Raw genomic sequence first — 55606 nt, forward strand, 5'->3', positions numbered from 1 at the left:
CCGTGACCTGGCTGGGGGGGGGGGTGGCCCCGCGGGGTTGGGTTGGCCGGGCGGGGCCCCCCCCCCCCCCCCCCCGCACGGGCCGCCGGCTCAGTCCGAGACCCGGACCGCACGTGCGGGGCGGATGGCGGCGGCCCGGCGGGCCGGGCCCACGGTGGCCAGGAGCGAGGCGGCGAACGTGGCCGCGGCCAAGCCGATGATGCTGGTCCACTCGACGGGGAAGCCGCCTTCGAGGCCCTCGAAGGCGGCACTGTTGCGGTACATGAGCCAGGTCGTCAGTACGCCGAGCAGGGATCCGAGCACGATTCCCTCCGAGGCGACGAAGGCGCTCTCCCCGAGGAAGGACCGGCGGACCGTCCGTGCCCGGAAGCCGAGGGCCCGCAGGATGCCGATGGTGCGTCGGCGTTCGCGTACGGCCCGCACCATCACGACGCCGAGACCGGTGATGCCCACCCCGAGGCCCAGGGCGAGGAAGCCCTGCATGAGCCGGAAGAAGGCGGTGCTGGAGTCGAACTGGTGCCGGATCTCGGAGGCGATCGGGGTGGCCACCAGACTCGACGAAAGCTGCTCGCCCTGCAGCCGGGTCGCCAGGGTGTCGGGGGAGACGCCCGGTGCCGTGCGGACGAGGGCGGAGGCGTTCTGGGCCTGGCCGCCGAAGAGCAGGCGCATGCCCTGCTCGCCCATGACCACGGGGTACGTGGTGGAGGTGGCGCCGGTGCCGGGGTAGAAGACCATGCCGTTGTCCAGCACGCCGGCGATGACCTTCTGCTCGCTGCGGCCCGTCCGCGGGTCGGTGACGGTCAGGGTGTCGCCCGGGTCGTAGTAGTCGCCGGCCGGGCCGCCGGTGCTGCCGAAGAAGCCGTCCAGGACGACGTAGCGGGGGTCGTCGGCCAGGGCGCGCCACACCGCCGGGTCGTCCGCGAGTCCGGGCAGCCGCTCGCGGAACGTGATGCCGGTGATCGCGTCGTCCGGCACTCCCACGGCCGCGATGTCCAGGGGTTGCGTGCCGCGGCCTCCGGGGTCGGTGGCCCGGCCGGTGGCGTTGAGCAGCGGTGTGACGGCGGAGATCCCGGCAGCCGAAGGCCCGCCCCGCAGCTCCGCCACCAGCCGGTCGCCGGCGACCTGGGGGTTGTAGTCGAGCCGCAGGGAGTAGCCGGCGGTGGCGTCGGCGACGACTCCGTCGACGCCGGCGCGCAGGATGCCGGAGATCTCCGTCAGGAGGACGAGGACGAACACGATCAGCGTGTACATCACGAGCGTGGCGCCCGTCCGGAACCGCTTCGCCAGCGGGTAGGCCACCGCGAGCCGGGTCGCGAGTCCCGCCTCCGAAGGACGCTCCAGGAGCCGCCGTACGGGGCGCAGCAGCGTCTTCTGGTTGTTGCTGACGAGCACCACGGCGGAGAACGCGGCCAGAGCCCCCTGGATGACGTACACGGACATCGAGGGCGTGTCGAAGATCCCGGGACGGACGACCGGCGCGAGCAGGGTCCAGGCGAGCACGGCGCCCGCGACCAGCGTGGTGGCCGCCTGCCGCGGCATCACGCGGAACAGGGCGGGGGAGGCGAAGGCAAGAGCGAGGGCCGGCATGAGGTACGTGGCGTCGGGCTGGCTGCCGGCCACCGCGGGGACGGCGGCGAGCGCGAACAGGGCCGACAGGACGCCGCACACGACGAGCAGTCCGCGGCGCGGCCGGCGTCCGGGCGCCGACGGCAGATCCCGGATGGCCGCGATGATGTTGAACCTGCTGATGCGCACACTGGTGGCGAGGATCGCGGCGAACGCGATGAGCAGGCCCATGGCCACGCCGTTCAGGATGCTGGTGGGGGTGACGGCGAAGGCGATCCGGATGCTGCTGCCGCCGACCGACCAGCCGCGGAAGATCTCCGCGGCGACGACGGCGACGCCCCAGCCGACGGCGACCCCGATGGCCACGCCCGGCAGGGCGGACAGCACCGCGTACGCCGCCCCTTTGAGGGTGAAGGACCCGACCAGGCGCGAGCGCTTCATGCCGATCGCCCGCACCATCCCCATCTGCGTCTTCCGCTCCTCGCCCAGCATGACGAAGATGTTCACCAGCAGCAGGGCGCCCGCGATGATGCTGAAGCTGCCGATCATCAGGAACAGCGCACCGAGCGAGTCCCCGGCCTGCTCGGCGTCCCGCAGCACGGTGTGCTTGGGCGTCTCGACCGCCGCCCGGCCGGAGAGCGGGCCCAGGGCCTCGCGGATGTCCGCGGTCACCTTCCCGGTCAGGGCGTCGCCGCCCTCCACACCCCCGCGGTTCGACACGAAGGTCACCGCGCGCGGCTCCGCCCCGGCGGCACGTGCCGCGACGTCCAGGGTTCCCGGCGCCAGGAACGCGTCACGGTTGGACCTGCCTCCCAGACCCACACCGGCCAGGCCCTCCTCGGGCACCACGCGCTCCACGCGGTACGTGTGCGGTGCTCCGAACAGGTAGAGGGTGATCGGGTCCCCGGCTCCCACGCTCAGCGACTGCGCCAGCGGCGCGTTGACCACGACCTGGCCGGGCTTCGGGTCCGGCCCGGAGAGCCCGGAGTCCCCGCCCGCCGCACCGAAGCGCGAGGCCTCGTCGAAGTCCATCTGCCAGGCCAGGACGCGTGGTTCGGCGACCGTGCGGCCATCGGAGCGGCTCACGCCCGCCGCCTGGGTGGCCCGGGCGTTCAGCACGCCGTCGACGTCGGGGTCGCCGGCCAGGACGGCGAGCCGCTCGGCGACCGCGCGACCGGCCGGGCCGTCCGGCGCGACGACGCGCTCGTCCACCGGACCCAGGGTGCGGTACGCCTCCTGCCGCACCGAGAAGTCCAAGGTGTCACCGACCACCAGGGCCCCGATGATGATGGCCGTCCCGAGCACCGATCCGCCGATCACCAGCGCGGCCTCGGTCCGCCTCCGGGCGAGCTGCCGGAAGGCGAGGCGCCGTGAGACGGGTCGGCGGACCGCCACCACGGCGAGCGCCAGGAGGGCGAGCGCGAGGGCCACGAGAAGCGGAGCCAGGAGGTTCGGATACATGTCAGCCCCCGGAGAGCCCGGTGGCCGCGCCGGGGGCCGGGACGCGCTGCCGGAGGTCGTCGACCAGCCGTCCGTCGCGCATCCGGATCAGCCGGGGGACCCGGGCGCCGATGGCACCGTCGTGGGTGACCAGGACGATCGTCTGCCCCTCGTCCCGGTTGAGGTCGCACAGCAGGTCCATGACCTGATCGGCCATCGCGCTGTCGAGGTTCCCCGTCGGCTCGTCCGCCCACACGATCGCCGGCCTTCCGGCCAGCGCACGGGCGATGGTCACCCGCTGCTGCTCCCCGCCGGACAGCTCGCTCGGCCGGTGCTCGACCCGGTGGCCGAGGCCGACCCGGTCCAGCATGCCCAGCGCCCTGCGCCGCGCCTCGCGCGGCCGCACGCCCACCAGCAGCAGCGGCAGTTCGACGTTCTCCACCGCGGAGAACACCGGGATGAGGTTGAACGACTGGAAGACGAAGCCCATCGTGCGCGCACGGTGCTCCGTGCGCGCCGCGTCCGACATCGCGAAGAGGTCGTGGCCGTCGATCTCCACCCGCCCGCCGTCGATGTCGTCGAGGCCGGAGAGGCAGTTCAGCAGAGTGGTCTTCCCGGACCCGGACGGTCCCATGACTCCCACGAGCTCTCCACGGCGCACGACGAGATCCAGGCCGTCCAGGGCGGTGACCGCCACCGAGCCCGTCCGGTAGATCTTGCGGACTCCCGTGGCGACGAGGAGCGGCCGGTCGCTGTTCATACCTCCATGTGAATCCCGCGAAACGATGGCAGGCATCGGCCGTCCAGGCCCCGAACGGGGGACGAACGGCCCCATCCGGATCCGGACGGCGCTCACGCGTCGGAGCACGCGCGGCCGGCGCGGTGCCGCCGGTGGGTCCACTCGTCCCCACCCGTACCCGACAGGACCCCCGTGAGAGGCCGGTCGGCCCTGTGCGCCGCGGCCGGACCGGAGACACCGTGGGGGTATCCGGCCCGACCGGAAGCAGACACTCCTTACGTGCAGGTCCGGCCGCCGGGAGAGTGAGTGGCCATGATGTTCTGGTACGGCAACGGCATGAACGGATGGGGCTGGTTCGCGATGTCGGCGGGCATGGTCCTGTTCTGGGGCCTCCTCATCACCGCCGTCGTGTTGGTCTTCCGCGCACTGGACCGCGCCGCCGGGCCGCCGGCGCGCCGGGGGTCCGCGGTGCCCGAGCAGATCCTCGGCGAGCGGCTGGCCCGTGGCGAGATCGACGAGGCGGAGTACCGCAGGCTCCTGGGCACACTGCGGAGCGGGGAGCCGTAGGTTCCGACGACGTTCCCGGGACGGGGAAGGGCGCCGCAGGCCGCGGAGGCCTCGGGGCTGCCGGCCGCGCGCGGCTCGGTCCCGTGCCCACGCCGTCCGGAAAGCTTCCGCGCGCTGACCGCGACCGGCCGGAACCTCGTGCGACAGCAGGTGGAGCCCGCGGGTCCGGTCCGCGCGACGAACAGGGGGTGCGCGCCCATACTGGGGAGGACGGCGGCCGTCCAGGGGTGCGTACGGACGAGAATCGCGGTGGCGATGGAGCAGGTGCCCTTCGACGAAGTGACCACCAGCGCGGCCCGGGACGCGGGCGGGTGGCTGGGGGCCCTCCCGGTCGCCGTGGTGGCCACCGGCGCGGACGGGGCGATCGTCCGCTGGGACAACGCGGCCGAGGCCCTGCTCGGATACACCTCGCACGAGGTCCTCGGCCGGCACATCGCCGACCTGCTGCACCCGGGCGCGGACCGTGGTCTCGGCCGGTCGCTGTGGGAGGGCGCGGCCACCGGGCGCGGGGTGATGGGAACGGTGACGGCCTGGCACCGCGAGGGGCGACCGCTGGACCTGGAGATCTGGGCGTGCCCGGTGCCGGCCCGGCACCGGGGCGGGACGACGGTGCTGGTGTTCGCGGCGGAGGCGGAGGCCGCGCGACGGATCCGCGGCTCGTCGGCGGTGTGGGACGGACTGTTCTCCCGCTCGCCGGTCGGCATCGCGGTGCTGGACACCCAGCTGCGCTTCCTGCGCGTGAACCCGGCGCTGGAAGCGATGAACGGCCTTTCGCAGGCCGCCCACATCGGACGCCGCCTGGTCGAGATCCTGCCCGACGTCAACGCCGCGGACATGGAGCGCGCGATGCGCCGGGCCCTGGACGAGGGACGGCCCGTCCTGGACTCCCGCCGTACGGGCCGCACGCCGGCCGACCCGGACCACGACCACGTGTGGTCGGGGTCGTACGTCCGGCTGGAGGACTCCGACGGACGCCCGATCGGGCTGGCCGCCACCCTGATCGACATCACCGCCAAGGAGCGGGCGCAGCTCGAAGCCGAGGAGAGCCGGCGCCATCTCGCCCTGGTGAACGAGGCCACGCTGAAGATCGGCACCAGCCTGGACCTGGAACGCACCGCGCAGGAACTCGCCGACGTCGCCGTGCCGGACCTCGCGGACGCCGTCACCGTCGACGTCCTGGAGAGCCTGGCCGCCGACGGAGAACTCGGCGCGGGCCTGGTCGGCGGCGCCGTGCTGCGCCGGCTGGCCAAGGCCCCGCTGACGGGATCACCCGTCACGGCCGCCCTCGCCCCGCTGGGACGCACGCTCGAATTTCCCGCCAACGCGCCGTACACCCGGGCACTCGGCGAACGCCGCCCCTATGTCGTACCCGAATTCGACGCGCGGTCCATCGCGCCGGCGGCCGGACACTCCGCCAGGCCCGCGGAGCTGCTCGGGCTGGGCGTGCACTCGTTCATGATGGCCCCGCTGCTCGCCCGCGGCGTGGTCCTCGGCCTCGCCACGTTCTACCGGACCCGCTCCGTCGGCCCCTTCACCCAGGACGAGGTCGACCTCGCCCGCGAACTGGCGGCCCGCGCCGCCGTCTGCGTGGACAACGCGCGCCTGTACCGCCGTGAACACGACACGGCCGCCGTGCTGCAGCGCAGCATGCTGCCCCAGCACATCACCCCGCCGCCGGGGATCGAAGTCGCCCACCGCTACCTGCCCGCCAGCGACGTCAACGAGGTCGGCGGCGACTGGTACGACGTCATCGCACTGGAGGACGGCAGGGCCGTGCTCGTCATCGGCGACGTGATGGGGCACGGCACCGCCGCCGCCGCCGTGATGGGACGACTGTCCGCCAGCGTCAGGGCCCTCGCGCGCCTCGACCTCGCCGCCGAGGACATGCTGTACCAGCTGGAGGCCGCCCTGCGCGATCTCGCCGAGCCGATGATCGCGACCTTCCTGTGCGTGATGGTCGACCCGGCCACCGGCCGCTGCCGCATCACCCGCGCGGGCCACCCGCCCCCGGTGGCCGTCCTCCCCGACGGCACCGTGCGCCTGCTCGACGTACCGCCCGGACTGCCGCTGGGCGTGGGCGGCGAGGCCTTCACGACCACCGAGGTCATCCTGCCCCTCGGCAGCCTCCTCGTCCTGTACACCGACGGCCTCGTCGAGTCCCGGAACAGCGACATCGACGCCCGCCTCACCGAACTGACCGATCTGCTCGCCGAACCCGTCCCGTCCCTGCCCGCCCTGTGCGACCGCCTGCTCACCCACCTCGTGCCGGCGTCCGCGGACGACGACATCGCCCTCCTCGTCGCCCGCCTCGCCGCCGGGCCCGGAGCGGGACGGGACGGCCGACGGCCGTGAATGTGCGGAGGGCTCCGACCGGTGCTGCAATGGAAGCAGGACTGGCCCCGGTCACGTCCGCCGATACGCGGCGGGTACGGGGTCGGGCTCCGTCATGTCCTCCCAACGGTGTGGAGCGGTGATGAGCGACGAATTCCAGGACATGGGGCCGGTCGACTATCTGGTCATCGAGTTCCCGGGCAATCGAATGACGGGCAAGGGAATGTCCCTCCTCCTCGACCTGGTCGACCGGGGCATCGTCCGCATTCTCGACTTCACGTTCGTCCGGAAGGACACCGACGGCAGCGTCATCGCCGTCGAACTGCGTGATCTCGACGACGACGGCGAACTGGACCTGTCCGTGTTCGAGGGTTCCACGTCCGGACTCCTCGGCCAGGACGACCTCGACGAGGCGGGCGCGGCCCTCGAACCGGGCAATTCGGCCGGCATCCTGATCTACGAGAACCTCTGGGCCGCCCCCCTCGCGCGCGAACTGCGGCGCAGCGGTGCCCAGCTCGTGGCCGGCGGGCGCATCCCCGTGCAGGCGCTCCTCGCCTCGCTGGAGGCCGTGGACGCGGAGGGCGGCGCCGCCGCCTGACGTCCGGGGACGACCGCGGAAACCGATCCACTCGAAATCAACGGCCAAGGAGCAACGACATGCCAGGACTTCTTCGCGGTGTGGCGCGCACGGCAGTGGTGGCCGGGACGGCGACCGCCGTCTCCAACAGGGTCTCGCGCCGCCAGGCGGGCCGCTGGGCCCACCAGGAGGAACCGGCCCCGGCCCAGCAGTACGCCCCGCCTCCCGCCCAGGCGCCCGCGGCCGCCGCGCCGGCGCCCGACATGAGCAGCAAGATCGAGCAACTCAAGGAACTCGGACAGCTGAAGGACCAAGGCGTCCTGACCGAAGAGGAGTTCGCGGCGCAGAAGAGCAAGATCCTCAACTCCTGACCGGAGCCCTCGCGACGTCACTCGTGGGGTACGAGGGCGACCGGCGCACGGCTGTGGTGCAGCACCGCGTGGGCCACGCTCCCGATGTGCGCGCCCAGGGCCGACGGCCGGGTGTGCCGTCCGACCACCACGAGGGACGCGTCGCCGGAGGCCTCCACCAGCGCCTGGCCCGCCGAGCCGATCACCACGCGGTGGACGGCCGCCACCTCGGGGTACTTCGCCTGCCACGGCGCCAGCGAGTCGTCGAGCGAACGCTCGAGCTCGGGCACGACGGCGAGCCGGATGTCCGGCACCATCGCGGGTCCGAGGCCCGCGAAGGCGCCGAGCTGCAACGCGAACACGACGTGCACGCGCGCGTCGCGCCGAGCGGCCTCGTCGAAGGCGAACCCCAGGACCGTGTCGGCGGACCGCCGCACGTCGACACCCACCGTCACCGGTCCCCGCGGCGCGGTCGCACCGTGTGCCCGTACGAGCACGACGGGCCGGTCGACCGCGCCGGCCACCGTCAGACCGGTCGAACCGAGCAGATAGCCGGCCACGCTCCCGAGCGCCCGCGAGCCCAGCACCAGCAGCTCGCCCTCCTCGCCCGCGGCGACCAGGGCCGGGATGGGCCCGGAGTCCGCAAGCCGGGTGGTGACCGAGAGACCGGGGTAGCGTGCGCGGAGCTCCGCCGCCGTACGGACGAGCAGGTCCTCGGCCCACGACTCGTCGGGTTCCCGGGAGACGAACGGCAGCAGCAGTTCGGGCGAGGGCTCCTTCACGTGCACCAGGCGCACCCCCGTGCCGCGCAGCACGGCCTCGTCCGCCGCCCACTCGGCGGCGGCGCGCGCCTGCTCCGTACCGTCCACGCCGACCACGATTCCCTGCGTCATGATCCTCCACCTCCCGGTGAGCCGTCGTCGTTCTCGTAGGTGAGCCGGGTGCGGGAGACCGACACGACGCCGTCGACGGTCGCGCACATGCGCTCGACCGCGGGGATCATGCCCCGGTACGGCACGCTCCCGCCGAGCTCCACCCGGCCGTCCCGCACCTCGACCACCAGGCCGGCGGTGGCGGGACCGAGGGTGTCGGCGAGCACGTCCTCGGTGATCTCCCGACGGATGTCGTCGTCCGCACGGAGGAAGACGCCCAGCAGGTCCCGGCGACTGACGATGCCGACCAGCCGGTCCCCGTCGTCGACGACGACGAGGCGCTTCACGCCCTGCACCTCCATCAGACGCGCCGCCTCCACCGCGGTCCACTCAGGACGGGCGCACACCGGCGGCGCCGACATCAGCTCCTCGGCGCGCGTGCCCTCGGCCTTCGCCCGCTCCCACGCCCCGAGCCCCGGCACGGCCGGCATGTCCCCCGGGGCGGCGGCCCGGTCCGCGGTCTTCCGCAGCAGGTCACCCTCCGACACCACCCCGATCACCCGGTTCGCTCCGTCCACCACCGGCACCGCGGTGACCCGGTGCAGCGACAGGATCCGCACGATCTCCTTGAAGGGCGCGTCGCCGCGGACACTCACCACCTCACGGGTCATCAGCTCGCCGATCCTGCGATGACGCATCACTCGCTCCTTCCGCGCGCGGTCCTCGTCGACCGCGACCGGTCTCCGTCGCTCCCACCCTGATCCGCCGACCTTCCCGGACAGGAGTGCCGAACGGTCCCCTTCCGGGACCGGTGGCCCCTACGAGGCCGGCACGCCCGCCCGCGCGGTGCCGGGCAGGACACGATCGGGGCCGAACGGCCCATCCCCAACAGGGCCTCCTCGGTGCCAGCGTGGGAAGTGCCGCTCCCGTGGCATCGGCTCCCGGCGCCCGGGCGCGGTCCGGAGGAGGAACCATGGACAGCGAGATTCCCGTCCGGCCGGAGCTGGGCGACGTCGTCGTGGGAGTCGACGGGTCCCCTTCCGCGCACACGGCCGCGCTCTGGGCCGCCACCGAGGCGGACCGCCGGGGCCGCACCCTGCGCCTCGTGCACGCAGCCGACACCGACCGGCGCGCCTACTGGACCGACGCCGAGACCATGCAGGCGGTACGCGAGGCGGGCCGCGACCTGCTGACCGGCACGGCCGGGGCGGTTCACGAGCGGTGTCCCGACCTCCCCGTCACGAAGGAGCTCAGCCGCCGCGAGGCGGTCTCAGGCCTCAGGGAGGCCGCCGGCGAGCGCGGCACGATCGTGGTGGGCAGCCGAGGGCTCGGCGGCTTCTCCGCCCTCATGCTCGGCTCGGTGGGCCTCGGCGTCGCGGCCCGGGCCGAGGTGCCCGTGATCGTCGTGCGCGGGGGAGACGAGCGGCCCGAGACCGGCTCGGTGACCGCCGCCGTGCACGACGCCACGGACCTCGACTGGCTCCCGCTGGCCGCCGCCGAAGCCGACGCGCGCAAGGCGGCCCTGCGCATCGTGAGCGTGTGGAACGTCCTCACCCACGTCGGCAGTGTCGCCACCATGCTCGACGACCTCGACGGGATCGCCCGTCAGCGCGTCCACGAGGTGAAGACGGTCGCCGACCGGATGCGCGCGCTCCACCCCCAGCTGATCGTCGGACAGCACGTGGAGACGGGCACGAGCACCCCCGGCATCCTGATCGAGGCGAGCCGGCACACCGACCTGCTGGTCATGGGCAGGAACCGGCGGCGGCTCGGGGTGGGGCCCTCCCTGGGCCGCGTCGCGCACACCCTGATCCATCACGCCCACTGCCCGGTGGAGATCGTCCCCTCGGGCTTCGCGACGCGGGGCGAGGGGCCATGAGCGACATCCTGGTCGGCATCGACCCCCGCGAACTGTCCGTCCCCGCCCTCGTCTGGGCCGTCGACGAAGCCGTACGCAGAGGTGCCCGGCTGCGCCTGGTCGCCGCCGTTCCACCGGTCCACGACCGGCTCCCGTACGGCGCGGTCGCCCACCAGAGCTCCCTGCGCCTCCGAGCGGAGTCGGCGCTCGCCAACGCCGAGGACCTCGTACGGGAACTGCACGACGGGCTGTGGACCGCGACGGAGCTCGTCGACGGGGCCCCCGCCACCGTGCTGCGCGACAGGGCACGGGGCGCCGCACTCGCCGTGGTGGGCTCGCGACACCTCGGCAGGTTCGCCGAAGTCCTCGGCGAGAGCTCGGTGATCGTCCCGCTGGCGGCACGCGCCGACTGCCCGGTCGTCGTGGTCCGACAGCCCGAGCACACGACCGTCCACCCGCCGCTGATCGTCGTCGGCGTGGACGGCAGCAGGGACTGCAGGGCCGCCGTCGCCTTCGCCGCGGCCGAGGCGAGCCTGCGGGACGCGAGGCTCACGGCGGTCTGGGTCCGGCCCCGCCCCCTCCTGCCCCACGGCGACGAGACCGAGGACCCGGCCGACCACGAGCGACTGCTCGCCGAGTCGGTCGCCGGGTGCGCCGAACGCCACCCGGACGTCGACGCCGAACGGGTGGTGATGCGCGGGCACCCCGTCGAACAACTCACCCGGGCCTCCCTCGACGCCCTCGCGGTCGTCGTCGGACGCAGGGGCGGAGGCGGCCACTCCGGCATGCGGCTCGGCTCCACGGTGCACGGACTGCTGCACCGAGCCGCCTGCCCCGTGATCGCCGTACCCCTGTCCGGGACGGGAGAGACGCACACCACCCCTTCCGGGGCCGAACGGTCCCGGTCCCGCAAGGACCGACCGGCCCCGACGGCCTGACCCCCTCGGCACTGGGGGCGCCGACGCCCCAGGCGGCACGGTGGGAGTACGAGAACCCCCGGCCCGCCGCCCGGCCCCCGGAGAGGCGGGCACGACGGAGCGGATCCGCGTCGGCCACCGCCCCGGCCCGGGACGCGCACACGAGGAGCAGAACGATGACCGGAGACAAGGCGACACGGAGGCACAGCCTCTGGCCCGACTTCAACGACTGGTTCAACCGCGAGTTCCCGGGGCTGCCCGGATGGCGTCCCGGCACCGCCGCGCACTCCATCCCGGTGGAGGTGTCCAGCGGCGGCGGCACCTACGTGCTCCGTGCCGAACTGCCCGGGATGGACCCCGACGACGTCACCGTCACCATCGACGGCGACCTCGTCACCGTGAGCGCCGAGCACGGCGAGAGCGAGGAGGACAAGGAGCACTCGGAGTTCCGCTACGGCTCCTTCCGGCGGACCGTACGGCTCCCGATGCCCGTCCCCGCCGAAGACGTCGACGCGTCCTACGAGGACGGCGTCCTCACCGTCCGCGTCCCCATGCCCGAGGAGAGCGCCCGGACCCGGCGGAGCATCCCCGTCAGGCGAGCCGACGGCAGGGACGGAGCGCGGCCATGAACCCGAAACGCGTCCTGGTCGCCCACGGAGGCAAGCACGGCGCCACCGCCGGCATCGCCGACGAGATCGGCAGGACGCTCCGCGACGACGGCTTCGACGCCGTCGTCCTGCCCGCCGACACCGTCACCGACGTCAGCGACTACGACGGAGTCGTCCTCGGCGGCGCCCTCTACGCCGGGCGCTGGGACGGCAAGGCCCGCCGCTGCGCCCGCCGCAACGCCGACCAGCTCAGCCGGCGGCCGGTCTGGCTCTTCAGCAGCGGGCCCCTCGACAGCTCCGCCGAGCAGCACGACATCCCGCCCGTGCCCGGGGTCGCCCGCCGGATGAAGTCCCTCGGCGCACGCGAGCACGTCACCTTCGGCGGCGCCGTGACCGCCGAGACGTCCGGGCGCATCGCCCGCTCCATGGTCCGCCACGGCAAGGGCGGGGACTTCCGCGACCCCGCGCGCATCCGGGCGTGGGCACACCACATCGGAAACGAACTCGGCGCGCGCTGACCGGCGCCGCTCCGACCACCGGCCGACCGTCTCACCCGGGAGGTGCGGCATGAGCCACCAGGAGCAGTCGGGCCAGGGCCCCACCGCGTCCGGAAGCGCGCGGCCCGCGGGCCGCGCCGCTCTCACCCTCGTCCTGGCGATCGCCCTGATCTGCGGGGCCGTCGCCGCCGGGATGCTGTGGAACGCCGGAAACCGGGTCGAGCGTGCGCTCGCCGCCCACCGGCACCAGGTGCAGGCGACCACGACGGGACGAGCCGAGGAACCGCGAGCCGCCACCCGGCAAGCCGTCACGACGAGCTCCGTCGCCCCCGCGGTCTGGGAGTACCCCGACGACGTCCGCAGGTCGGGAACCGTCCCCGTGCCGCCCCGGACGCCGCAGGGCCGCACCGTCGCCCTCTGGGTGGACGACCGCGGCGCACCCACCCGCCCGCCGGGCGGCACCGCGAACCTCGCGCTGACGGCCCTCGCGGGCGGCACGGCCACGGCGGCCGCGGCCGGGGCGGCGGGCGCGGGCGTGCTCACCCTCGTACGACGACGCGCCGAGGGCCGCCGACTGGGCGCCTGGGAACGGGAATGGGAACGGGTGGAACCCGTCTGGTCCGGACGGCTCCGCAGGGGCAGCGGCCCCGGGACCGGCGAGGAATGACCGCACCTGAGCAACGACCGCACGCGAGGAACGACAGCGGCGTCAGCGGTGTCAGTGGACGCCGTCCGGCTCCTCCCCGCCCTGGTCGAGGCGGAACGGCGGGTAGGCGTCCGTCATGAGGCTCGCATAGGCGGCGACCCGCACGACCCAGCGGTTCAAGCCCACCACCAGCGCGAACAGGTCCCGCGGATACCGCTCGGTGAAGGTCACCGCGAAGCCCGCGATCACCGCGAGCAGGGCGATCAGCCCTCCTCCCCACCAGTTCGCCCGCGCGCCGCCGGTGAAGAACACGATGATCAGGTAGTGGGGGATGGCGAGCAGCCACCACTTCACCAGGACCAGCGAGCGTGAGAGCCGCTCCGGGTACGCGATGTCGAGTCGCGCCGGGTAGTCCGGTTCGGGCCCCAGGCTGAACGGCGGATAGCGGTCGGTGCCGAGAGCGCCGTACGCGTAGTACGACACGCGCCACGACCACCGCAGCACCCCCAGGTTGAAGTCGAACAGCCCACGCGGGTAGCGCTCGGTGAACAGGATGGCGAAGAACGCGATCACCGTGACGACGAAGAAGGCGATCCAGAGGAAGACCAGCACGATCCAGTGCGGGATGACCAGGATCCACTTGACCAGCCAGAGCCAGCGGGACAGTGGGGGGTCGAGACGTGCGGTCACCGCCACCGGCGGGTAAGGGGCGCGTTGCGTGTCCATGGTCGTCATTCCTCCCTGATCGTCACCAGTGCCGTCCTCGTCGTCCGTGTCCTCTGCCTCCCTCTCAGGATCGCCCGCCTCCGTGGCGCCGGGGAGGGCCGTCCGGTCCCACACGAGCGCGCCCGTGGTCGGCGGCGTAGGCCGCGAAGACGCGCTCGGGCGTTCCTCCGGTGCGCAGGAATCGCTCGTCGAGCACCGTGGCGAGGTCGTCGAGGGCGGTGCGCAGCACCGCCGCGGACAACCGGACGTCCGGGTGGCGCGCCGAGGCGGACCGGTTCGCCAGGTCGGTGGCGTACCCGAGCTGGCCGGGCAGGGACGTGTTCGCGTCCCCGTCGTAGAAGTAGTACGACTCGGCGTACTGGAGGAAGTCGACCGTGATCGTCGACAGGGCCGAAGCGAGTCCGTCCAGGAGCGCGGCACCGCCGCCGGAGTCGATCGCCCGCGCGGTGGCGGGGCCGCGCCGCACGTGCGAGAGCCGCAGGGCGAGGGCCCTGCGGCGGGCCAGCGCCGGATAGATGCCGAGGATCCAGGCGACGGTCGCCGACAGCAGGACGAAGCCCACCAGGGCCTCCACCGGTGCGAGGGCGCGCAGCCAGCCGGACGTCGGCGCGATGTCGCCCAGACCGAGGGTGGCGAGGGTGACCAGCGACAGGTAGAGGGCGTCGACGGGGCCCGCGTGCTCGGCGGGGTCGAGCCCCGGGGCGTACGAGAAGCCCTCCGGCATGTGCGGCCAGTAGACGAGGCCCCAGCCGACGGCCACCGTGAGCGCCCACACGGCGACGACCGTCACCATGCCCAGGGGACCCGCCAACCCCGCCGACCGCCACCGCGTGCCGCGCAGCGCCGAAAGACGCCACACCGCCCGCATCACCAGCCGGCTCAACCCGCCGTGTCGCGTGGGATGCCACAGCGTGTGGAAGACGTCCCTGAGGACGAACAGGACCAGCACGACGCCCGCGAAGGTGAAGAGCCACGCCATTCCGGCTCCCTTCCGCACAGGGCACGGGCCCTCCGCCGCCACCGGCCGAGGGCGGCCGATACGTCGCCCTCCGCCGGACCCCGGCGAGGGCGCCGCCGCGGCTCTCGTCCCGGTCGGCGGCCGTCACGTCGGACGTGCTTCGAGCATGCGCGCCCCGGCGGACCTTCGCACGGTGCCGGCGCGCCGCCGCTACCCGGCGGCGCCGGTGAGCCGGCACCGTACGTCCACCACGCCTTCCACGGCCTGCGCCAGGCGTGCCGCGAGCGGGATCAGCGAGCTGTCGCCGACTTCGCCGGTCAGCGTCACGACACCGGCCTCGACCCGGACGTCGACCTGGTGGCGGGAGAGCGGGAACAGGTGCTCCACGACCTCGCCCCGCACCTCCGCGGCGAGGTCGTCGTCCGGGCGGAGGAAGACCTTGAGCAGGTCGGAGCGGCTGACGATGCCCTGGACGATCCCGTCGGCGTCGACGACCGGCAGCCGCTTGACGCGACGGTCGGCCATGAGGCGGGCGGCCCGGGGCAGGGACGCGTCCGGTGCGATGGTGACGGCGGGCGAGGTCATCAGGTCCTGGGCCCGGCGGGAGCCGGCCTTGGCCGTGGCGTCGAGCCGTCGCAGCTGCTCGACCAGACCGAGGCGGTGGTCGTGGAACTCCTCCTTGGCGAGCAGGTCGGCCTCGGAGACCACGCCGACGACCCGGCCCTCGCCCTCCACGACCGGGACGGCGGTCACCTTCCACCGCTCCATGGCGGCGACGATCTCCTTGAACTCCGCGCCGCCCCGCACGGCGACGACCTTCCTGGTCATCACGTCGGCGACGGTGAACCGCTGCACGGTCATGACGCGTTCCTCCTCCCATGGGCGCGGCGGCCGGTCCCGAGCGGACCGCCGAGGGCGCGACCGGGGGCCCGCGGGCCCTTGGTCAGCGGACCAGGACGGCCTCACCGGAGCGGGGGACGACGGCCGTCCAGCCCAGTTCGCGGTCGATGCGGTCGCGCAGTGCCTCGGACGCGGCCGGTTCGCCGTGGACGAGGTACGTGGTGTGCGGGGGCGGTGCGCCGCGCAGCCAGTCGACGACCTGACCGGCGTCGGCGTGGGCCGAGAAGTGGGGCACGTCGGCGACCTCGGCCCGTACGGGCACGTACTCGCCGAACATCTTCAGGACGCGGGCGCCGTCCACCAGGTCCCTGGCCCGGGTGCCGGCGGCGGCGAAGCCGACCACGACGACGGCGTTGCGCGGGTCCGGCAGCAGCCGGTGCAGATGGTGCAGGACGCGGCCGCCGGTGGCCATGCCGGCCGAGGAGACGATGACGGCGGGGCCGCGGGTGCTGTTGATGTCGATGGACTCCTGGACCGTTCGGGCGGCGAGGAACGGCTCCGGGCTCAGGGCGGCCTCCCCCTGCGCGATGATCTCGGGCCGGAGCTCGGGGGAGCGTTCGCGTACCGCGTCGCGGTAGACGTCGAGGGCGGCCAGTGCCATCGGGCTGTCCACGTACACGGGCACCGAGCGGGGCAGCACGCCCGTCTCCCGCAGCCGGGTCAGCTCGTGCAGGACGACCTCGGTCCGGTCGATGGCGAAGGCGGGGACGACGACGGTCCCGCCCCGGGCGAGGGTCCGCGCGATCACGTCGGCGAACTCCGACCGCCCGGTCTCCTGGTCGTGGTGCCGATCGCCGTACGTCGACTCCACCAGCAGCACGTCCGCGCCGGAGAACGGCTCCGGCGGCAGCAGCAGCGGATGCCCGGACCGCCCGAGGTCCCCGGAGACGGCCAGCGTGTGCCCGTCCTCCAAGGTGAGGCGGGCCCACGCCGAACCGAGGATGTGCCCTCCGTGGTGGAGCGTGAGCCGCGTGCCGGCCATGATCTCCACGTCCTCGCCGACGGCGACGGGATCGAAGAACGCCAACGTCTTCTCGACGTCCGAGTCGTCGTAGAGCGGCTTCGCCGGGCGGTGCTTCGACCAGCCGTGCTCGTCGGCGTGCCGGGCCGCCTCCCTCTGCAGCCGGGCGCTGTCGCGCAGCACGATCCCGGCGAGCCGGGCCGTATGGGCACTGGTGAGGACCGGGCCCCGGAAGCCCTGCCGGACCAGCCGGGGCAGATAGCCGCAGTGGTCCAGGTGGGCGTGGGTGACGACCACGGCGTCGACGTCGCCGGCGTCCCGGGCGAACCGCTCCCGGTTGCGGCGCCGCAGGTTCGCGAAACCCTGGAAGAGACCGCAGTCGAGGAGGATCCGCGCATGGTCGCTCTCGACGAGGAACTTGCTTCCGGTGACCGTCCCCACTCCGCCCAGGAAGCTGAGCAGAGCCGGCCGCGAAGCGGCGGGCGCCGAGTTCGGGGCTGCCTCGGACATGGCCGACCCTCCTTCGGAGTGCGGTACGTACTCCACCGTCGCACCCGAGGAGGCCCGGCCGCAGGGGCCCGAGAGGCCCCTCCTGAGGGCCGATCGGCTCATGCGGCGGGCGGCCCCGCGCGGTGGGCTGGGATCGTGAGCGGCCACGCCCCCTCCACCTCCACTCGACCGCCGCGCGCCGTCGTCTTCGACACCGACGGCGTGCTGCTCGACTCCGCCCGGGTCCACGCGGCGGCGTGGAAGAGCGCCTTCGACGCCTTCCTGACCGCGCGGACGAGCGTCGGCGACGAGCAGGCGCCCTTCGACGCCGACGCCGAGTACCGCCACCTCGTCGACGGAAGGTCCCGGTTCGACGGGGCAGCGGCCTTCCTGGCCGCCCGCGGTCTCGCCCTTCCCGCGGGCACCCCCCGCGATCCACCGGGGGACGACACGGTCTGGGCCGTCGCCGCCCGCAAGGAACAGGTCTTCCGCACCCTGGTCGGCGCCCAGGGAGTGCCGGTCTTCGCGGACACCGGTCCCGCGCTCGACGCCCTCCACGCGGCCCGTGTGCCCTGCGCCGCCGTGTCGGCCTCCCGGCACGCCCGGGCGCTGCTCAGGGCCTCCGGACTCGCCGGGCTCCTCGCGGTGATCGTGGACGGACGGGACGCCGCACGGCTCGGCCTCGCCGGAAAGCCGGATCCCGCCCTCTTCCTGCGCGCGGCCGCCCTCCTCGGGAACGCTCCGGGCGACACCGCGGTGGTCGAGGACGCCCTCGCCGGCATCGACGCCGCGCGGCGCGGGGGATTCGCCCCCATCGTCGGTCTCGACCGCACCCCGGACCGGAGCATGACCGCACCGCTGCGTGACCGCGGAGCCGACCTCACGGTCACCGATCTGACGGCGTTGGTCCGCGGCGTGTGGGGCGAGTCCGTATGACGGACTCCCGGAAGGGGAGCGCGCGGGGTGAGTCCCGGTGACGGGCCCCTGGGACGGGAGTGTGCGGGGTGAGCCCGGGTGACGGACCCCTGGAGCGGGAGCGCGCGGGGTGAGTCCCTGTGACGGACCCCTGGAACTGGAGTTACGACCGCTACGAGCCGGACCGCGAACGGCTGGTCGAGGCGCTCTGCACGCTCGGCAACGGCCGCTTCGCCACCCGGGGTTCCAGCCCCGAGTGCTCCGCCGGCGCCGTCCACTACCCGGGCACCTACCTGGCCGGCTGCTACGACCGGCGCACCTCGCTCGTCGCCGGTGAACGCGTGGAGAACGAGGACCTCGTCAACCTGCCCGACTGGACGCCGCTGCGCTACCGGTGCCGCCCGGACGACGGGCCGCCCGGAGACTGGCTGACACCCGACGCGAAGGAGCTGCGTCACTGCGACGTCCGGCTCGATCTGCGCGGGGGAGTGCTGACCCGGCACCTGCTCTTCCGGGACGACCACGGCCGCGGACTGCGGGTGAGCCACCTGCGGATCGTGCACATGGGAGACGCCGGGCTCGCGGCCCAGTGCACGATGTTCCGCGCCTACGGCTGGAGCGGGGCCGTGGACGTGGAGTCCGTCCTCGACGGCGCGGTCGTGAACGCCGGGGTGGAGCGCTACCGGAACCTCGACGGACGGCACCTCACCGGCCACCGGACCGGGTTCGAGCGGGGCGGGGTCGCCTGGCTGACCTGCCGCACCGCCGACCCGGGCCTCGGGATCGCCCTCGCCGTCCGCACGGTCACGCTCCCCGCGAGCACCGCACGCGAGGTCGCGACGAGGACCGGCACCGTCCAGACGTTCCGCCTCCCGATCGGTCACCGCCGCACGGTGACCGTCGTGAAGACCCTCGCGCTGCGCGCCTCGACCGACCGGCCCGCCGGCGACCCCCGGGAGACGGCCTGCGGCGAGGCAGCCGGCGCCCCGCCCTTCCACCGGCTCCTCTCCACCCACAAGGAGGCCTGGCAGCGTCTCTGGGAGCAGGGAGAGCTGCTCGTCCCGGGCGAGGCGGGCCGCATCCTGCGCCTGCACCTCTTCCACCTGCTGCAGACGCTCTCGCCGCACACGGCGGAACTCGACGTGGGCGTCCCCGCCCGCGGTCTGCACGGCGAGGCGTACCGGGGCCACGTCTTCTGGGACGAGCTGTTCGTCCTGCCCTACCTGGACCTCCACTTCCCCGACGTGGCCCGATCCCTGCTCATGTACCGGTACCGCCGACTGCCGGCGGCACGCGAGGCGGCGCGGCGGAGCGGCGGCGTCGGGGCCATGTACCCGTGGCAGAGCGCGAGTTCGGGCCGCGAGGAGACGCAGGAACTGCACCTCAACCCGCGCTCCGGCCGCTGGCTGCCCGACCACTCGCGACTCCAGCGGCACGTGGGCTCGGCCGTCGCGTACAACGTGTGGCGGTACGCGCACGCCACCGGCGACCGCGGATTCCTGCACTCCGCGGGTGCGGAGACGCTCCTCGAGATCGCCAGGTACTGGGCCGGGGCCGCCTCCCTCGACCCGTCGTCGCAGCGCTACCGGATCCTCGGGGTCGTCGGCCCCGACGAGTACCACGACGCCTACCCCGACCGCACGACCCCGGGCATCGACGACAACGCCTACACCAACGCGACCGCCGCCTGGGTGCTCGCCCGGGGCCTCGACCTGCTGGACGAACTGCCCGCCGCCCGGCGGTCGGAGCTGCGGGAGCGGCTGTCGCTCGACGACGCGGAGCTCGACCGCTGGGAGGACGTGTCCCGCCGCGTGCACGTGCCGTTCCACCAGGGCGTGGTGAGCCAGTTCGAAGGCTACGGGGACCTCGCGGAGCTCGACTGGGAGGCCTACCGGGCCAGGTACGACGACATCCGCAGACTCGACCGGATCCTGGAGGCCGAGGGCGACACCGTCAACCGCTACCAGGCGTCGAAGCAGGCCGACACCCTCATGCTCGGCTACCTGTTCCGACCCGACGAGCTGCACGGGCTCTTCGCCCGGCTGGGCTACCGGCTCGACGACGAGGTGTGGCGCGCGACCGTCTCGTACTACCTGCGGCGCACCAGCCACGGTTCGACACTCAGCAGCCTCGTCCACGGCTGGGTACTCGCCCGGCAGCAGGGCGCCGACGCCTGGCGGTACTGCGAGGAGGCGCTCCTCGCCGACGTGGCCGACGTCCAGGGAGGCACGACCGGCGAGGGCATCCACCTCGGGGCGATGGCGGGCACGGTCGACCTCGTCGAGCGCGGCATCACCGGCCTCGAAGCGGGTCCCGAGGGGCTTCGGGTCGCTCCGGTGGCGCTCCGGGAGCTCCCGCGGTTCGCCTTCACCCTCTGCGCCGGCGGCCATCGGGGCGTCCACGTCCGCGTGCTCCCCGGGCGGTTGGCCGTACGGGTTCCGGCCTCGGCACAGGGCCCCCTCGCCGTGGTGCTCCCCGATGGGCGGCGGCTCGCCGTCACCCCGGGGGAGGTGCGCTGGTTCCGGCTCTGACCGCTGGTTCCGGCTGTGCCGGGGCCGTGCGGCCCGGCCGCGGCCGTTCGCGGGGCTCAGACGAAGGCGAGCACCTCGGACACGGGTCGCCGAGGGGTGGCCGTGCCGCGGGGCCCGTAGCCGAGGCGGAGCACCATGTGGACGTAGCCGGTGGTGGAGGCCGGATCCCGCGCGTCGGACCGGAGTTCGGGCCATTCGAGGGGCTGGGACATGAGAGAGGTGGACAGGCCGTCGAGCGTGGCGCGGAGCAGCACGCGCTGCAGGGCCTGACCGGCCTTCAACCACTCCCTCGGGGTGTCCTCGGTCGTGCCGAGCAGGACGATGCGGGGCCGCTTCTCGAAGCGGACCGAGGGGCGACCGGCCATCCGGCGGGGCGCGTCGAAGTCCCGCACCGGAGAGGTCACGTCGTACTGGCGCGGCCCGAGGGCGTACGGGGGGATGCCCTCGGTCGCCGCGCCGCCGTCGCTCTCGCCCGGGCGGATCCAGCCGGCGATCTCCGCACGGACCGATTCGTCCGCGGCCTCGAACAGCTCGGAGGCGTGGACGAGGCCCATGACGGTGTCGGTGTGCCAGGCTCCCGGCACCTCCAGCCGGCAGCCCTCCAGGAGCGCGGCGGCCCGGAGACCGTCCAGGACCTCGGAAGGGACCGGCTCCTCGGTGAACGGGAACCGGCTGGTGTGCCGCTCCCGCAGGGCCGGCCGGAGCGCGGCCAGCCCCTCGTCCGCGGCGGACTCCCGCACGCGGACGTCCGCGAAGTGCCAGGGGTCCCCGCGGGTGGGCAGCAGCGACGGCACGGCCTCCAGGCCGTGGTGGGCGGCGGCGACGCGCAGGCCGAACAGTGCGGCGCCACAACCGATGTGGAGGGCACGGTGGTCGGGGTCCTCACGCGGCATCTCGCGTGAGGGGTCCCCGTACAGCTCGATGACGTCGGTGCCCGTCCGGTGGACGAACCTCCACGGCTGTGCGTTGTGCATCGACGGCGCGGTGACGGCGTCCTCGACCAGCGAGGTGACGAGCGGCCGGGGCAGTTCGGTGGTGGACACGGTTCGTCCCGTCTGTGTGCGCGGATTCATTCGAAGACTCCGTGGGCGGTACGCGCCGTGGGCGCGAGCCGGGTGTCGTCCTCCGGGGCGGAGAGCCGGTCCACGACGGCGACGACGCCGTCCACCCGCTCGGCGAGGCCGACGAGCGTCCGGGCCTGGCTGCGCCTCCGCAGACGGCCTTCCAGAGTGACCACGCCGTCCAGGACGTGCACGTCCACCACGTCGCCGACCAGGCCCATGACGTCGGTGAGGACGTCCTCGCGAATGCGGCGCCGTATCTCCGCGTCCGGACGGAGGAACACACAGAGCAGATCGCGGCGGGTCACGATGCCCACCAGCCGTTCCTCCTCGTCGAGGACCGGAAGGCGCTCCACTCCGCGACGCACCATCAGACGGGCCGCGTCCGCCACCGACTGCTCGGCGTGCACCGTGATGGCCGGCGCGGTCATCAGCTCGCGCACGGTCCGCCGCCGATGGGCCAGAAGATCGCTCTCCGACACGACGCCGAGCACGCGGTCGTCCTCGTCCACGACGGGGACCCCGGTGATGTCGTGCTCGGCGAGCAGCTTCGCCACGTCCTTGAACGAGGCCGCGGGGGCGGCCGAGACCACTTGGCCGGTCATCAGTCCGCCGACCTTCAAGTGCTTCATCGCCGCGCCTCCTGTTCGAGCGTGCCGCCGCTCCGCCCCTCGTCACCACCGTCGCCGGTCCGCGGACGGCCTGCGAGGGCCGAACGGTCCCCCGCCGGGCCCGACCGGCCTCGGAGCAGCGCCCTCCGGGGCCGTGCGCCCGGGGCGGGACCTTCGGGCCCCGGGCTTGCCCCCAGTGGCCCTCCGGTCCGCGGGGCCCGGCTGCCAAGGTGGGACCAGTCCTCTCGGAACGGACGAGGAGGGACCATGCAAGCGTCCACGGGCCGTCCCGGCCCCGGCTGGGTCGTCGTCGGCGTGGACGGATCGCCGTCCGCGCGCTCGGCGGTCGTATGGGCGGCCCAGGAGGCCGCGCGGCGAGGCAGCGGCCTGGTCCTCGTCCACGCGACGGACACCGACGCGTATGCGAGGACCCCGTCCCTCCCCGGGGCGGACGCCGACCGGAGGCGCCGGGACGGCCGTCAGCTGCTCGACGAGACCGCGGCGGCCGTCGCGGCCCGCCGTCCCGGACTGACGCTCGTCACCGAGCTCGACGACGGCCCGCCGCCCGACGCGCTGCGGCGTGCCGCCGGCCTCGGCGGAACGATCGTCGTCGGTCACCGCGGGCTCGGCGGGTTCCCCTCCCTCCCCCTCGGCTCGGTCGGTCTCGAAGCCGCGGCGACGGCCACCACACCGGTGGTCGTGGTCCGCGGGGCCGCCGAGTCCGCCGTCTCCGGCTCCGTTCTCGCGGCCGTACGGGACGCCGACGACCTCGGCTGCGCCAGGGCGGCAGCGCGCGAGGCCGCGCTGCGCGAGGCCCACCTGCGACTGCTGCACATCTGGAGGGAGCCCCCGGGGGCCCGTACGGCGTCGCGGCGCGGCGCGGAGCGCGACGCCCGGGACCACGTGCTGCCGTTGTCCGAGGTCGCCGACCGCGTCCGGGAGGAGTTCCCCGAACTGACGGTGCACGCCGACGGCGAGAAGAGCCACAGCGTGCCCGGTGCGCTCGTCGACGCGTCGCACCACGCCGACCTCCTCGTCGTCGGCGGCCGGCGGTCCCCGGGGCGTCTCGGGTCCACCCTCGGGTGGACCACTCTGAGCCTGCTGCAATACGCCCACTGCGCCGTGGAGCTCATCCCTCGGCCCGGTCCCGGACACGGGAGTCCCTCATGACCGGCACCAACCGGCGGGGCGATGTCGTCGTCGGCGTCGACCCCGTCAGGAACTGGCACCTCGCCCTCGCCTGGGCAGCCGACGAGGCGCACCGGCGAGGCGTGGGCCTCCGGCTCGTCGTCGCCGTACCGCCGCCGCACGACGGACAGCACCCCGGACAGCACCCCGCCGCCGCCACCCGGCACGCGGCGCGGACGACAGCGGGCCGGGAAGCCCTGCACGCCGCGCTCGACTGGGCGCGGGCCCGCCGGCCGGGTGTCGCGGCCGCCTCGGCCCTCTTCGACGGTTCCCCCGTGGGAGTGCTGACCGACCAGTCGCGCGACGCGTCCATGGTCGTGCTCGGCTCCCGGCACCTGAGCCGCACCGAGGAGTTCCTGAGCTCCGGCTCCCTCGTGGTGCCCGTCACCGCCCGGGCGCAGTGCCCCGTCGTGGTCGTGGGGGACGCGGAGCACGTCACCCAGCAGCCGGCCTACCTCGTGGTCGGCGTCGACGGCAGCGACTCCTCCGGGGCCGCGCTGGAGCTGGCCTTCGAGGAGGCGGACCTCCGACGCTGCCAGCTGCGTGCCATCGCCGTCTGGCAGCCGCCCGCCTTCAGCCCGCACACGGGCGACACCCGGTTCCACGCCGAGCGGCGCCTGCTGTCGGAGACCACCGCCGGCTGGGCACAGCGGTACCCCGACGTCCGGCTCACCCACGAGGTGCTGATCGGCTCGCCCGTCGAGACGCTGGCGCACGCCGCCGAGCACGCCCTGGCCGTGGTCGTCGGCCGGCGGGGCCGCGGCGGATACACCGGGATGCGGGTCGGCTCCGTCGTCCACGGGCTGCTGCACCGAGCGCACTGCCCGGTGATCACCGTTCCCGACGTCTGAGCTCGCGATGACGGCGTCGGCGGCGGCCGGGGCGTCCTCGTCGGCGAGCGCCCGGCCCGGTGCCCGCGGCCGGGACCGCGTTCCGTCGGGCGCGTCCGGCAGGAACGGAACGGACATCCGGACTACCGTGAAGGAGGGCGCGACGGGTGCCGTTCGCGCCTCTGACGCGACCGGAGGTGTCGATGGGCCCGGAGGACGCCGAGTCCGCGGACGCGCGACTGCCACGGCTGAGACTGGACGAACTCCTCGACGAGCTGCAGGTGCGCATAGACGAGGTGCGGGGCACCAGGGACCGGCTCAACGGGCTGCTGGAAGCCGTCATGTCCGTCGGCCGGGAGCTCGACCTGTCGCAGGTGCTGCGCGGCATCGTGGAGGCCGCGGTGACCCTCGTCGACGCCGAGTACGGCGCCTTGGGCGTGATCGGTGACGACCGCAGGCTCTCCGAGTTCGTACCCGTCGGCATCGACGACGCCCTGCGCGGACGGATCGGCGCGCTGCCGTCCGGGCACGGCATCCTCGGCGAGCTGATCCGCAACCCGAAGCCGCTGCGCCTCTCCGAGCTCTCCGAGCACCCCGCCTCGTACGGCTTCCCGCCCCACCACCCGCCGATGCACACGTTCCTCGGTGTCCCGATCCGCGTACGCGACGAGGTGTTCGGCAATCTCTACCTCACCGAGAAGCGGGGCGGAGCCGACTTCGACTCCGAGGACGAGGCCGTGGTGACGACCCTGGCCGTCGCGGCCGGCATCGCCATCGAGAACGCCCGGCTCTACGAGGAGGGACGCCTGCGCGAGCGGTGGCTGGCCGCGAGTTCCGGCATCACCAGCGCCCTGCTGTCCGGAGCGGAGGAGACGGAGGTCCTCGGCGGGATGCTGGAGGAGGCCGTCGACATCGCCGCCGCCGACATCGGGGTCTTCTACCTGGTCGGACCGGGGGGAGAGCTCCGCGGATCGCTGGCCGCCGGCGAGGGGGCCGAAGCGCACCGGGGCGTCGTCCTGCCGAGCAGCGAGGGAACGCTCGCCGCCGCGGCCCTGACGTGCGACGGCCTGATCACCGTGACGGACGTCGAGAACGACCCCCGCGTCACCGTGCAGCCCGAACGCTGGAAGGGCTTCGGACCGGCGGTGGCCGTCACGGTCGGCACGAAGGAACGCCTGAGCGGGGTGCTCATCCTCGCCCGACGCCACGGGCGGTCGCCCTTCGAGGGCACCGAGATCATCGCCCTGCCCGGATTCGCCGGACAGGCGGCACTCGCCCTCGAACTGGCCGAGCGGCGCCGCGACGCCGAGCAGGTGAGCCTCCTGGAGGACCGCGACCGCATCGCCCGCGACCTGCACGACCTGGCCATCCAGCGCCTGTTCGCCACCGGCATGACCTTGCAGAGCGCCCGTCGGTTCGTCGAGCACCCGGAGGCGGCGGACCGGCTGACCCGGGCGATCGACGACCTGGACGCCACCATCAAGATCATCAGATCGACCATCTTCGCCCTCCGGGAGCACGAGACCCCCGGAACCGCCCCGAGGCTCAGGAGCCGCATCGTCAAAGCGGTGGACCAGGCCGCCGCGGTGCTCGGCTTCGCCCCCGCCCTGCGCATGGAGGGCCTCCTCGACACCGACGTGCCGGCCGAGGCCGCCGAGGAGGTCGTCGCGGTCATCGGCGAGGCACTCACCAACGTGGCCCGCCACGCGCAGGCCCGCCACACCGAGGTGGCCGTCGTCGTCGAGGACGGCATCCTGGCGGTGACCGTGAGCGACGACGGGGTCGGCGTCCCGCCGGGCGGCGCCCGCAGCGGACTGCGCAACCTCGCCGAACGGGCCGAGCGACTGGGCGGCGACCTGTCCGTCGGGGACCGACCGGACGCGGCCGGCGGGACCGTACTCGAATGGCGGGTCCCGCTGCCGCCCGGTGAGGGGTGACGAAGCCACCGCGACCGGCAACGGGTGGCGCGGCCGGCGAGGGGCGACGGCTACCGGCGACCGCGACCGGTGACCGGCGACCGCGACTGGTGACCGGTGACCGGTGACCGGTGACGGCGGGCGTGGTCGGCGGGCGGCGACGGCTACCGCGACGGGCGAGCGCTGAGGGTGCTACCTCTTCTCGGACTCGTGCTCGTGGACCTGTGCCGCGATCACGGCCGCCTGGACGCGGCGCTCCACGCCCAGCTTGCCGAGCAGCCGTGAGATGTGGTTCTTGACGGTCTTCTCCGACAGGTACAGCCGTTCGGCGATCTGCCGGTTGGTGAGCCCCTCGCCGATCAGCTCCAGCACGGAACGCTCCCGCTCGGACAGCGCCGCCAGACGCTCGTCCTCCGGTGGCTTGGCCGCCTCCGGGTCGCGCAGCGAATGCATGAGCCGGGCGGTCGTGGCCGGGTCGAGCATCGACTGCCCGGTGGCCACGGTCCGTACCGCCGACACCAGATCCGCACCCTTGATCTGCTTGAGCACGTACCCCGCGGCCCCCGCCATGATGGCGTCCAGGAGCGCGTCCTCGTCGTCGAAGGACGTCAGCATCAGGCACGCGATCCCGGGCATCCGGGAGCGCAGCTCCCGGCACACGGCGATCCCGTCGCCGTCGGGCAGCCGGACGTCGAGGACCGCCACGTCAGGACGCAGCGCGGGCCCCCTGGCCAGTGCCTGGTCCGCCGTGCCCGCCTCCCCGACGACCTCCATGTCGGGCTCGTCGTCGATCAGGTCACGCAGACCCCGCCGTACGACCTCGTGGTCGTCCACGAGGAAGACCCTCGTCGTACCGGCGGCCGGCAGATCGGTCATGGCAACCCCTGTGGTCGGTAGGTGTCCCGCCGCCCCCACAAGGATTGTCCGTCATGCGGCGGTTTCGTGGGCGCCGAGATCCCTCCGGACGCCGACGCCCCCTCCCCGCCGCCAGGGTCACGGGCCCGTGTGTACGGCGGTGGCGCCCCCTCCCGTCCCGGTGCCGGGGGCCGCCATCCGTCCGCCGACGGCCCGGGCGACGTCTTGCGCGTGGGTCAGCTGCGGATGGTGCCCCGCCCCGGCGATCTCGGTCACGGTGACGTGCGGGAGGGTGTCCAGCAGCGACTGCCCCTCAGGGGTGAGGGGATCGTCGGAGCCGACGACGATGTGGACGGGACCGGGGTATCGCTGCAGCGCGGCCCGTAGATCTGCGCGCCACCGCGGGTTCGCACCGGCGGCCAGGAGCCGGGCAACGGTGGCCGCGGTGGTGCCGCGGCGCAGGTCCGCGACGGCCGATTCCAGCGACGCCGCGTGGTCCGCGGTGCCGGTCAGCCGCTCGGCCAGCGCGGCGGGAGCCATCCTGCTCAGGAACCGGCGGGTCAGGGGCGTCCACGTGGCAGCGCGCGGCGGGGCGGCCTGAAGGAAGAACGGTGACACGAGCGTGAGTCGCTCCACCGCGTCGGGGTGGGCGGCCGCCGCCTCGACGGCAGCGGCGGCGCCGATGGAGTGGCCCACCAGGTGACGGGCGCCTGTCTCGGTCACCAGCGCGGTCGTCCAGGACGGCCAGTCGTCGCGGGACCCGGCGCTCATGCCCAGACCGGGGAGGTCGACGGCGCGGGCGTTCCCGACGGCTGCGACGACCGGCGCCCAGGTGTCGGCGTTGACCGGCAGACCGGGGAGCACCACCGTGGGCGCGCCGACCTCGCCCAGCTCGAACGTCCGTGTGCCGCCGGTCGTCGTGAACCGTCTGCCACCCGCGGGCGCGTCGCCGAAGCGGTGGGCCGCCAGGTGGTCGGCCCAGCGGCGGATCGTGGTGGCGGTGTCCGGCATGGTCAGCCCGTGCCGCGCGGCCACGGCATGGGCCGAAGCGGTCGGGTAGCGGTCGGACGACAGGAACGTCAGCGTCTCCGGATCGGCCTGCGTGAGCCGGCGGGGGAGCCGCTTGAGCAGGGCCACCGGAATCCGTGCCCGGGGTGCCTTGACGCCGTACTGCTCCGCCACGAGCGTGAGCAGGTCGGGCAGCGCGGGCGTGTCGTCGTCCAGGAGCCAGTACGCGGTGCGCTCGGTGTCCGCGTCCGTCGGCAGCAGGGTCATGAACCGGGCGAGGTAGTCGGCCGCGACCACGGGCACGAACGTCCGCCCGTCGCCCGGGAACGCGGGGAGCGATCCCTGCCAGAGGGCGTTCACGTTGGTGGCGAGCCCCAGGTACTGGTCGGACTCACCGGTGGCGCTGTCGCCGATCACACTGGCCGGATTGACGATGGACCACGGAACGCCCGACTCCGTCGCCGACTCCCGGAACACGGCGTCCGCCTCGACCCTGGACGCCTCGTACGCACCCAGCGCCCGATAGGTCTCGCGTCGGCGCTCCTCGCTCCACGGGGCCGAGTCCTGCCCGCTCACGCGGTACCCGGAGATCTGCACCAGACGACGCAGCCGCGGCAGTCGCGCCGCGAACTCGACGACCGCGCGCACGCTGTCGACGTTGGCGTGACGGGCCTCGTCCTCCGCCATGCCGAACCGGAAGGCGCCGGCGCAGTTGTAGATCTCGGTGACGCCGTCGAGATGGCCGCTGCCGCTGCCGCCACGGCCGTTGCCGTTGCCGTTGCCGTCGCCGTCGCCGTCGCCGTCGCCGTCGCCCACGATCAGCGACGCCTTCGTGTAATCGACCCGGAAGTCGGCCGGGGCCTCCCCGTATCCGCGCCCGGCCAGCCACTGGGCCAGTCTCCGGTAGGACGCGTCACTCCGACTGGCCGTACTCACCCGCACGCCGGCCTGCCCGAGTGCGAGCACCACGTGGCGCCCGATGAATCCGCTCGCACCCAGCACCAGCGCGTGCCGCTCGTCCGCGCTCATGCCGGGACCTCCGTACCCTCTGCCAGCAGGACGGCGATGGCCTGCGCCGCGCAGTACAGCGGCTCGGTCGACCGCTGGGCGCGCGACACGATCACCGCCCCCTCCACCATGCTGACCACGGCGGTCGCCAGTGCGCGGGCGACGGCACGAGGCCGGCCGTTCGCGACGAGCAGTTCGCTCACCGGCGCGATCCACGACTCGAAGGCATCGGCGCAGGCACCGCGCAGCCGCTCGCTCTCCGCCCCCATCTCCAGCGTCACCACCGAGACCGGGCACCCCAGCTGGAAGTCGCTGCCGTCGAGCATCCCGGCCAGCTCGTCGATCACACGCCCCAGCACCTCACCCGCCGTGGCCGGCCCCGTCGCCGAGTCGGCCACCAGCGCACCGAACCGCGCGGCCGCGAGTTCGATCGCCTTCTCTCCCAACGCCTCCTTCCCTTGAGGGAAGTGGAAGTACAGCGAACCCTTGGGCGCGCCCGCGTGCTCCACCACCGCGTTGAGTCCCGTACCGCTGTATCCGTGCCGCTGGATCAACTCCAGCATCGACTCCGCCAGCCGCGAGCTGGTCTCGGTCCCCTTGGTTCCCTTGGCTCCAACCATGACTGAAGAATAGACCGGTCTATATATTTTGCAAGAGCTCAGCTGTCGAAGACCGGCGTCGCCGCCCCGAAAAATGGCAGCGACGCCGGTAGCGGCGTGTGTACGGTGCCTCGATGATCGACACCGATGGCGCTCGGCTGGGCGTGGAGGCCGCACGGCGGCTGGCGGAGGCGGACTGCTGCGAGATGGCTCCGGGGCTCGGCGAAGAGGAGTTCGCCCGGGTCGAGGCGACCTACGGCTTCGAGTTCTCCCCGGAGCATCGTGCCTTCCTGGCCGCGGGACTGCCGGTGAAGTCGCCTCCGGAGGACGGTGCGACGTGGGAGCAGCCCTGGCCCGACTGGCGTCATGCCGATCCCGACGAGCTGCGCGACCGGCTGGAGTGGCCCGTGCGGGAGGTCCTGCACGAGGTGGAAGGCGGCCGCTGGCATCCGGCCTTGGGGGAGCGCCCGGCAACCGACGAGGAGGCCGTCGACGCGGCCCGGGCGGTACTGGCGCGGGCGCCACGGCTCGTTCCCGTGTACGCGCACCGATTTCTGCCGGCCGGTAGCGGTCACCGGCGCCATCCCGTGCTGTCGATGTGGGGGACCGACATCATCTGCTACGGCCGGGATCTGGCCCACTACATCGACCACGAGTTCGGCGGAGCCGAGGTGAGCCCTCCCTGGCCCCCTCAGGTGTCCGTGCCGTTCTGGAGCGACTTCCTCGACTGAGCCCGCCCGCCCCGGGTCCGGTGCGAACGAGCCGTGGTCACTCGTCGTAGTAATCGCCGTCGTCGCCCTGGACCCGCGCCCCGAGGGCCCGTGCGATCTCCCGCATCTTCGCGATCAGGACCCCATCGGGGTTCTTCACCACGACCTGCCCGTCCGCCCAGTTCAACCAGGCGCCGTGAGCGTCCCGTCGCGGGTGGGTGCGCATCTGCGCGAGCCACTCGTGCCGGTACTCGACCCCCGCGTCCTGGCCGCGCGGCGAGGCCTGGGCCACCTGGACCATCTCCAAGTCCGAGTCGGCGGCGACCACCGCACCCCACTCCCGCGTGGTGATCCGCGCGCCCTCGTCCTCCCACCACGGCGTACGCCTGGTGATGTGCACGTCGTAGCCCATGCCGCCACACTAACGACCTCGGGGGAAAACGAGGTCGGGACGTGCTGGCCTGGCGGTTCGGCCGGTGTGATCAACGGCCGTACCCAACCCGCCGAAGCGTGCGCGGGAGACACCAGGCGGGGCAGGACGGGAGCAGGCCGCGCGGGTCAGGTCGGCTTCACCACTCACCTGACCCGCATGGCCCTTGCTACGGCACGACCGAATCAGCCGGAACGTCGCCGCGAGCGGCAACCGCTTCACATGGGCTCGACCAGAGCCGCCCGCCACTCCGGGCGCGGATCAGCCCCGACACTCGTCCAGTACTCCCGGCCACGCACGATCCGTCCCTGCTGGACGGTCCAGAACGAGGCCACGCGGAACACGCCGAACTCGTCGTGCGGCACCTCGACTTCGGAGACCACCTCACTGCCGTCGGCCACGATCCGCAGCACCCGAATCGACCAGCCCCCCGGGTATTCGCTGTTCACCGCGACGAAGTTCTTGTTGCCGACGATGCGTTCCGCGCTGACCGGCCAATCGACCACGGCGTCCTCTGCGACCAAGTCGGCGACACCTGACCAATCGCGCGCCTGGATCCGATCCCACAATGCCTCGATCACTCCCGAAGGTTCCATGGGGGCACCCTTGCACGAACCACTGACACCCCGGCCCTGGGAGCCCAGAGGCGACCCGGCACATCGCCCCCGAGCACCCGCTCCGCCGCTCATGGATCCCCATGTCGTAAGGGCCGCCCTGCGCGGCCCACGCGCTTCACCCGTACGGCTCGATTCCGCGTACACGGCCCGGGTACGGGATGGCCTGTCCTTCCCCGAGCGGCATTCCGGAGGTATCCGTGCCCGAAAAGAACGGCCCCTACAAGCCCGGCACACCGTGCTGGATCGACCTGATGGCCCCCGACCAGCAGGCAGCCATCGACTTCTACTGCGACCTCTTCGGCTGGCAGGGCGAAGTGGGACCGGCGGAGACCGGTGGCTACGCCGTCTGCAGCCTCAAGGGCAAGCCGGTCGCCGGGATCATGAAGGCGATGAACCCGGACGGGACCGTCCCTGACCTCATGCCGCCGACGGTGTGGACGACGTACCTGTCGACGGACGACATCGATGCCACCGTCAAGTCGGTCACCGACGCCCACGGCACGGTCATGATGGGCCCGGTGGACGTCATGGACCTCGGGCGGATGGCCGTGATCGCCGACCCGGCGGGTGCGGTCTTCGGCCTGTGGCAGCGCGGCACCTTCGACGGTGCGGGCATCGTCAACGAGCACGGCGCCCTCATCTGGAACGAGCTGGCCACCGGCGACCTCCCGGCCGCCGCCGCCTTCTACTCCGCGATCCTGCCCGTCACCACGGCCCGCTCCGAGATGCCCGAAGCCCAGGGCTACGTCGAGTTCCAGGTCGCCGGTCGTGCGGTGGGAGGCATGATGGACCTGGCCGGCATGCCCCCTGGCGTGCCGCCGCACTGGCAGCCGTACTTCCACGTCGACAGCGTGGACGACGTCCAGGCAGCCGCCGTCCGGGCCGGCGCCACGGTCCTGGCCCCGGCCTTCGACATGTCCGCGGGCCGCATGGCGGTCCTTGCCGACCCCCAGGGCGGCGCGTTCTCGATCATCACGTCGCCGACCCGGGACGACCCTGCCTGACGCGGCCCGGCGCGTGGGGAACACCGCCCCGCGCGCCCTCGACCGTCGCCACCCAGGTCTCGTGGCCGGGCACGGCCACTTCTCGGAACCAGGACCGGACTTCGTCGTCGGAATGGGCTCGGCGCACGCTCGGAAGCGCCGCCGCGAAGGAACGCAGCCATACCTCGGCCACTGAAATCGTGTGGGTGGGGAGGTCATTTCATCCGCCGTACATGGAGTGGCGGAGCCACTCCGCCTACTGTCGTGGCCATGGCAGCAGGAATCCTCACTGCGCGCCGCCACGTCGACCAAGGGCGCGTGGCCAGCGCCCTCTGTACGGTCGCCCCGGCGCCCTGAACGCGCCCCTTCCCCCCACGGGATCCCCACCTGGCGCCCCCGCCTGACTCCCGTCTCTTCCCCTTCACCACCGCGGCACCGACGCACGTTCCCCGTGCGCCCGTCCGCTGTGCCCCTTGTGCAGTCGCACCCAGAGGAATGGACATCATGAGCGAGAATCGACGCCCGCAGGTGAGCCGGCGAGGCTTCCTCGGCGGCGCTGCCGCGGTCGCGGCAGCGACCGCCGTGCCCGCCTTCGCGCAGGTCGCCGGAGCCGCCCCCGCCGCTGCCGCAGGCCGGCCGAACATCCTGCTGATCGTCACCGACGACCAGCCCAAGCACACCGAATGGGCCCTGCCCAAGACCCTGGCCTGGCTCGCCGACCAAGGTGTGAAGTTCACCAACGGCCATGTCACCACCCCGCTGTGCTCGCCCTCCCGCTCCAGCGTGTTCTCGGGCCGTCACGCCCACAACCACGGTGTACGCAACAACAAGGCCTCGTACGCGCTCGACCAGAGCACCACCGTGCAGAAGTACCTCAAGCAGGCGGGCTACCGCACCGGACTGTTCGGCAAGTACCTCAACTCCTGGACCCTGGCGGACAACCCGCCGCACTTCGAGGAGTTCGCCCTCCTCCAGCCCGGCTACGTCGACGCCCAGTGGAACGTCGACGGCACCGTCCAGACGATCAGCGGCTACACCACCACCATCGTCAAGAACCGCACCCTGAAGTTCCTCGACAAGGCCGCCACGGACACCAGGCCCTGGTTCGCGTACGTCACCCCGTACGCGTCCCACGGCCCGCGCACCCCCGAGGCGAAGTACGCCGGCACCCCCGTGCCCGACTGGAACGGCCGGCCCTCCGTCCCCGAGAACGACCGCAGCGACAAGCCGGCGTACGTCAAGAACGCCACCGGCACCCTCGCCGACGGCCGGACCATCCGCGCCGAGCAGCTGCGCACCCTGCTCTCCGTCGACGACGCCGTACAGGCCTTCAAGGACAAGCTCCAGGCCCTCGGCCAGCTCGACAACACCCTCGTCATCTACATCGGCGACAACGGGTTCAGCTGGGGCGACCACGGCTGGACCGCCAAGTCGGTGCCCTACCGCCCGGCCCACGAGGTGCCCTTCTACCTCTCCTGGCCGGCCGGCGGACTCGGCGCGGGAACGGTGGACGACCGCATCGTCGCGAACATCGACATCGCGCCGACCATCCTCGACGCCGCAGGCATCACCCCCGGCGCCCCGCAGGACGGCACCTCCCTGCTCACCGCCCAGAGCCGCGACCACCTGCTGGTGGAGTGGTGGAAGCAGGGCACCGCGGCCGGCGGCGTACCGACCTGGTCCTCGTACGTGGCGAAGGACAAGCAGTACACGGAGTACTACGACCTGACCACCGACGGGAACGGCACCGTCTCCGGCACCGGCCAGGTCAAGTTCCGCGAGTACTACGACCTGGTGAACGACCCGTACCAGCTGACCAACAAGCTCTACCAGGCCACACCGACCGACGAACAGGCCCTCGGAATACCCGCCTTGGCCACTCGGCTCGCCGCAGACCGCACGGCCTGACCGGCACCACAGCCGAACCACTCGTGCGCACGCAGACGCAGACGCAGGCTTACGTGCTGACGCGGATGCCGCGATTGCCGCGATAGATCGATGAACCGCCCGCCGGGGCCGGGGCGCCCGTACCGCGAGGCACGGCCGCCCCGGCCCCACCATCGTCCCGACGGAGCCGCCATGCTCTCGTGCTTGCACCCCGGCCGCACGCACACCCTGACGCTCAGCTCCGCCCCACCGGCCCCCGAGCCCCCGCCCTCCCGGGCGGCCCGCCGGCTCCTCGGCCGGCCGGTCGGCCGGCGAGTCGTCAGTCCTTGCGGCCCGTCACGGCGACGGTGACGCCGAGGCCGACCATCGCGAGTCCGCCCACGCCGCCGACCATCGAGAGACGCTGAGGCGAGCGGGCGAACCAGTTCCGCGCGGTCGCCGCGGCCAGCCCCCAGACGCTGTCCGAAGCCACCGCGATGACGTTGAAGACCAGACCGAGCACCAACATCTGCACGACGACGTGGCCTTGGCCGCGGTCGACGAACTGCGGCAGCACGGCGGCGAAGAACACGATGGTCTTCGGATTGGCCACGCCGACCGCGAACCCTTCCGCCATCGTGCGCAGACTCCCGTGCGCGGTCTTGTCACCGGCGAACGCCGCCTGCAACGAACCACGCTGTTTCCAGGCCTTGACGCCGAGATACACCAGGTACGCGGCGCCCGTCAGCTTCAGCAGCGTGAAGACGAGCACCGAGCGCTCCACGACGGACCCGATCCCCAACGCCACGGCCGCGATCAGTACGTATGAGCCGATCGTGTTCCCCACGACCGTGGCCAGCGCGGCGCTGCGTCCCTGTGCCAGCGCGCGCCCGATCACGAACAGCACGCTGGGGCCGGGGATCACGATCAGCAGGAACGACATGGCCGCGAAGGCGAGTATGCGGTCGGCAGACATCATGCCGGCCATGTAAGCACGGGAGGACGCCGTGGCTCAGCCCGTTTCCTTCCCGCCCCCTCCCTCCCTCCCCACCCGCGTCACCGCCACGGTGGGGGCTGCCCCACCCCGTTCCAGGGGGGTCGTCGGAGTGCCCGAGTTCGGCGCCGCATGATCGGCTGTCCGTACGCACTTCGCGCGACGGAAGGTGAACAGGTGAGAGTCCGGATCGGGATCGGGATCGGATATGCGGCATGGATCGTGGGCGTGGTGCAGTTCCTCGTCGTCCACGGGATCGCCGAGTCGGCTTGGGACAGGCCGTACAGCTGGGCACACAACAACATCAGCGACCTGGGGAACGCTCTCTGCGCCTTACAGCCGGAGCCTGAACCGCGCTACGTCTGTTCCCCCGAGCACGGCCTGATGAATGGTTCGTTCGTCGTCCTGGGAGCGCTGTTCGCCATCGGCGTCGTCCTGACCGCCGGTGACCTGTGGCGCGGGAACCGGGCCGCCGCCACGGCCCGCGTGCTGCTCGCCGGCGCCGGCGTGGGATTCGTGCTGGCCGGCCTGGCCCCTGCGGACACCCACGAGAACCAGCACGTCCTGGGCGCCCTCCTCATCATGGCGACGGGCAACATCGGTCTCGTTCTCGCAGGCTTCGGCCTTTCGGAGCGCATACCGCCCGCCTTGCGGCGGGGCTCCACGGCACTGGGCGTCACCGCCTTCGCCGCCCTCGGGCTGTTCCTCTCCCACCAGTACCTCGGTCTCGGCATGGGAGGAACGGAACGGGTCGCCGCGTTCCCTCTCCTGCTCTGGGCACTGGTTGCCGGCGTGCGCGGCCTGATCGACGGTCGGGCGGGTCGCACGATCGAGGCGATCCCGACGGAACGCCTCAGCCGGGCGGGCTGAGCTGCGCCGGTCAGCCCGCCGTGGTCGCCGTCCGCAGGCCGGCGGAGGCGGCGAACAGGGCCAGGACGGAGGTGCGGACCTGGTCGGCGACGACCTCGGGTGTCGACGCGTCGAGCTTGCCGTCGAGGTGGAGGAACGCCAGGCCGTGGACGAGGGCCCAGACGGTGGTCGCGAGTGCGCCGGTGTCCTCGACGCCGGGGAAGGCGCTGCGGACGATGCCCTGGACGTACTGGGTGATCGCCTCCGTCGCGGCGAGGCGTTCCTCGCTGGTCGGGTCGCAGGGCTCGGCGAACATGGCGCGGAACAGGGCGGGGTGGTCGAGGGCGAACCGGACGTAGACGACGGCGACGGCAGCGAGGTCGTCCGGGGTGGAGGGGGCGGGATGGGTCGCCGCCAGGTGCTCGGCGAGCTCACGGTAGCCCTCGGCGGCGACGGCGGAGACGAGGGCGTCGCGGTCCGCGTAGTGGCGGTACGGTGCCGTCGCCGAGACCCCGGCCCTGCGCGCGACCGCGCGCAGGGAGAGGCCCGCGCTCCCGTCCTCTTCCAGTAGTTCCCGTGCCGCCCGCAGGCAGGCGGCACGCAGATCGCCGTGATGGTACGTACTGCTCTGCGACATGGGGCCCACTCGTCTTCCCGATATGTGCGGTGTCCACATTGCAGTCCTCATGTGAACGGTGCATACATCATAAATGATCGAAAGGGAAGAGGGAACCGGGATGACGAGTGAGCCGTTCTCGGCGCTGCTCCTGCGCTTCTTGCTCCTGCACTCCTGCGCCCCATGTCCGGCGTTCAGCGGACGCCCACCGCCTTCATGGCCTTCAGAGCGCCGGTCAGCAGCGTGGTCCACGTCTCAGGGCTGATGCGGGACGGTGGATAGAAGCCCTGGAGCCGCTGGTGGGCGACGGTCTGGGCCTCGGTGTACTTGAGGATGCCGTCGGCGCCGTGGCGGCGGCCGAGTCCGGAGTCGCCCATGCCGCCCATCGGCGCGTCGATGCTTCCCCAGGCCGCGGCGAAAGCCTCGTTCACGTTGACGGTGCCGGCGTGGACGCGGGCGGCGACGGCCCGGCCGCGCGCGCCGTTGCCCGACCAGACGCTGGCGTTGAGGCCGTAGGCGGTGGCGTTGGCTATGGCGATGGCCTCGTCGACGTCGCGGTAGGAGTAGACGGAGACGACGGGGCCGAACGTCTCGTGGTCGTACACCGTCATGTCGGGGGTGACGTCGGTGAGGATGGTCGGCTCGTGGAAGAGGGGGCCGAGGTCGGGGCGGGCCTTGCCGCCGGCGAGGACGGTCGCGCCCTTGGCGACGGCGTCCCCGACGTGCTCGGTGACGGTCTTCAGCTGGGACGGGGTCGTGAGGCTGCCGACGTCCATGCTGTAGTCGTACGCGGCGCCGATCTCGAGCTTCCTGGTGCGCGCGACGAACGCGGCGACGAACGCGTCGCGGACGGACTCGGCCACGTACAGGCGCTCGATGGAGACGCACAGCTGTCCCGCGGAGGGGAAGCAGGCGTTGACGGCGCCCTCGGCGGCCTTGTCGATGTCGGCGTCGTCCAGGACGATCATGGCGTTCTTGCCGCCGAGTTCGAGGGAGGCGGCGATGAGGCGCTCCCCGGCGTCGCTCGCGATCCGGCGCCCGGTGGCCGTGGAGCCGGTGAACATCATGTAGTCGGCGTTGTCCATCAGCGCACCGCCGATGGAGCTTCCCCGGCCGATCACCATCTGCCACGCGTCGGCCGGCAGGCCCGCCTCGTACATCAGGTCCATGGACCACAGGGCGGTCAGCGCGGTCTGGGTGTCGGGTTTCTGCACGACGGCGTTGCCGGCCATCAGCGCCGCGACGGTGTCGCTCGCGGCCATGCTCAGCGGGTAGTTCCACGGAGAGATGACGGTGACGACGCCCTTGGGGTGGCGGAGCTCGGTGGTGTGGGTGAGCAGTGGGATCGCGCCGCGCCGCCTCTTGGGGCGGAGGTACTTGGCGGCGCTGCGCGCGTAGTACCGCGACACGATGCCGATGTCGACGACCTCCAGGAAGGCGTCGCGGCGGGTCTTGCCGTTCTCGGCCTGCATCAGGTCCAACGCTTCGTCCCGCCGGGCCAGGACCAGGTCGTGGTAGCGCAGCAGGATCCGCTTGCGCTCCTCGATCGGCGTGGCCGCCCAGGACTTCTGCGCGCTCCGCGCCCGCGCGAACGCGGCCTCGACGTCCTCGGGCGTGGAGACCGGCAAATCGGCCAAGGGCGCGCCGGTGTACGGGGCGTTGGTGGTGACCCGTGCGGCGTGCGGCGCGGCCGAGACCCGGGCGGCCAGCTGATCGAGCAGGCCCGGAGTGATGAACGCGGGCAGGCGCGGGCCGCGGGGGGCGGTGGAACGGACGGCGTGGTCGGTGGCTATGGCACGGACTCCTTGCTACTTGTTCCGGCTCTGGACCGAGGTGGGCACCGGCATGTGGAGCGCGGCCTGGCCCTCGGTCATGACGTCGAACTGGATGGTCCGCTTCGGCTTGAGCGACCGCAGGTCGTCGGACATGCGGCCCTCGCCCAGCTGGAGGGTGATGCCGCCGGTGCTGCGCGTCGTACCGGCTTTCAGCACGTTGGTCTGGTTCAACGTGGAGTGCCACGCGCCGTTGATCCTCGTGTACGAGGTGAGGGAACCGACGCGCTCGCCGCTCGGGTAGGCGCGCTGGGTCGGGGTGTTCGCCACGAGGGACAGGTCCACCCCGCCGGCGTCGTCGGCCACGCGGGCCGTCGTCCGCCGGTCGTCGATGTCGACGTCGAGCCCGGTGACCCACTTGGGGAAGTCGTAGCCGTCGTGGCCGCGGACCTGGGCGATCTCCGAACTCACCGGCAGCGACAGCACGTAGCTGTCGAGGTGCTCGTTCTTCAGGCCGGTGACGAGGTCGAAGAAGCCGAACCCTCCGTGCCGCGCGGGCTTGACGGCGATTCCCACGGCCGCCTCGGTGTAGAAGTCGATGTCGCACACGTCGTAGCGGAAGAACATCACCGAGACCAGTCCGAGGCCCGGCGCGATCTCCAGCGGCGAGAGCTCCTCCGGCAGTCGGCTGCGGATCGCCCGGGACGGCGCGAGCATCGTGAGCCGGGCGGTCGAGATCGCGTAGTAGAAGTTCGGGGTGAGCGTGGCGCCGATCGGGGAGTCGACCTTGGTCTTGGGTAGCCGGCGGAAGAAGTCCACGCCGCTGACGCGGGGGTCGCGGGCGATCTCGTCGAGGTTCGGGTTCATCCGGTAGCGGTCGTACAGCCCGCCCCGGGGGACGGCGGCGGCGCGGCCGCCGAGGTCGACCTTGACGGTGTCCTGCTCGGTCGGAGACATAGGGCCCTCGCTCTCATATAAGCGATGTATACATAGGACTGTAAGGGGGTGATGTGAGCAGCGTCAACAAGAGGGGGCTCCGGGAGCGCGGGGGTCGATGGCGCCCGGGCGGCACGGGGACGTGCGCGTCCCGGGGCGCCATCGGCGTCGACGTCAGGCCGCGGCCTGCGAAGTGGCCCGGGAAGTGGCCAGCCAGGTCCGGTAGTTGCGCAGGGCGCGCCGCTGCTTTCGGTGTTCGGATGCGAGGGCGATGGCCGGGTGCGTGCCGGGCTTGGTGGCGCGTCCACGGGCGAGGCGGCGCATCTGGTGGCGGACCTGGGCCATGCCGGCGGCGGAGGCGAGGGCCTTGTCGGACCAGGTCACCGGCCGCATGGTGCGGTCGGCCTCGCGGCCCCGACGCCAGAGCTCCGGGAGATCCGGGGTGACGGCGAGCGCGGTGCCCATGCCGAGGACCGAGACGCCGCTGTCGAGAACCCTTTCCGCGGTGACGCGGCGGGTGATGCCCCCGGTGAGCATCAGCGGGAGCGGGCTGGTCCTGACGAGGTCCCTGGCGAGGTCGAGGAAGTAGGCCTCGCGGGCCTGGGTGCGGTCGTCGGCGGGGCGGCCGGTCATGGCGGGGCTTTCGTAGCTGCCACCGGACAGTTCGACCATGTCGACGCCGAGCGGCTCCAGCGTCTCGATCACCTGGCGCGCGTCGTCGGCGTCGAAGCCCCCGCGCTGGAAGTCGGCAGAGTTCAGCTTGACGGCGACCGCGAAGGACGGCGAGACGGAGGCGCGCACGGCGCGGACGATGTCGAGCAGCATCCGGGCGCGGTTCTCCAGTGATCCGCCCCACCGGTCGGTGCGCTTGTTGACCAGAGGGGAGAGGAACTGGGACAGCAGGTAGCCGTGGGCGGCGTGGATCTCGACGCCGTCGAAACCGGCCTCCTCGGCGCGCCGCGCGGTCACCGCGTACCGCGCGACGGTCTCCTGGATCTGCTGGGCGGTCATGGCCGTCGGCTTGCCGAAGCGGCCGCTGTGCTTGCCCAGGTTGACGCCGATGTCCGTGGGGCCCCAGACGACGCCGGGCATGTCGGCGGTCACCTGCCTGCCGGGGTGGTTGATCTGCATCCAGATCGCGCCCCCGCCGAACTTTCCCGCCTTCGCCCACTCGCTGAAGGGATGCAGGGGTGCGTGCTCGTCGAGCACGACTCCTGCGGGCCCGGTCAGTGCCTCGGCGTGGACCATCACGTTGCCGGTGATCAGCAGGCCGGTGCCGCCGGCGGCCCAGCGTCGGTACAGCGAAAGCAGCCGCCGGTCGGGGAGTTGGCGGTCGTCGGCCATGTTCTCCTCCATGGCCGCCTTCGCGATCCGGTTCTTCAGTACCCCTCCGGAGCGCAGGGTCAGCGGCGAGAACAGCTCGCTCGTCATTCCGATCTCTCTTCCCTCTCGACCACGCACGATGTATGCACTATTCACATTAAGACATCAATGTAATCATCGTAAACATCAAGGGGTGTGGGGTACGTCGCAACCGGGTGGCCGCACCGCCGCGGAGAACGCGGCGGGCCCGCCGGAGCCGCGATGGCGCCGACGGGCCCGACTTCGTGCGGTCGTGCGTAGGGGAGTGCGACGTGCGTCAGTCGCCGTGCAGCGCCGTCCTGAGGGCGTCGACGGCGAGCTTGCGCGCGACGTTGGCGGCGCGGGTGTCGCGGAGGCTGTCCAGGAGGAGGAAGTCGTGGACCATGGCCGCGACGCGGACGGAGGTGACGTCCACGCCGGCCTCGCGGAGCCTGTTGGCGTACTGCTCGCCCTCGTCGCGCAGGACATCGGCCTCGTCGGTGATCACCAGGGTGGTGGGGAGGCCCTTGAGCTGTTCGAGGGTGGCCTGCAGGGGTGAGGCGTAGGGTTCGGCGCGCTCGGCCGGGTCGGTGGTGTACGCGTCCCAGAACCACTTCATGCCGTCGCGGGTGAGGAAGTAGCCCTCGGCGAACTGCAGGTACGACGGGGTGTCGAAGTGGGCGTCGGTCACCGGGTAGAGCAGGACCTGGGCCTTGAGGTCGATGCCGCCGCGCTCCTTGTTCATCAGCGCGAAGACCGTCGACATGCAGCCGCCGACGGACTCGCCGGTCACCGCCACCCGTGAGGTGTCCAGGCCGTGATGCGCGCCTTCCGCCATGACCCACTGGCCCACGGCGTAGTTCTGCTCGATCTGGGTGGGGTACTTCCATTCGGGTGCGCGGCCGTAGACGGGGAAGACGCCCGCGGCGCCCGCTCCGACCGTGAGTTCGCGGAAGAGCCGGTCGTGGGTCTTGTCGTCGCCGAACACCCAGCCCGCGCCGTGGATGTAGAACACCACGGGCAGTGGTCCGGTCACCCCCTTGGGGCGGATGACGCGCGTGGGGACGACGCCCCACTCGCCCGCGTCCACCTCCACCCATTCCTCGTCGACCTCGGGGCGGGGCACGCTCGGGTCCCGCAGACCGTCACGGACCTGCGGGCCACCTTCGACTCGGGTCTCACCCGGCCGGGCGCCTGACGCCGACGCCAGCTCCACGCCCTGCGGCGGCTCCTCAGGGAGCACACCTCGGACATCGAGGAAGCGCTCTACGACGACCTGCGCAAAGGGCGCACCGAGTCGCACGTCACCGAGATCGGCGGAGTCCTCGCCGAGGTCGAGCACGCCCTGCGTCACCTCGATCGCTGGATGCGTCCGCGGCGGGTCGCCGTCCCCCTGAACCTGAAACCGGCTACGGCCCGGATCCATCCCGAACCCCTCGGCGTCTGCCTGGTCATCGCGCCCTGGAACTATCCGCTCGCGCTCACTCTGAACCCCCTGGTCGGCGCGCTGGCCGCCGGCAACGCGGCCGTCGTCAAGCCCAGCGAACTGGCCCCCGCCACCAGCGGCCTGCTCGCCGACCTCCTGCCCCGCTACCTGGAGGCCGTCGCCGTCGTCGAGGGAGCGGTCGAGGGGACCACGCTGTTGCTCGCGCAGCGCTTCGACCACATCTTCTACACGGGCAACGGCACCGTCGGCCGTATCGTCGCCGCCGCCGCGGCGAAGAACCTGACCCCCGTGACCCTCGAACTCGGCGGCAAATCACCCGTCTTCGTCGACGAGACGGCCGACACGGCCGTCACCGCGCGCCGACTGGCCTGGGGCAAGTTCACCAACGCCGGGCAGACGTGCGTCGCGCCCGACTACGTCCTCGTCACCCGCACCGCACGCGACTCCCTCCTGGCCGCGCTGCCCCACGCCGTCCAGGAGATGTTCGGCACCGACCCGCGCACCAGCGCCGACTACGGGCGCATCGTCGACGACCGCCACTTCCGGCGCCTGACCGGACTCACGGCGGAAGGCGAACTCCTCACCGGCGGCGTCTCCGACGCGGCGGAGCGCTACATCGCCCCGACCGTGCTGATCGACGTGCCGTCCGGGGCCCCCGTCATGACCGAGGAGATCTTCGGCCCGATCCTCCCGGTCCTGACCGTCCGCGACGTCGACGAGGCCATCGACTTCGTCAACGCCGGGGACAAGCCCCTCTCCCTGTACGCGTTCACCCGCGACAAGGCGGCCCGGCAGGCCCTGTTGGAGAGGACCTCGTCCGGAGGGCTCGTCTTCAACGCGCCGATGATCCACCTCGGCGTCCCGAACCTGCCGTTCGGCGGCGTCGGGGAATCCGGCACGGGCGCCTACCACGGCGAGACGTCCTTCGACACCTTCAGCCACCGCAAGCCGGTCCTCTCCAAGCCCACCAGGCCCGACACCCTGCGCCTCATCTACGCGCCCCACAGCTCGCGCTCCTTCGCGTTCGTCGCCAAGGCCGTGTCCCGGACCCACCCGCTCTTGGGCAGGAGGCGATGAGCGCATCGCGTACCCGCAGCCGACCCGGCGCGCGGCGACGGGCACGCACGAACGCCGTCAGGACCGGACCGGCGGCCCCGGCCACGCCGGGTTGCGCGGGCACGGCAGGAGGGGATCATGGAAGGAAGAGCAGGGACACGGTGCGCTGTGTCCCCATGGCGGGTTCCGCGGAGCCGGCGTGCGTGCGGCGGTGGAGCCCCGCCTTCCAGCCTGTCGCCGACCGACAGCCGATGACGTCCAGGACTTCCAGCCCGTCAAGAGGTTCCCATGAAAGAACCCGGCGATCCCCTCGCCTCGTGGACTGGCCGCCTCCTTCGGCTCGGCGTCGGCATTTCGCCCGAGGACGCGCGGAGATTCGTGCACGACCTGTACACGCAGGCCCAAGCCGATCTCGACGACGAGCGGGCGGAGGCCGACTTCGAGCGAGAGGAGTGAACCCATGGGCAGCCTGTCACCAGGGTTCCACGGGAGGACCCACGCGTTCGAAGGCCGGCTGCCGCCGGGGCAGTACCCCACGGAATCGTTTCCCGTCCTGTCCGCCGGGCCGACCCCGCACGTCCCCACGGACCGGTGGTCGTTCACCGTGACCACCGAGGTGGGGGAGACCCGGACCTGGACGCGGGACCAGATGATGGCCCTCCCGCCGGAGGAGCCCACCGTCGACATCCACTGCGTGACCCGGTGGTCCAAGTTCGACACCACCTGGCCCGACCACGGCCTGGCGCCTGTGCCCCTCCTGCCGCCTGCCGGCGACCGTGGCCGAACTGCACGTCTACGGCCCCGAACCCGGCCTGACCGCCCGCTGCCCGGGCTGTGCTGCCGTCGCCCTGCGCGTCGTCACCCAGCCCCGGTACCTCTGGCTTCAACTGGGCAGCGGAGCAGGCGCCTTCCGTTTCGCTCTCCCCTCCACCACGCGATGAACCGCGGTGCGGCGAACGGAGTTCCACATGACTGAGACCGAGGCGTGGGGTGACGACGTCTACCAGCCCGACGGCAGCGAGGTCCAGGACGACGCGGGCGTACTGGACTACGAGGACACCCTCTACGCGCCCGCCGGCGACCCGCTCGACGAGGGTTACTCGCCGCCCGAACGCCCCTTGGGCGTCGAGCACGAGGGAGTGACCGCGGCGGAGCGCGTACGCGGCGAATCCCTCGACGCGCGGCTCGCGCAGGAAGCGCCGGAGCTCGCCGCCCCCGAAGGCGACGGTCTCGGCGACGCCACGGACACCGACGGGGAACTCCTCGACGACCAGGTCGGCGGCCGCCGCGCCGGCCGCCTGCTCTCCGAGGACCAGGGAACCGGCCCGGCCCGGTACGAACTCAATGCCCGCGACCTCGGCATCGACGGCGGCGCGGCCTCCGCCGAGGAGGCCGCGATGCACATCGTGGACGAGGAGTGAGCCCCCGGAAGGCCTCGCGTGAGACGCCGCACGCCTTCGCCGACGACATCACGCGGAGGGGGAGAGCGGCCCGGCCGCCGTCACGGGGTCGCAGCTTCAGCGCGCGTCGAGTTCGGCGAACTCCGCCGCGGTGAGCGTCGGGTCGGCCGCTGCCGCCGAGTCGCGGATCGTCGCGGGACGGGACGCTCCGGGGACCGGTACGACGATCGGGGACTTGGTCAACTCCCAGGCCGGGCGCACCTGCTGAGGGCTGACCCTATGGCGTCGGGCGGGACGCGTCGACTCGTCCTGGACCACGGACCGCCAGGAGCGCCGCGCCGATGTCCGCCGCCGCTCGCGGATCGGAGAGGGAGCGGCCCGTCAGCTCCTCCACGCGGCGCAGGCGGTAGCGGACGGTGTTGGGGTGGACGAACAGGCTCTGGGCGGCGGCGCCGGCCGAGCCGGCGGCGGCGAACCAGTGCTCCAGGGTGCGCAGGAGCCGGGCCCGTTCCGCGGCCGGAAGGTCGAGCAGCGGCCGGAGAACCAGCTCCATCAGGTGCGTGGCCTCGGCCGGAGCCGCGGCGACGACCATGGCCAGCGGATTGTCGTCGAAGCGGGCCACGCCGGGGCCGGCACCCTCCAGCCCGGCGAGGGCGAGCCGGGCGAAGCGCAGCGCCTGAGGCGTGTCCCGCAGCGAGGAGAAGCGCGGGCTGAAGCCGACACGGGCGCGCGTCCGGCGCAGGGCGCGCAGGCACGTGCTCTCCGCCGCCGCCGTGGGCAGGGCGATCAGCGCGAGCTGCTCGTCCGGCAGGAGACGCCAGGCGGAGGGAAGGTTCGCCTGGCGCAGGGCCGCCTCCGCGCCGGCGAGGGGCTCCTCTCCCGGGGTGTCCACCGTGGCCGCGGCGACGGCGTAGGGCCCGTGTTCGGGCAGTTCGAGTTCGCGCGCCGCCTCCCACAGCGTGCGGTCGGTGACGATGCCGGTGAACAACGCCTCCACCAGCGCGGAGCGCCTCGCCTGCCCCTGGGAGGTGAGCTCGGCGGCCGCCTCCCGGTAGGCGACGGCCACCGCCTCCGCGTACAGCCCGGACAGCGCCCAGAACTCGGCCGACTCCGTCAGCAGCAGGTCGTCGGACACGTCCGGGCGCGTACGGGCCTCGGCGAGGATCTCCGTCCACAGGAGTTGCGAGCCGATCCGGTAGGCGTGCAGCGTGTCCGCCAGCGGAACACCCTGCTCGGCGCGGAGCCGTCCGGTCTCGCGGGCCGAACTGGCGTCCGGAGCCCCTCCGACGCGGAGGTGGGTGAGGATGAGGCCCGCGTTCGCGGCGCAGGAGCGGCGCAGTGAATCCAGGGTGATCAGCGACTCGTCCCTGTACGCCTCGACGTCCCCGCGGATGCGCAGCGCCATACGCTCACCCAGCTGCGGAAGCCCGGACAGAAGCGTCTCCGCCACACCCGAAAGAATCATCTGCGCAGCTTAATGCCCCCGTCTTGTGGCCGAGGACAATCCCGGGGCCCGTGCGTTGTCCCGCAGGCCATAGGCCCCGGCCCCGTACGGCTGCAAGATGTCGACGATGTAAACATCCGGCGATTCTGTGTAACGGAGGCGGGTCATGGCCAATCTGGCAGGGTTCCTCGTGGAGACGGCAGGGCGGCAGCCCGAGCGCCCGGCGCTGCGCCTGGGGGAGCAGGTCATCGCCTACGGGGAGCTGGACGAGCGCAGCGCCCGCGCCGCCGCCCTGCTCAGGTCCGAAGGCGTGCAGCCCGGGGACCGCGTCGCCCTGATGCTGCCGAACGTTCCCGAGTTCGTCGTGCTGTACTACGGCATCCTCCGCGCCGGAGCGGTCGTCGTCCCGATGAACCCCCTCCTGAAGACCCGGGAGACGGAGTTCCACCTCACCGATTCCGGCGCGGTCCGGCTCTTCGAATGGCACCAGGCCCCCGGCGAGGGCACCCAGGGCGCCGCCGCCGCGGGAGTGCGCCACACGGCCGTCGAACCCGCCGCCTTCGCCGCACTCCTGGACCTGCACGAGCCGCTGGCCGAGGTCGCCGACACGGGCGACGACGCCATGGCCGTCCTGCTGTACACCTCCGGCACCACCGGCCGGCCCAAGGGCGCCGTCCTCTCCCACGCCGGGCTGCGGCACAACACCGAGGTCAACACCGTCCACATCCAGCGGATGACGCCGGACGACGTCGTGGTGGGCTGCCTGCCGCTGTTCCACATCTTCGGGCAGATCTGCACCATGAGCGCGGCCGTCCGCAGCGGCGCCTCGCTCGTCCTCATCCCGCGCTTCGACCCCGCGGCCGTCCTCGAAGCCATCGCCCGCGAACGGGCCACCGTCTTCGAGGGCGTGCCGACGATGTACGCGGCGCTGCTCCAGCACCCCTCGGACGCGGACGTGTCGACGCTGCGGATGTGCATCTCCGGCGGCGCCTCGCTGCCGGTCGAGATCCTCCATGGATTCGAGCGGCGGTTCGACTGTCCGGTCCTCGAAGGCTTCGGCATGTCCGAGACCAGCCCGGTGGTCACCTTCAACCACCCCGACCGCCCGCGCAAGGCCGGCTCCATCGGCACCCCCATCCAGGACGTCGAGGTACGCCTGCTCGACGACAAGGGCCAGGACGTCACCCCCGGCGAGATCGGCGAGCTGGCCGTCCGGGGCCCGAACGTGATGAAGGGGTACTGGAACCGCCCGGAGGAGACCGAGGCCGCCATCCCCGACGGATGGCTGCGCACCGGCGACCTGGCCCGCGCCGACGACGACGGCTACCTCTACGTCGTCGACCGGAAGAAGGACATGATCATCCGCGGCGGCTACAACGTCTACCCGCGCGAGATCGAGGAAGTCCTCCACGAGCACCCCGCCGTCGCCCTCGCCGCCGTGGTCGGCATCCCGCACGCCGAACTGGGCGAGGAAGTCGCCGCCGCGGTCACGCTCCGCCCCGGCGCCCAGGCCACCCCTGACGAACTGCGCGCGTACGTCAAGGACCAGGTGGCCGCCTACAAGTACCCCCGCCAGGTATGGGTCGTGGACCAGCTCCCGCTGGGCCCGAGCGGCAAGATCCTCAAGCGGGAGATCACCCTGCCCACGGCGTAGGGCCCACCCACGCCGAAGCCGCCGCTCCGGGACGAGCGGCGGCTCCGGCGTACCTCGCCTCCCGAGCCCTACGAACCCCGCTTGGCGCGCACGCCCTCGGCGATGCGCGCACCGAGCGCCGCGTCGATGTTCGTCCAGTACGCGAAGGCCCGTTCCAGGACCGGCTCGCTCACCCCGTCGAGGAGGTGACCGACGACGTTGTCCACGAGCCGGTCGCGGGCCGCGTCGTCCAGGACCTCGCGGACGAGGGTGCCGGGCTGCCCCCAGTCGTCGTCCTTCGGGTGGGAGACGTAGGCGGCCCGGGTGATCTCCCCGTCGGCGGCCCAGCCCGGCGGCGTCCCGTACCGCTCGGTGTCGGCCGCCGGTCCGCCCTTGGAGTTCGGCGCGTAGACCGGATCGGACGTCTTCCGGTAGGCCATCGCGCCGTCCTTGGAGTACGTGTGGACGTCGACGACGGGGGCGTTGACCGGAAGCTGCTGGTAGTTGGTGCCGATGCGGGCGCGGTGGGCGTCCGCGTAGGAGAAGAGCCGGGCAAGGAGCATGCGGTCCGGGCTCGGCCCGATGCCGGGGACGAAGTTGTTCGGCTGGAAGGCCGCCTGCTCGATCTCCGCGTGGTTGTCGGTGGGGTTCCGGTCCAGCGTCATCCGGCCGACGGGGATGAGCGGGTAGTCGCCGTGCGGCCACACCTTGGTGAGGTCGAACGGATTGAACCGGTACCCGGCCGCATCCTCGTACGGCATGACCTGGACGTGCAGCGTCCACGACGGGAAGTCCCCGTCCCGGATGTGCTCGAACAGGTCCCGCACGTGGAAGTCCGGGTCGACGCCCGCCATGCGGTCCGCCTCGTCCTGGGTGAGGAACTCGATGCCCTGGTCGGTCTTGAAGTGGTACTTCACCCAGAAGCGCTCGCCGGACGCGTTGATCCACATGTACGTGTGCGAGGTGTAGCCGTTCATGTGGCGCCACGTCCGAGGGATGCCGCGGTCGCCCATCAGCCACGTGACCTGGTGCGCCGACTCCGGCGACAGGGTCCAGAAGTCCCACTGCATGTCGTGGTCGCGCAGGTTGCTGTCCGCCCGCCGCTTCTGGGACCGGATGAAGTGCTGGAACTTCATCGGATCCTTGACGAAGAAGACCGGCGTGTTGTTGCCGACCATGTCGTAGTTGCCCTCGGACGTGTAGAACTTCACCGCGAAGCCGCGCGGGTCCCGCCACGTGTCCGGGCTGCCGCGCTCACCGGCCACGGTCGAGAAGCGGACGACCAGGTCGGTACGGGTCCCCGGCTGGAACAGCGCCGCCTTGGTGTACCGGCTGACGTCGTGCGTGACCTCGAAGCGGCCGAACGCGCCGCTCCCCTTCGCATGCGGCTGGCGTTCCGGGATCCGCTCCCGGTTGAACTGCGCCATCTGCTCGATCAGATAGGCGTCCTGGAGGAGGATCGGACCTCCCGGCCCCACCGTGAGCGAATGCTCGTCACTCTCCACCGGAGCACCGGAATCAGTCGTCGTCGCAGGTCGGCCTTCGGTCATCACATTGCCCTTTCGTCGCACCCCGACCACCCTCCCCCCACGCGACGGACGCCGCTACCCGAGGCGTCACGCCCTGTGATCACCCGGTGCGGTCCAGTGCGGTCCGGTGCGGTCCGGTGCACCCGGGCGTCCCCCTGCGCCGCACAGGACCGGGTCATGCCGCGAAATACCGGTCGAGCACCTGGGGCAGGTAGTCCGCGGTCGGACCCAGCCGGTCGGCACGGGTGGGATCAGGCACGAAGGCGAGCGCGTCGAGTTCCGGCACGTCGCCGTGCCCGGCCGTCTGCGCGGCGGACAGGTCCGCCCACGTCCGGCGCACGAGCGCGGCGGACGTCGGCGGGCAGAGGAAGTGGAAGCCGAGGCTGCCGAACCGGCGTCCGCGGGTGAGCCCCCACAGTGCCAGCTCCCCGCCGGCCACGAGGACGCCGGTCTCCTCGGCCAGCTCGCGAGCGGCGTGCTCGCGGAGCACCTCCGTGTCCAGGGGCGTCCCGGGCGGCGGGGGCTCGGCCGCGCCGCCCGGGAGGGTCCATCGGCCGGGCGCTGCCGTGGTCGCCGATCCGCGTCCGAGCACGAGCCCCTCGTCCGTGGGGAGCAGGACGGTGACGAAGACCGACCCGGGGACCTGCTCGGGCGGCCGGAGCCGGCGCAGCGCCCGGTGGCGATACGTCATGGGTGCCCACCCCACCACCAGGCGGCCCGACGCGGCCTCGTCGACCTTGAGGCTCGCGACCAGTGGGCCGTCGAACGTGGCGGGGTTGCGGGCCCGCGTCTCCTCCCAGAGGCGGTCCACCTCGCTCCGCTCCCATGGCGAGAGCACCGGTGGGGCGTGCTCGACGAGCGAGAGCCCGCTGGGATCGAGGAACTCGGCGGGCTGGGGTGACCGGGTCACGCCAGGCCCGCCTGGGATGCGTGCCTCGTGGCGTCGTGCTCGGGCTCCGGCACCGGCACCGGAGGCAGCCAGTGCACGGCGTTGTCGCGGAAGGACGCGTGAAGGGGCACGAGGTCCGTGCCGCTGGTGTCGTCGAGGGCGGTGGCGTTGATGCCGACCTCCGGGACGTCGGCGTCGATCGCCGCCACGCGGCTGCCGCAGGTCGGGCAGAAGCCGCGCTTCGCCTCGCCCTCGAAAGTCTCGTACCAGGTCGGCTCGCTGTCGCCGGTCCAGGTGACCGTCTCGAAGCCCACCCACCACATCACGGGGGTGCCGCCGAGCTTCTGGCAGTGCGCGCAGGCGCAGGTGTGGGGGAAGACGGCCGGACCCCGGGCGGTGAAGCGAACGCGGCCGCACAGGCAGCCGCCGGTACGGCCCTCGGCGCCGTCGGCTCCCTGCGTGTCCGCGGCGGGGATGGCGTTGGCGGGGATGGCGTTCATCAGGTGATCTCCCAGGAGTGATCGGGAAGTCGAGTTTATTAGTGTGCTCCGATCCGCCGTCACTCGCCGACGACGGTCTTCCAAGCCTCCCGGAAGAACGTCTTGCCGGCCTCGTAGAACGCCCCCTTCAGGAAGTCGCGTCGCAGCGGCGCGGTGTCCGAGGGGCGTTCGGGGGCGGCGGCCGTGACGGGGGCGGAGGCATCGGCCGGTCGACGGCTCGGATCCGGGTCGGACGGCTGCTTCTGCGCGGGAACTGACATGGCGAGGCTCCAAGGGGCCGTGGGCGGAAGGAGGTTGCGGTCGGCCGACCTGTCCACCAGCCTGCGGCGTGTCAGGGCCCGGAATCCGAGTTGCGCCCGGTTGCGCCGAGTCGCGCCGAAGTCACACGGACGGGGGAGTCCTGCGCGATGCTTGGCGCATGAGGGACGAACAACGCGGGGAGCGGCGCATATCACGGCCACGGTCCGTCCAACCCCCGGTCGTCGTCGAGCCAGGCCCTCTGCGCGAACTCAAGTCGCTGCTGTACGAGCTCTACGCACGCGCCGGCGCGCCGGCCACGGACGAGATCGCGGAGGAGATCGGACGGGACGACGCCCTGCCGGACGCGCCGAGCGGGGACACCGTCCGCAGGATCCTGTCGGCGCCCACCCTTCCCCGCCGCGTCGAAGCGGTCGAGTCCGTGGCCGCCGTCCTGGCACGCAGAGCCGGCCGCAACGAACGGAAGGCGGTCGACCGCGTCCGGGAGCTCTGGTCGAGCGCCCTCACACGGCAGGCGGGAGGAGCCCCGGATCCGCCCTCTCCCGGAGCGCTGGGTCCGTCGTCCGGCGGATCACGACGGTTCTTCCGGCACCTGCTCGACCACCACACCGAGAAGTTCGCGGGCCGCGACGGCGAGGTCCGTGCCATCCGCGACCACATCGACGGGCACGACCGCGGATACGTCTTCGTCGACGGGCTCTCCGGGTACGGAAAGACGTCGCTGCTGGCCGTGCTGGTACGGCAACAGCCCGCGTACCTCTACCACTTCATCAGTCAGCGCTACAAGACGGCGGGCGGCGCCTTCGACCCGACCCGGCTCGACGATCTGCTCTCCAACCTGTGCGAGCAACTCGAACCGCACCGTGCCGCCCCCGTCGGCGGGCGCGCGTTGGCCGCCCGGTTCCTCGAAGTGGTCGAGAGCGACCGGGAGAAGCCGACCGTGCTGGTGCTGGACGCCATCGACGAAGTGGACCGGCACCCCAGCTTCCTGCTCGGTCTCCTTCCGCGGCGCCTGCCGAAGAACCTGTTCGTCCTGCTCTCGGCCCGGTCCCAGGGCTGCCGGTCCTACCTCTCCGAAGTGGGGCTGACAGCGGACGACATCGGCCTCCGGGTGACGCTCGGCGGCCTGGACGCCGACGCCGTCCGGCAACTGCTGCTGCACCACGCCGGGCCGACCGGCGCGGCCCTCGGCGGGCGGGCCGGCTTCGTCGACGCCCTCCACGAGGTCTCCGAGGGAGACCCGTTCTACCTGCGGTTCCTGGTCGAGGACGTGGAACACGGCCGGCTGACCCCGGAGAACATCCGCCGGACCCCGAACGGCCTGTACCCGTACCTCGACGAGCAGTTCGAACAACTCCACCGCTCCGTCGACAGCGGCCTGCACGACATGGTGATCGGCCTCGTCCTGGAGGCGTACGGCCCCCTGCACCGCTCCGACCTGCTCCGCAACGTCCCCGGCCTGACCGGTGGGTCGCTCGAACGGGTGGTGCGTGACGTGCAGCGGTTCCTGCTCCGGACCGGCGAGGACAGGCAGTCGTACACCTTCTGCCACAACCGGTTCAGGGAATACTTCCGGGAGAGGCACTAGATGCCGTCGTTCCGCGAGCGCGTCGCCGAAGGGATCGCGCGGGGCACGTACCGCAAGCAGCTGGCGGAGGACGCCCGGCAGTGGCGTGCGCACCGCAGCGACTACGCGCTCTCCACCGTGGTGCGCTACACCGCGGAGGACGACCTCGCCGACGAGGTGCACGACGTCCTCACCGACGAGCAGTTCCGCGAGCTGCGCCTGGCACGGTTCGGTGTGCTCGCCCTGCGTGACGACCTCGACGTCGGCCTGGAGTACTTCAGCCGGGCCCGGCCCGACCTGCTGCGCTACACCCGGCTGCTCTTCCGCCGGCGGTCGGCGGAGCGCGACGACACGTACGCGTCCCTGCACCGGCGGCACTGCCAGGGCTTCGCCGACTTCCTCCAACTGGACGTGCCCGCCGCCGACCGGCAGGAGATCGGTCTGGAGCGGGCCCTGCACCGGCTGTTCCCGATGCGGCTGACGGACGACGACGACCTTTCCGGGCCACCGGTCGACGTGGACCTCACCGGGTACGACCTGGGTACGTGGGCCTGCTCGTGCGGGAGCCGGGAGGGACACGCCGCCCGTTACGACCACGCCTGCGACTGCGGAGCGATGTCCGGCAACGGCCGACTGCCCGCACGGGCACGCCGGTGTCGAAGGTGCCGAACCACGGCCACGTACGCCACCTGCGACCGATGCGGAACACGAGTGACGCTGAGCCTGTGGTGGCAGATCCGACAGGGCGGCGTACACCCCTCCGAGTGCCGCATCCCGCTCACCCTCGAACTGAGGAACCGTCGGGCGGGGCAGCAGTCGGCCCCCTGGCGTCTCGAAGTGATGCGGCTGCCCTTGATGCTCGGGCTGACCGAACGGGACGACGAACTCGTCTTCGACCTCCCGGACATGCTCTGGGTCAGTGACGTCCGGGACCGACACGGGCGGGACCGGCCGACCGGACAACTCGTCGCCGTCGCCGATCACCCCCGGTACGACCGCCAGAACGACGTGGAACGGATCCTGGAAGCCGCCTTCCGGCGCACCGTCACCCGCCGCAACCGTCCAGCCGGGTCCGAGCTGCGGGCCGTCATCGCCGCGCAGGCCGGACTCCGCCGCTCAGGACGGCGCCGCCGGCACACCGACGACTTCAGCGCGAGGTTCGCCCGCAGAGTCGGCTACGCCCTGGCCGCCGAGTCGCCCGAGGAAGCCGGCCTCGCCCGCGGCGCCGACCTGTACCGGCCCTGCACGGTGGCCGTGTCCCCGGGGCTCCGGGGCGACGCGGCCCTGGTCTCACCGGCTCTGTCCACACCCGGGGCCCTCTCCGGCTCGGGCCTGGACAACATCGGCGTATCCCTGCGCATCACCCCGCTCGGGCCCGACCAACTCACCGCCGAGCCGCCGGAGGTGAAGCCCGACCTGTGCGGGGCGCTCGCCTCGGACGGCATCGTGCTGCCCGGCGATACCGTCGAGCCGGGCGATCTCCTCGTCGGCATCAGCACACCCCGCACCGAGGAGAGCCTGAACCCGGAGGAGCGGCTGCTGCGCGCGATCTTCGGCGAGAAGTACGACGATCGGCAGGACGCCTCGTTCCGCTGGGCCGGCCGGCACCCCGCGAGGGTGCTGAGCGTCCACATCGGCACGGCGGCGTCCGAGTCCTGCGACGTCGCCTGGCATCCGGCACGAGTGGTCCAGGAGGAGGTGCTGCGCCCCGGCGAACGCGCCAGGATCAGCATCAGCCTGGCGACGACGGACCCCCTGGAGACCGGCGACGTCCTGTACGGCCCGGACGACTCCAGAGCGGTGGTGTGCGGCACCCAGGAGGCCCACGGGACGGACGTACTCGTCGGCCCCGACCATCCCTGGGCGACCGAAGGGCCGGCCAGGACCGTCGGCATCCGGCTCCGCCCCGACGAGCGCTCCCGATCCGCCGTCAGCGCCCGCGCGACCGGCTCGTACTCCATGGTCAGGCAGCTGCCCGTACCGACCGACGCGCGAGATCCGGGGCTACCGGTCCGACTCACGGACCTGGCGTGGTTGCTGCGACACGGCGCGAGCCGCACCGCCTTCGAGCTCCACGTGCTCCGGAGCGACTCCGTCGACGGGCGCCTCGGCCTCTTCGAGCTCCTGGTCAAGGGCGGGACCTCGTTGCGGGACATCCCGCTGCCTCCGTCCGAGCACGCCACGACGCTGGAGTCCGCGCCGATCGAAGCGGTCCGCAACTGGGGCCGCCTGCTGCGCGCCGCCTGCGTCGAACCCGTGTGGCACGGTGACCGGCTGTCGTTCCGGGCCATCGACGACGAGCAGGTCCTCGCCGCGTCCTTCGGCGAGGTGCGGAACTTCGACACGATGGATCTGCGGACCCGGCGCCCGGTGCCCGGCGGCCTGGCCTGCCAGAGCATCTTCGGACCGGTCCGCGACCACGCGTGCGGGTGCGGAAAGCTCCGGGGGCCGGGCCACGCGGGCGAGCTCTGCCCGAGGTGCGGGGTGGAGGTGGTGGACACCATGGTCCGGCGCCGACGCATGGGCCACATCGAGCTGGCCGCGCCGATGGTGCACCCTTGGTACGAGGACCACCTGGCCGACGCCCTCGGCATCGACCGCCGGACACTCGCGGACATCATCCACGGGCGCTGCCACGTCGTCAGGGACGGCGACCGCGACGAGTTCGTCCTCCCGCCCGCGGCGGCGGAACCCCGCCCCGACGACGACCGGCTCTGCACGGGGGCCGACGCGGTGCGGCTGATGTTCACCCGGCGAGGCCAGGCCGCTCCCCGGGGCGCCCTGCTGCACCGACTTCCGGTGCTGCCCGCCGACCTGCGCCCGGCGATCGTCCACGAGGGCCGCGTCCATATCAGCGCACTCAACGAACCGTACCGACAGATCGTCTCCCGCACCTCCCGAGTCCGTCAGCTGATCGCCTTCGAAGCTCCGCCGCAGGTCATCGGTCCAGAGCGCACCCGCCTTCAGCAGGCCGTCGACTCCCTCCTCGACCCGGTCGAGGGCCGGGCGACCCTCGCCGACCTGACGACGATCCTCCCCGGTCGCGACGGAGGCTTCCGCGAGCGGCTCTTCGAACGCCCGGCGGACTTCAGCGCCCGCACCACGCTGGTCGCGGAGGCGACCGGGGACCTGGACGCGGCACTCCTTCCCGACCGCCTCGCCTGGACGCTCCTTGCCCCGGCCCTGATCGGACGACTGGTCGACACCGGGACCAGCCCGCACATCACGGCTGCCCAGCAAGCCGT

The 55606-nt window shown here is 72.6% G+C and carries 51 protein-coding genes and 3 pseudogenes (1 of these 54 only partly in view); 26 read left to right on the forward strand and 28 right to left on the reverse strand.

Features of this window, described 5'->3' with window-relative positions:
- Positions 1-90: 90 nt before the first annotated feature.
- Complete coding sequence (locus ACFCY7_RS01710; protein ID WP_376480452.1) at positions 91-3027, reverse strand: ABC transporter permease; 2937 nt, start codon at positions 3025-3027, stop codon at positions 91-93.
- A gap of 1 nt (position 3028) precedes the next feature.
- The gene (locus ACFCY7_RS01715) at positions 3029-3766 is read right to left on the reverse strand and encodes an ABC transporter ATP-binding protein (protein WP_376480453.1); all 738 of its coding nucleotides are present in this window, start codon (positions 3764-3766) and stop codon (positions 3029-3031) included.
- A gap of 291 nt (positions 3767-4057) precedes the next feature.
- On the opposite strand from ACFCY7_RS01715, the gene ACFCY7_RS01720 reads away from it, so the two are divergent.
- The 4 genes from ACFCY7_RS01720 to ACFCY7_RS01735 all read left to right on the forward strand — a co-directional run bounded on the left by ACFCY7_RS01720 (position 4058) and on the right by ACFCY7_RS01735 (position 7591).
- Positions 4058-4312: an SHOCT domain-containing protein gene (locus ACFCY7_RS01720; RefSeq protein WP_376480504.1), complete on the forward strand. Its 255-nt coding sequence runs from the start codon at positions 4058-4060 to the stop codon at positions 4310-4312.
- A gap of 255 nt (positions 4313-4567) precedes the next feature.
- The gene (locus ACFCY7_RS01725) at positions 4568-6664 is read left to right on the forward strand and encodes a SpoIIE family protein phosphatase (protein ID WP_376480454.1); all 2097 of its coding nucleotides are present in this window, start codon (positions 4568-4570) and stop codon (positions 6662-6664) included.
- 121 nt (positions 6665-6785) lie between these two features.
- Entirely contained in the window at positions 6786-7241 is a 456-nt protein-coding gene (locus ACFCY7_RS01730; RefSeq protein WP_376480455.1) for a DUF6325 family protein, read from the forward strand.
- A gap of 59 nt (positions 7242-7300) precedes the next feature.
- A complete protein-coding gene (locus tag ACFCY7_RS01735) occupies positions 7301-7591 on the forward strand; it encodes an SHOCT domain-containing protein (protein WP_376480456.1) in 291 nt (96 codons plus the stop codon).
- Between the two features lie 17 nt (positions 7592-7608).
- Here the strand turns inward: ACFCY7_RS01735 and ACFCY7_RS01740 are convergent, their stop codons facing one another.
- On the reverse strand, positions 7609-8463 hold the full coding sequence (locus ACFCY7_RS01740) for a universal stress protein (protein WP_376480457.1): 855 nt from the start codon (positions 8461-8463) through the stop codon (positions 7609-7611).
- Positions 8460-9140, reverse strand: coding sequence for a CBS domain-containing protein (locus ACFCY7_RS01745; RefSeq protein WP_376480458.1), 681 nt, complete (start codon positions 9138-9140; stop codon positions 8460-8462). The genes ACFCY7_RS01740 and ACFCY7_RS01745 overlap by 4 nt, the downstream gene beginning before the upstream one ends.
- A gap of 275 nt (positions 9141-9415) precedes the next feature.
- Between ACFCY7_RS01745 and ACFCY7_RS01750 the strand changes: the two genes are divergently transcribed.
- From ACFCY7_RS01750 to ACFCY7_RS01770, 5 genes are all read left to right on the forward strand, one after another.
- Positions 9416-10321, forward strand: coding sequence for a universal stress protein (locus ACFCY7_RS01750; RefSeq protein ID WP_376480459.1), 906 nt, complete (start codon positions 9416-9418; stop codon positions 10319-10321).
- Positions 10318-11238, forward strand: coding sequence for a universal stress protein (locus ACFCY7_RS01755; protein ID WP_376480460.1), 921 nt, complete (start codon positions 10318-10320; stop codon positions 11236-11238). Before ACFCY7_RS01750 ends, ACFCY7_RS01755 begins: the two co-directional genes overlap by 4 nt.
- A 155-nt stretch (positions 11239-11393) precedes the next feature.
- The gene (locus tag ACFCY7_RS01760; protein WP_376480461.1) at positions 11394-11846 is read left to right on the forward strand and encodes an Hsp20/alpha crystallin family protein; all 453 of its coding nucleotides are present in this window, start codon (positions 11394-11396) and stop codon (positions 11844-11846) included.
- On the forward strand, positions 11843-12343 hold the full coding sequence (locus tag ACFCY7_RS01765; protein WP_376480462.1) for a flavodoxin domain-containing protein: 501 nt from the start codon (positions 11843-11845) through the stop codon (positions 12341-12343). Before ACFCY7_RS01760 ends, ACFCY7_RS01765 begins: the two co-directional genes overlap by 4 nt.
- Positions 12344-12392: 49 nt before the next feature.
- Positions 12393-12989, forward strand: coding sequence for a hypothetical protein (locus ACFCY7_RS01770; RefSeq protein ID WP_376480463.1), 597 nt, complete (start codon positions 12393-12395; stop codon positions 12987-12989).
- Between the two features lie 51 nt (positions 12990-13040).
- On the opposite strand, the gene ACFCY7_RS01775 is transcribed toward ACFCY7_RS01770, so the two are convergent.
- From ACFCY7_RS01775 to ACFCY7_RS01790, 4 genes are all read right to left on the reverse strand, one after another.
- On the reverse strand, positions 13041-13694 hold the full coding sequence (locus tag ACFCY7_RS01775) for a DUF4389 domain-containing protein (protein ID WP_376480464.1): 654 nt from the start codon (positions 13692-13694) through the stop codon (positions 13041-13043).
- Between the two features lie 64 nt (positions 13695-13758).
- The gene (locus ACFCY7_RS01780; RefSeq protein WP_376480465.1) at positions 13759-14673 is read right to left on the reverse strand and encodes a potassium channel family protein; all 915 of its coding nucleotides are present in this window, start codon (positions 14671-14673) and stop codon (positions 13759-13761) included.
- Positions 14674-14862: 189 nt separating this feature from the next.
- Entirely contained in the window at positions 14863-15513 is a 651-nt protein-coding gene (locus ACFCY7_RS01785) for a CBS domain-containing protein (protein WP_376480466.1), read from the reverse strand.
- Between the two features lie 82 nt (positions 15514-15595).
- On the reverse strand, positions 15596-17023 hold the full coding sequence (locus ACFCY7_RS01790; RefSeq protein ID WP_376480467.1) for an MBL fold metallo-hydrolase RNA specificity domain-containing protein: 1428 nt from the start codon (positions 17021-17023) through the stop codon (positions 15596-15598).
- Between the two features lie 132 nt (positions 17024-17155).
- Between ACFCY7_RS01790 and ACFCY7_RS01795 the strand changes: the two genes are divergently transcribed.
- Both ACFCY7_RS01795 and ACFCY7_RS01800 read left to right on the forward strand, forming a co-directional pair.
- Positions 17156-17938, forward strand: coding sequence for an HAD family hydrolase (locus tag ACFCY7_RS01795; protein WP_376480505.1), 783 nt, complete (start codon positions 17156-17158; stop codon positions 17936-17938).
- A 119-nt stretch (positions 17939-18057) separates the two neighbouring features.
- Complete coding sequence (locus ACFCY7_RS01800; protein ID WP_376480468.1) at positions 18058-20448, forward strand: glycoside hydrolase family 65 protein; 2391 nt, start codon at positions 18058-18060, stop codon at positions 20446-20448.
- Positions 20449-20504: 56 nt separating this feature from the next.
- On the opposite strand, the gene ACFCY7_RS01805 is transcribed toward ACFCY7_RS01800, so the two are convergent.
- Both ACFCY7_RS01805 and ACFCY7_RS01810 read right to left on the reverse strand, forming a co-directional pair.
- Positions 20505-21491 (reverse strand): Acg family FMN-binding oxidoreductase, encoded by a 987-nt coding sequence (locus tag ACFCY7_RS01805; protein WP_376480469.1) that lies wholly within the window; start codon positions 21489-21491, stop codon positions 20505-20507.
- 26 nt (positions 21492-21517) lie between these two features.
- Positions 21518-22141 carry a CBS domain-containing protein gene (locus tag ACFCY7_RS01810; RefSeq protein WP_376480470.1) on the reverse strand — a complete coding sequence of 208 codons (624 nt, stop codon included), beginning with the start codon at positions 22139-22141 and terminating at the stop codon, positions 21518-21520.
- 246 nt (positions 22142-22387) lie between these two features.
- On the opposite strand from ACFCY7_RS01810, the gene ACFCY7_RS01815 reads away from it, so the two are divergent.
- The 3 genes from ACFCY7_RS01815 to ACFCY7_RS01825 all read left to right on the forward strand — a co-directional run bounded on the left by ACFCY7_RS01815 (position 22388) and on the right by ACFCY7_RS01825 (position 26075).
- Entirely contained in the window at positions 22388-23290 is a 903-nt protein-coding gene (locus ACFCY7_RS01815) for a universal stress protein (protein WP_376480471.1), read from the forward strand.
- Positions 23287-24159, forward strand: a complete 873-nt coding sequence (locus ACFCY7_RS01820; protein ID WP_376480472.1) for a universal stress protein — start codon at positions 23287-23289, stop codon at positions 24157-24159. Before ACFCY7_RS01815 ends, ACFCY7_RS01820 begins: the two co-directional genes overlap by 4 nt.
- A 182-nt stretch (positions 24160-24341) precedes the next feature.
- Complete coding sequence (locus ACFCY7_RS01825) at positions 24342-26075, forward strand: GAF domain-containing protein (RefSeq protein WP_376480506.1); 1734 nt, start codon at positions 24342-24344, stop codon at positions 26073-26075.
- Between the two features lie 171 nt (positions 26076-26246).
- Here ACFCY7_RS01825 and ACFCY7_RS01830 read toward each other — a convergent pair whose 3' ends face one another.
- The 3 genes from ACFCY7_RS01830 to ACFCY7_RS01840 form a co-directional block, all read right to left on the reverse strand.
- Positions 26247-26930: a response regulator gene (locus ACFCY7_RS01830; protein WP_376480473.1), complete on the reverse strand. Its 684-nt coding sequence runs from the start codon at positions 26928-26930 to the stop codon at positions 26247-26249.
- Between the two features lie 117 nt (positions 26931-27047).
- Entirely contained in the window at positions 27048-28946 is a 1899-nt protein-coding gene (locus ACFCY7_RS01835) for an alpha/beta fold hydrolase (RefSeq protein WP_376480474.1), read from the reverse strand.
- A complete protein-coding gene (locus ACFCY7_RS01840; RefSeq protein WP_376480475.1) occupies positions 28943-29545 on the reverse strand; it encodes a TetR/AcrR family transcriptional regulator in 603 nt (200 codons plus the stop codon). The genes ACFCY7_RS01835 and ACFCY7_RS01840 overlap by 4 nt, the downstream gene beginning before the upstream one ends.
- A 113-nt stretch (positions 29546-29658) precedes the next feature.
- Between ACFCY7_RS01840 and ACFCY7_RS01845 the strand changes: the two genes are divergently transcribed.
- Positions 29659-30255, forward strand: a complete 597-nt coding sequence (locus tag ACFCY7_RS01845) for a hypothetical protein (RefSeq protein ID WP_376480476.1) — start codon at positions 29659-29661, stop codon at positions 30253-30255.
- 37 nt (positions 30256-30292) lie between these two features.
- On the opposite strand, the gene ACFCY7_RS01850 is transcribed toward ACFCY7_RS01845, so the two are convergent.
- On the reverse strand, positions 30293-30646 hold the full coding sequence (locus ACFCY7_RS01850; protein WP_376480477.1) for a hypothetical protein: 354 nt from the start codon (positions 30644-30646) through the stop codon (positions 30293-30295).
- Positions 30647-30882: 236 nt separating this feature from the next.
- Positions 30883-31260: a nuclear transport factor 2 family protein gene (locus ACFCY7_RS01855; protein WP_376480478.1), complete on the reverse strand. Its 378-nt coding sequence runs from the start codon at positions 31258-31260 to the stop codon at positions 30883-30885.
- A 272-nt stretch (positions 31261-31532) separates the two neighbouring features.
- On the opposite strand from ACFCY7_RS01855, the gene ACFCY7_RS01860 reads away from it, so the two are divergent.
- Positions 31533-32285, forward strand: coding sequence for a VOC family protein (locus tag ACFCY7_RS01860; protein WP_376480507.1), 753 nt, complete (start codon positions 31533-31535; stop codon positions 32283-32285).
- A 22-nt stretch (positions 32286-32307) separates the two neighbouring features.
- Here ACFCY7_RS01860 and ACFCY7_RS01865 read toward each other — a convergent pair.
- Positions 32308-32463: pseudogene (locus tag ACFCY7_RS01865) on the reverse strand (GNAT family N-acetyltransferase); the annotation flags it as partial.
- 305 nt (positions 32464-32768) lie between these two features.
- On the opposite strand from ACFCY7_RS01865, the gene ACFCY7_RS01870 reads away from it, so the two are divergent.
- Positions 32769-34172 (forward strand): sulfatase, encoded by a 1404-nt coding sequence (locus ACFCY7_RS01870; protein WP_376480479.1) that lies wholly within the window; start codon positions 32769-32771, stop codon positions 34170-34172.
- 298 nt (positions 34173-34470) lie between these two features.
- On the opposite strand, the gene ACFCY7_RS01875 is transcribed toward ACFCY7_RS01870, so the two are convergent.
- Positions 34471-35109: a LysE family translocator gene (locus tag ACFCY7_RS01875; protein ID WP_376480508.1), complete on the reverse strand. Its 639-nt coding sequence runs from the start codon at positions 35107-35109 to the stop codon at positions 34471-34473.
- Between the two features lie 192 nt (positions 35110-35301).
- Here ACFCY7_RS01875 and ACFCY7_RS01880 point away from each other — a divergent pair, with 192 nt between their 5' ends.
- A complete protein-coding gene (locus ACFCY7_RS01880) occupies positions 35302-35994 on the forward strand; it encodes a DUF998 domain-containing protein (RefSeq protein ID WP_376480480.1) in 693 nt (230 codons plus the stop codon).
- A gap of 10 nt (positions 35995-36004) precedes the next feature.
- Here ACFCY7_RS01880 and ACFCY7_RS01885 read toward each other — a convergent pair whose 3' ends face one another.
- From ACFCY7_RS01885 to ACFCY7_RS01905, 5 genes are all read right to left on the reverse strand, one after another.
- Positions 36005-36610: a TetR/AcrR family transcriptional regulator gene (locus tag ACFCY7_RS01885; protein ID WP_376480481.1), complete on the reverse strand. Its 606-nt coding sequence runs from the start codon at positions 36608-36610 to the stop codon at positions 36005-36007.
- Between the two features lie 173 nt (positions 36611-36783).
- Entirely contained in the window at positions 36784-38382 is a 1599-nt protein-coding gene (locus ACFCY7_RS01890; protein WP_376480509.1) for a succinic semialdehyde dehydrogenase, read from the reverse strand.
- A 15-nt stretch (positions 38383-38397) separates the two neighbouring features.
- Entirely contained in the window at positions 38398-39318 is a 921-nt protein-coding gene (locus ACFCY7_RS01895; RefSeq protein WP_376480482.1) for an acetoacetate decarboxylase family protein, read from the reverse strand.
- A 153-nt stretch (positions 39319-39471) separates the two neighbouring features.
- A complete protein-coding gene (locus tag ACFCY7_RS01900; RefSeq protein WP_376480483.1) occupies positions 39472-40728 on the reverse strand; it encodes an NADH:flavin oxidoreductase/NADH oxidase family protein in 1257 nt (418 codons plus the stop codon).
- A gap of 208 nt (positions 40729-40936) precedes the next feature.
- Positions 40937-41881 (reverse strand): alpha/beta hydrolase, encoded by a 945-nt coding sequence (locus ACFCY7_RS01905; protein ID WP_376480510.1) that lies wholly within the window; start codon positions 41879-41881, stop codon positions 40937-40939.
- A 9-nt stretch (positions 41882-41890) separates the two neighbouring features.
- Between ACFCY7_RS01905 and ACFCY7_RS01910 the strand changes: the two genes are divergently transcribed.
- The 5 genes and pseudogenes from ACFCY7_RS01910 to ACFCY7_RS01930 all read left to right on the forward strand — a co-directional run bounded on the left by ACFCY7_RS01910 (position 41891) and on the right by ACFCY7_RS01930 (position 44562).
- On the forward strand, positions 41891-43162 hold the full coding sequence (locus ACFCY7_RS01910; RefSeq protein WP_376480511.1) for an aldehyde dehydrogenase family protein: 1272 nt from the start codon (positions 41891-41893) through the stop codon (positions 43160-43162).
- A 267-nt stretch (positions 43163-43429) separates the two neighbouring features.
- The gene (locus ACFCY7_RS01915; protein ID WP_376480484.1) at positions 43430-43597 is read left to right on the forward strand and encodes a hypothetical protein; all 168 of its coding nucleotides are present in this window, start codon (positions 43430-43432) and stop codon (positions 43595-43597) included.
- A 4-nt stretch (positions 43598-43601) separates the two neighbouring features.
- Positions 43602-43868: pseudogene (locus ACFCY7_RS01920) on the forward strand (molybdopterin-dependent oxidoreductase); the annotation flags it as partial.
- Position 43869: 1 nt separating this feature from the next.
- Positions 43870-44082: pseudogene (locus ACFCY7_RS01925) on the forward strand (DUF6510 family protein); the annotation flags it as partial.
- A 27-nt stretch (positions 44083-44109) separates the two neighbouring features.
- Positions 44110-44562, forward strand: coding sequence for a DUF5709 domain-containing protein (locus tag ACFCY7_RS01930; protein ID WP_376480485.1), 453 nt, complete (start codon positions 44110-44112; stop codon positions 44560-44562).
- 96 nt (positions 44563-44658) lie between these two features.
- On the opposite strand, the gene ACFCY7_RS01935 is transcribed toward ACFCY7_RS01930, so the two are convergent.
- Entirely contained in the window at positions 44659-44859 is a 201-nt protein-coding gene (locus tag ACFCY7_RS01935; protein ID WP_376480486.1) for an aldo/keto reductase, read from the reverse strand.
- Positions 44819-45946 (reverse strand): PucR family transcriptional regulator, encoded by a 1128-nt coding sequence (locus ACFCY7_RS01940; RefSeq protein ID WP_376480487.1) that lies wholly within the window; start codon positions 45944-45946, stop codon positions 44819-44821. The genes ACFCY7_RS01935 and ACFCY7_RS01940 overlap by 41 nt, the downstream gene beginning before the upstream one ends.
- A 205-nt stretch (positions 45947-46151) precedes the next feature.
- Between ACFCY7_RS01940 and ACFCY7_RS01945 the strand changes: the two genes are divergently transcribed.
- Positions 46152-47639: a long-chain fatty acid--CoA ligase gene (locus tag ACFCY7_RS01945; protein ID WP_376480488.1), complete on the forward strand. Its 1488-nt coding sequence runs from the start codon at positions 46152-46154 to the stop codon at positions 47637-47639.
- A gap of 68 nt (positions 47640-47707) precedes the next feature.
- On the opposite strand, the gene ACFCY7_RS01950 is transcribed toward ACFCY7_RS01945, so the two are convergent.
- From ACFCY7_RS01950 to ACFCY7_RS01965, 4 genes are all read right to left on the reverse strand, one after another.
- The gene (locus ACFCY7_RS01950; protein WP_376480489.1) at positions 47708-49168 is read right to left on the reverse strand and encodes a catalase; all 1461 of its coding nucleotides are present in this window, start codon (positions 49166-49168) and stop codon (positions 47708-47710) included.
- Positions 49169-49322: 154 nt separating this feature from the next.
- A complete protein-coding gene (locus ACFCY7_RS01955; protein WP_376480490.1) occupies positions 49323-50057 on the reverse strand; it encodes an NUDIX domain-containing protein in 735 nt (244 codons plus the stop codon).
- A complete protein-coding gene (locus ACFCY7_RS01960) occupies positions 50054-50536 on the reverse strand; it encodes a GFA family protein (protein ID WP_376480491.1) in 483 nt (160 codons plus the stop codon). Before ACFCY7_RS01960 ends, ACFCY7_RS01955 begins: the two co-directional genes overlap by 4 nt.
- Positions 50537-50595: 59 nt before the next feature.
- The gene (locus ACFCY7_RS01965; RefSeq protein ID WP_376480492.1) at positions 50596-50796 is read right to left on the reverse strand and encodes a hypothetical protein; all 201 of its coding nucleotides are present in this window, start codon (positions 50794-50796) and stop codon (positions 50596-50598) included.
- Between the two features lie 158 nt (positions 50797-50954).
- On the opposite strand from ACFCY7_RS01965, the gene ACFCY7_RS01970 reads away from it, so the two are divergent.
- Both ACFCY7_RS01970 and ACFCY7_RS01975 read left to right on the forward strand, forming a co-directional pair.
- Positions 50955-52382, forward strand: coding sequence for an AAA family ATPase (locus ACFCY7_RS01970; RefSeq protein ID WP_376480493.1), 1428 nt, complete (start codon positions 50955-50957; stop codon positions 52380-52382).
- Positions 52383-55606, forward strand: partial view of a hypothetical protein gene (locus tag ACFCY7_RS01975; RefSeq protein WP_376480494.1) — the 5' portion only. It continues 433 nt past the right edge of the window; 3224 of the gene's 3657 nt are visible here — the first part of the coding sequence; its start codon is at positions 52383-52385; the stop codon falls past the right edge of the window.

It is taken from the genome of Streptomyces sp. NPDC056361 (assembly GCF_042262805.1).
Classification (GTDB): Bacteria; Actinomycetota; Actinomycetes; order Streptomycetales; family Streptomycetaceae; genus Streptomyces.

Excerpts from the sequence above, each read along its gene's own strand:
- ACFCY7_RS01710 (WP_376480452.1), bottom strand. The coding sequence starts at position 3,027 with ATGTATCCGAACCTCCTGGCTCCGCTTCTCGTGGCCCTCGCGCTCGCC.
- ACFCY7_RS01715 (WP_376480453.1), bottom strand. The coding sequence starts at position 3,766 with ATGAACAGCGACCGGCCGCTCCTCGTCGCCACGGGAGTCCGCAAGATC.
- ACFCY7_RS01720 (WP_376480504.1), top strand. The coding sequence starts at position 4,058 with ATGATGTTCTGGTACGGCAACGGCATGAACGGATGGGGCTGGTTCGCG.
- ACFCY7_RS01725 (WP_376480454.1), top strand. The coding sequence starts at position 4,568 with ATGGAGCAGGTGCCCTTCGACGAAGTGACCACCAGCGCGGCCCGGGAC.
- ACFCY7_RS01730 (WP_376480455.1), top strand. The coding sequence starts at position 6,786 with ATGAGCGACGAATTCCAGGACATGGGGCCGGTCGACTATCTGGTCATC.
- ACFCY7_RS01735 (WP_376480456.1), top strand. The coding sequence starts at position 7,301 with ATGCCAGGACTTCTTCGCGGTGTGGCGCGCACGGCAGTGGTGGCCGGG.
- ACFCY7_RS01740 (WP_376480457.1), bottom strand. The coding sequence starts at position 8,463 with ATGACGCAGGGAATCGTGGTCGGCGTGGACGGTACGGAGCAGGCGCGC.
- ACFCY7_RS01745 (WP_376480458.1), bottom strand. The coding sequence starts at position 9,140 with ATGCGTCATCGCAGGATCGGCGAGCTGATGACCCGTGAGGTGGTGAGT.
- ACFCY7_RS01750 (WP_376480459.1), top strand. The coding sequence starts at position 9,416 with ATGGACAGCGAGATTCCCGTCCGGCCGGAGCTGGGCGACGTCGTCGTG.
- ACFCY7_RS01755 (WP_376480460.1), top strand. The coding sequence starts at position 10,318 with ATGAGCGACATCCTGGTCGGCATCGACCCCCGCGAACTGTCCGTCCCC.
- ACFCY7_RS01760 (WP_376480461.1), top strand. The coding sequence starts at position 11,394 with ATGACCGGAGACAAGGCGACACGGAGGCACAGCCTCTGGCCCGACTTC.
- ACFCY7_RS01765 (WP_376480462.1), top strand. The coding sequence starts at position 11,843 with ATGAACCCGAAACGCGTCCTGGTCGCCCACGGAGGCAAGCACGGCGCC.
- ACFCY7_RS01770 (WP_376480463.1), top strand. The coding sequence starts at position 12,393 with ATGAGCCACCAGGAGCAGTCGGGCCAGGGCCCCACCGCGTCCGGAAGC.
- ACFCY7_RS01775 (WP_376480464.1), bottom strand. The coding sequence starts at position 13,694 with ATGGACACGCAACGCGCCCCTTACCCGCCGGTGGCGGTGACCGCACGT.
- ACFCY7_RS01780 (WP_376480465.1), bottom strand. The coding sequence starts at position 14,673 with ATGGCGTGGCTCTTCACCTTCGCGGGCGTCGTGCTGGTCCTGTTCGTC.
- ACFCY7_RS01785 (WP_376480466.1), bottom strand. The coding sequence starts at position 15,513 with ATGACCGTGCAGCGGTTCACCGTCGCCGACGTGATGACCAGGAAGGTC.
- ACFCY7_RS01790 (WP_376480467.1), bottom strand. The coding sequence starts at position 17,023 with ATGTCCGAGGCAGCCCCGAACTCGGCGCCCGCCGCTTCGCGGCCGGCT.
- ACFCY7_RS01810 (WP_376480470.1), bottom strand. The coding sequence starts at position 22,141 with ATGAAGCACTTGAAGGTCGGCGGACTGATGACCGGCCAAGTGGTCTCG.
- ACFCY7_RS01815 (WP_376480471.1), top strand. The coding sequence starts at position 22,388 with ATGCAAGCGTCCACGGGCCGTCCCGGCCCCGGCTGGGTCGTCGTCGGC.
- ACFCY7_RS01820 (WP_376480472.1), top strand. The coding sequence starts at position 23,287 with ATGACCGGCACCAACCGGCGGGGCGATGTCGTCGTCGGCGTCGACCCC.
- ACFCY7_RS01825 (WP_376480506.1), top strand. The coding sequence starts at position 24,342 with ATGGGCCCGGAGGACGCCGAGTCCGCGGACGCGCGACTGCCACGGCTG.
- ACFCY7_RS01830 (WP_376480473.1), bottom strand. The coding sequence starts at position 26,930 with ATGACCGATCTGCCGGCCGCCGGTACGACGAGGGTCTTCCTCGTGGAC.
- ACFCY7_RS01835 (WP_376480474.1), bottom strand. The coding sequence starts at position 28,946 with ATGAGCGCGGACGAGCGGCACGCGCTGGTGCTGGGTGCGAGCGGATTC.
- ACFCY7_RS01840 (WP_376480475.1), bottom strand. The coding sequence starts at position 29,545 with ATGGTTGGAGCCAAGGGAACCAAGGGGACCGAGACCAGCTCGCGGCTG.
- ACFCY7_RS01845 (WP_376480476.1), top strand. The coding sequence starts at position 29,659 with ATGATCGACACCGATGGCGCTCGGCTGGGCGTGGAGGCCGCACGGCGG.
- ACFCY7_RS01850 (WP_376480477.1), bottom strand. The coding sequence starts at position 30,646 with ATGGGCTACGACGTGCACATCACCAGGCGTACGCCGTGGTGGGAGGAC.
- ACFCY7_RS01855 (WP_376480478.1), bottom strand. The coding sequence starts at position 31,260 with ATGGAACCTTCGGGAGTGATCGAGGCATTGTGGGATCGGATCCAGGCG.
- ACFCY7_RS01860 (WP_376480507.1), top strand. The coding sequence starts at position 31,533 with ATGGCCCCCGACCAGCAGGCAGCCATCGACTTCTACTGCGACCTCTTC.
- ACFCY7_RS01870 (WP_376480479.1), top strand. The coding sequence starts at position 32,769 with ATGAGCGAGAATCGACGCCCGCAGGTGAGCCGGCGAGGCTTCCTCGGC.
- ACFCY7_RS01875 (WP_376480508.1), bottom strand. The coding sequence starts at position 35,109 with ATGATGTCTGCCGACCGCATACTCGCCTTCGCGGCCATGTCGTTCCTG.
- ACFCY7_RS01885 (WP_376480481.1), bottom strand. The coding sequence starts at position 36,610 with ATGTCGCAGAGCAGTACGTACCATCACGGCGATCTGCGTGCCGCCTGC.
- ACFCY7_RS01895 (WP_376480482.1), bottom strand. The coding sequence starts at position 39,318 with ATGTCTCCGACCGAGCAGGACACCGTCAAGGTCGACCTCGGCGGCCGC.
- ACFCY7_RS01900 (WP_376480483.1), bottom strand. The coding sequence starts at position 40,728 with ATGACGAGCGAGCTGTTCTCGCCGCTGACCCTGCGCTCCGGAGGGGTA.
- ACFCY7_RS01915 (WP_376480484.1), top strand. The coding sequence starts at position 43,430 with ATGAAAGAACCCGGCGATCCCCTCGCCTCGTGGACTGGCCGCCTCCTT.
- ACFCY7_RS01930 (WP_376480485.1), top strand. The coding sequence starts at position 44,110 with ATGACTGAGACCGAGGCGTGGGGTGACGACGTCTACCAGCCCGACGGC.
- ACFCY7_RS01940 (WP_376480487.1), bottom strand. The coding sequence starts at position 45,946 with ATGGCGCTGCGCATCCGCGGGGACGTCGAGGCGTACAGGGACGAGTCG.
- ACFCY7_RS01945 (WP_376480488.1), top strand. The coding sequence starts at position 46,152 with ATGGCCAATCTGGCAGGGTTCCTCGTGGAGACGGCAGGGCGGCAGCCC.
- ACFCY7_RS01950 (WP_376480489.1), bottom strand. The coding sequence starts at position 49,168 with ATGACCGAAGGCCGACCTGCGACGACGACTGATTCCGGTGCTCCGGTG.
- ACFCY7_RS01960 (WP_376480491.1), bottom strand. The coding sequence starts at position 50,536 with ATGAACGCCATCCCCGCCAACGCCATCCCCGCCGCGGACACGCAGGGA.
- ACFCY7_RS01965 (WP_376480492.1), bottom strand. The coding sequence starts at position 50,796 with ATGTCAGTTCCCGCGCAGAAGCAGCCGTCCGACCCGGATCCGAGCCGT.
- ACFCY7_RS01970 (WP_376480493.1), top strand. The coding sequence starts at position 50,955 with ATGAGGGACGAACAACGCGGGGAGCGGCGCATATCACGGCCACGGTCC.